The sequence below is a fragment of the Alkalilacustris brevis genome (assembly GCF_003350345.1).
GTDB lineage: Bacteria > Pseudomonadota > Alphaproteobacteria > Rhodobacterales > Rhodobacteraceae > Alkalilacustris > Alkalilacustris brevis.
On record NZ_QNVJ01000014.1, the window covers coordinates 1 to 47,865 of the forward strand.

General features: G+C 66.0%; 48 protein-coding genes and 1 riboswitch. Of the genes, 19 read left to right on the forward strand and 29 right to left on the reverse strand.

Annotated features, from left to right (window positions below; all coding sequences use genetic code 11):
* Positions 1 to 100, forward strand: a 100-nt coding sequence (locus tag DQ229_RS01820) for an EF-Tu C-terminal domain-related protein (protein WP_155326419.1), incomplete at its 5' end; no start/stop codon positions are given.
* Positions 101 to 263: 163 nt separating this feature from the next.
* Here the strand turns inward: DQ229_RS01820 and DQ229_RS01825 are convergent.
* Entirely contained in the window at positions 264 to 1,097 is an 834-nt protein-coding gene (locus DQ229_RS01825; protein WP_114964575.1) for a DUF6473 family protein, read from the reverse strand.
* A gap of 154 nt (positions 1,098 to 1,251) precedes the next feature.
* Here DQ229_RS01825 and DQ229_RS01830 point away from each other — a divergent pair, with 154 nt between their 5' ends.
* The 3 genes from DQ229_RS01830 to DQ229_RS01840 all read left to right on the forward strand — a co-directional run bounded on the left by DQ229_RS01830 (position 1,252) and on the right by DQ229_RS01840 (position 6,009).
* Complete coding sequence (locus DQ229_RS01830; protein ID WP_114964576.1) at positions 1,252 to 2,127, forward strand: 3-hydroxybutyryl-CoA dehydrogenase; 876 nt, start codon at positions 1,252 to 1,254, stop codon at positions 2,125 to 2,127.
* 63 nt (positions 2,128 to 2,190) lie between these two features.
* Entirely contained in the window at positions 2,191 to 4,452 is a 2,262-nt protein-coding gene (gene rnr, locus DQ229_RS01835) for a ribonuclease R (RefSeq protein ID WP_114964619.1), read from the forward strand.
* 114 nt (positions 4,453 to 4,566) lie between these two features.
* Entirely contained in the window at positions 4,567 to 6,009 is a 1,443-nt protein-coding gene (locus tag DQ229_RS01840; RefSeq protein WP_238380922.1) for a hypothetical protein, read from the forward strand.
* A gap of 115 nt (positions 6,010 to 6,124) precedes the next feature.
* Here DQ229_RS01840 and DQ229_RS01845 read toward each other — a convergent pair whose 3' ends face one another.
* Together DQ229_RS01845 and nth are read right to left on the reverse strand one after the other, a co-directional pair.
* Entirely contained in the window at positions 6,125 to 7,117 is a 993-nt protein-coding gene (locus DQ229_RS01845; RefSeq protein WP_114964577.1) for an adenosine kinase, read from the reverse strand.
* Positions 7,114 to 7,758, reverse strand: a complete 645-nt coding sequence (gene nth, locus DQ229_RS01850; protein ID WP_114964578.1) for an endonuclease III — start codon at positions 7,756 to 7,758, stop codon at positions 7,114 to 7,116. Before nth ends, DQ229_RS01845 begins: the two co-directional genes overlap by 4 nt.
* Positions 7,759 to 7,904: 146 nt before the next feature.
* Here nth and DQ229_RS01855 point away from each other — a divergent pair, with 146 nt between their 5' ends.
* Together DQ229_RS01855 and DQ229_RS01860 are read left to right on the forward strand one after the other, a co-directional pair.
* A complete protein-coding gene (locus tag DQ229_RS01855) occupies positions 7,905 to 8,756 on the forward strand; it encodes a methylated-DNA--[protein]-cysteine S-methyltransferase (RefSeq protein ID WP_114964579.1) in 852 nt (283 codons plus the stop codon).
* Between the two features lie 147 nt (positions 8,757 to 8,903).
* A complete protein-coding gene (locus DQ229_RS01860; RefSeq protein WP_114964580.1) occupies positions 8,904 to 9,551 on the forward strand; it encodes a YiaD family glycine zipper/OmpA-like lipoprotein in 648 nt (215 codons plus the stop codon).
* Positions 9,552 to 9,641: 90 nt separating this feature from the next.
* Here the strand turns inward: DQ229_RS01860 and DQ229_RS01865 are convergent, their stop codons facing one another.
* The 5 genes from DQ229_RS01865 to DQ229_RS01885 form a co-directional block, all read right to left on the reverse strand.
* Positions 9,642 to 10,208, reverse strand: coding sequence for a F0F1 ATP synthase subunit B (locus DQ229_RS01865; protein WP_114964581.1), 567 nt, complete (start codon positions 10,206 to 10,208; stop codon positions 9,642 to 9,644).
* Entirely contained in the window at positions 10,205 to 10,762 is a 558-nt protein-coding gene (locus DQ229_RS01870; RefSeq protein WP_114964582.1) for a F0F1 ATP synthase subunit B', read from the reverse strand. Before DQ229_RS01870 ends, DQ229_RS01865 begins: the two co-directional genes overlap by 4 nt.
* Before the next feature lie 82 nt (positions 10,763 to 10,844).
* Positions 10,845 to 11,081 (reverse strand): F0F1 ATP synthase subunit C, encoded by a 237-nt coding sequence (locus tag DQ229_RS01875; protein WP_114964583.1) that lies wholly within the window; start codon positions 11,079 to 11,081, stop codon positions 10,845 to 10,847.
* 61 nt (positions 11,082 to 11,142) lie between these two features.
* Positions 11,143 to 11,853 (reverse strand): F0F1 ATP synthase subunit A, encoded by a 711-nt coding sequence (locus DQ229_RS01880; protein ID WP_114964584.1) that lies wholly within the window; start codon positions 11,851 to 11,853, stop codon positions 11,143 to 11,145.
* Between the two features lie 28 nt (positions 11,854 to 11,881).
* Complete coding sequence (locus tag DQ229_RS01885; RefSeq protein ID WP_114964585.1) at positions 11,882 to 12,238, reverse strand: AtpZ/AtpI family protein; 357 nt, start codon at positions 12,236 to 12,238, stop codon at positions 11,882 to 11,884.
* A gap of 209 nt (positions 12,239 to 12,447) precedes the next feature.
* Here DQ229_RS01885 and DQ229_RS01890 point away from each other — a divergent pair, with 209 nt between their 5' ends.
* On the forward strand, positions 12,448 to 12,822 hold the full coding sequence (locus DQ229_RS01890) for an ArsR/SmtB family transcription factor (protein ID WP_114964586.1): 375 nt from the start codon (positions 12,448 to 12,450) through the stop codon (positions 12,820 to 12,822).
* Positions 12,823 to 12,839: 17 nt separating this feature from the next.
* Here DQ229_RS01890 and DQ229_RS01895 read toward each other — a convergent pair whose 3' ends face one another.
* From DQ229_RS01895 to DQ229_RS01905, 3 genes are all read right to left on the reverse strand, one after another.
* Positions 12,840 to 13,253: a universal stress protein gene (locus DQ229_RS01895; RefSeq protein ID WP_114964587.1), complete on the reverse strand. Its 414-nt coding sequence runs from the start codon at positions 13,251 to 13,253 to the stop codon at positions 12,840 to 12,842.
* Between the two features lie 88 nt (positions 13,254 to 13,341).
* On the reverse strand, positions 13,342 to 14,277 hold the full coding sequence (locus tag DQ229_RS01900; RefSeq protein ID WP_114964588.1) for a DMT family transporter: 936 nt from the start codon (positions 14,275 to 14,277) through the stop codon (positions 13,342 to 13,344).
* A gap of 28 nt (positions 14,278 to 14,305) precedes the next feature.
* A complete protein-coding gene (locus DQ229_RS01905; RefSeq protein WP_114964589.1) occupies positions 14,306 to 15,190 on the reverse strand; it encodes a LysR family transcriptional regulator in 885 nt (294 codons plus the stop codon).
* Positions 15,191 to 15,373: 183 nt separating this feature from the next.
* Here DQ229_RS01905 and DQ229_RS01910 point away from each other — a divergent pair, with 183 nt between their 5' ends.
* The 4 genes from DQ229_RS01910 to DQ229_RS01925 all read left to right on the forward strand — a co-directional run bounded on the left by DQ229_RS01910 (position 15,374) and on the right by DQ229_RS01925 (position 20,494).
* Positions 15,374 to 15,877, forward strand: coding sequence for a hypothetical protein (locus tag DQ229_RS01910; protein ID WP_155326420.1), 504 nt, complete (start codon positions 15,374 to 15,376; stop codon positions 15,875 to 15,877).
* Between the two features lie 117 nt (positions 15,878 to 15,994).
* Complete coding sequence (locus DQ229_RS01915) at positions 15,995 to 17,056, forward strand: trypsin-like peptidase domain-containing protein (RefSeq protein ID WP_114964591.1); 1,062 nt, start codon at positions 15,995 to 15,997, stop codon at positions 17,054 to 17,056.
* A gap of 66 nt (positions 17,057 to 17,122) precedes the next feature.
* Positions 17,123 to 18,181 (forward strand): S1 family peptidase, encoded by a 1,059-nt coding sequence (locus DQ229_RS01920; RefSeq protein WP_162300722.1) that lies wholly within the window; start codon positions 17,123 to 17,125, stop codon positions 18,179 to 18,181.
* A gap of 39 nt (positions 18,182 to 18,220) precedes the next feature.
* Positions 18,221 to 20,494 carry a caspase family protein gene (locus DQ229_RS01925; protein WP_162300723.1) on the forward strand — a complete coding sequence of 758 codons (2,274 nt, stop codon included), beginning with the start codon at positions 18,221 to 18,223 and terminating at the stop codon, positions 20,492 to 20,494.
* 43 nt (positions 20,495 to 20,537) lie between these two features.
* On the opposite strand, the gene DQ229_RS01930 is transcribed toward DQ229_RS01925, so the two are convergent.
* Positions 20,538 to 21,479 carry a zinc-ribbon domain-containing protein gene (locus DQ229_RS01930; RefSeq protein WP_162300724.1) on the reverse strand — a complete coding sequence of 314 codons (942 nt, stop codon included), beginning with the start codon at positions 21,477 to 21,479 and terminating at the stop codon, positions 20,538 to 20,540.
* A gap of 232 nt (positions 21,480 to 21,711) precedes the next feature.
* Between DQ229_RS01930 and DQ229_RS01935 the strand changes: the two genes are divergently transcribed.
* From DQ229_RS01935 to DQ229_RS01950, 4 genes are read left to right on the forward strand one after another with little or no spacing between them, the layout of a single operon-like run.
* Positions 21,712 to 22,389, forward strand: a complete 678-nt coding sequence (locus DQ229_RS01935) for a cell division ATP-binding protein FtsE (RefSeq protein ID WP_114964595.1) — start codon at positions 21,712 to 21,714, stop codon at positions 22,387 to 22,389.
* Complete coding sequence (locus tag DQ229_RS01940; protein WP_114964596.1) at positions 22,386 to 23,276, forward strand: cell division protein FtsX; 891 nt, start codon at positions 22,386 to 22,388, stop codon at positions 23,274 to 23,276. Before DQ229_RS01935 ends, DQ229_RS01940 begins: the two co-directional genes overlap by 4 nt.
* Positions 23,276 to 24,031 carry a lysophospholipid acyltransferase family protein gene (locus DQ229_RS01945; protein ID WP_114964597.1) on the forward strand — a complete coding sequence of 252 codons (756 nt, stop codon included), beginning with the start codon at positions 23,276 to 23,278 and terminating at the stop codon, positions 24,029 to 24,031. The genes DQ229_RS01940 and DQ229_RS01945 overlap by 1 nt, the downstream gene beginning before the upstream one ends.
* Complete coding sequence (locus tag DQ229_RS01950) at positions 24,028 to 24,633, forward strand: pyridoxamine 5'-phosphate oxidase family protein (protein WP_114964598.1); 606 nt, start codon at positions 24,028 to 24,030, stop codon at positions 24,631 to 24,633. Before DQ229_RS01945 ends, DQ229_RS01950 begins: the two co-directional genes overlap by 4 nt.
* 5 nt (positions 24,634 to 24,638) lie before the next feature.
* Here DQ229_RS01950 and DQ229_RS01955 read toward each other — a convergent pair whose 3' ends face one another.
* From DQ229_RS01955 to DQ229_RS01970, 4 genes are all read right to left on the reverse strand, one after another.
* Entirely contained in the window at positions 24,639 to 25,598 is a 960-nt protein-coding gene (locus DQ229_RS01955; RefSeq protein ID WP_114964599.1) for an acetyl-CoA carboxylase carboxyltransferase subunit alpha, read from the reverse strand.
* 193 nt (positions 25,599 to 25,791) lie between these two features.
* Positions 25,792 to 26,211 (reverse strand): (deoxy)nucleoside triphosphate pyrophosphohydrolase, encoded by a 420-nt coding sequence (locus DQ229_RS01960; RefSeq protein WP_114964600.1) that lies wholly within the window; start codon positions 26,209 to 26,211, stop codon positions 25,792 to 25,794.
* Position 26,212: 1 nt separating this feature from the next.
* A complete protein-coding gene (gene argJ / locus DQ229_RS01965) occupies positions 26,213 to 27,574 on the reverse strand; it encodes a bifunctional glutamate N-acetyltransferase/amino-acid acetyltransferase ArgJ (RefSeq protein ID WP_114964601.1) in 1,362 nt (453 codons plus the stop codon).
* 18 nt (positions 27,575 to 27,592) lie between these two features.
* Positions 27,593 to 28,438: a peptidylprolyl isomerase gene (locus DQ229_RS01970; RefSeq protein WP_114964602.1), complete on the reverse strand. Its 846-nt coding sequence runs from the start codon at positions 28,436 to 28,438 to the stop codon at positions 27,593 to 27,595.
* A gap of 210 nt (positions 28,439 to 28,648) precedes the next feature.
* Between DQ229_RS01970 and secA the strand changes: the two genes are divergently transcribed.
* Positions 28,649 to 31,339, forward strand: a complete 2,691-nt coding sequence (secA, locus tag DQ229_RS01975; RefSeq protein ID WP_114964603.1) for a preprotein translocase subunit SecA — start codon at positions 28,649 to 28,651, stop codon at positions 31,337 to 31,339.
* A gap of 47 nt (positions 31,340 to 31,386) precedes the next feature.
* Here secA and DQ229_RS01980 read toward each other — a convergent pair whose 3' ends face one another.
* From DQ229_RS01980 to DQ229_RS02025, 10 genes are all read right to left on the reverse strand, one after another.
* A complete protein-coding gene (locus DQ229_RS01980; protein ID WP_114964604.1) occupies positions 31,387 to 32,415 on the reverse strand; it encodes an N-acetylneuraminate synthase family protein in 1,029 nt (342 codons plus the stop codon).
* 83 nt (positions 32,416 to 32,498) lie between these two features.
* A complete protein-coding gene (locus DQ229_RS01985) occupies positions 32,499 to 33,497 on the reverse strand; it encodes an energy transducer TonB (RefSeq protein WP_114964605.1) in 999 nt (332 codons plus the stop codon).
* Positions 33,497 to 33,892: an ExbD/TolR family protein gene (locus DQ229_RS01990; protein ID WP_114964606.1), complete on the reverse strand. Its 396-nt coding sequence runs from the start codon at positions 33,890 to 33,892 to the stop codon at positions 33,497 to 33,499. Before DQ229_RS01990 ends, DQ229_RS01985 begins: the two co-directional genes overlap by 1 nt.
* A gap of 13 nt (positions 33,893 to 33,905) precedes the next feature.
* On the reverse strand, positions 33,906 to 34,286 hold the full coding sequence (locus tag DQ229_RS01995) for an ExbD/TolR family protein (protein ID WP_114964607.1): 381 nt from the start codon (positions 34,284 to 34,286) through the stop codon (positions 33,906 to 33,908).
* On the reverse strand, positions 34,286 to 34,930 hold the full coding sequence (locus DQ229_RS02000) for a MotA/TolQ/ExbB proton channel family protein (protein ID WP_114964608.1): 645 nt from the start codon (positions 34,928 to 34,930) through the stop codon (positions 34,286 to 34,288). The genes DQ229_RS01995 and DQ229_RS02000 overlap by 1 nt, the downstream gene beginning before the upstream one ends.
* The gene (locus DQ229_RS02005; protein WP_202909491.1) at positions 34,927 to 35,739 is read right to left on the reverse strand and encodes a cobalamin-binding protein; all 813 of its coding nucleotides are present in this window, start codon (positions 35,737 to 35,739) and stop codon (positions 34,927 to 34,929) included. Before DQ229_RS02005 ends, DQ229_RS02000 begins: the two co-directional genes overlap by 4 nt.
* Complete coding sequence (locus DQ229_RS02010) at positions 35,736 to 36,488, reverse strand: ABC transporter ATP-binding protein (RefSeq protein WP_114964609.1); 753 nt, start codon at positions 36,486 to 36,488, stop codon at positions 35,736 to 35,738. Before DQ229_RS02010 ends, DQ229_RS02005 begins: the two co-directional genes overlap by 4 nt.
* Positions 36,485 to 37,477 (reverse strand): FecCD family ABC transporter permease, encoded by a 993-nt coding sequence (locus DQ229_RS02015; RefSeq protein ID WP_238380923.1) that lies wholly within the window; start codon positions 37,475 to 37,477, stop codon positions 36,485 to 36,487. The genes DQ229_RS02010 and DQ229_RS02015 overlap by 4 nt, the downstream gene beginning before the upstream one ends.
* A gap of 5 nt (positions 37,478 to 37,482) precedes the next feature.
* Complete coding sequence (locus DQ229_RS02020) at positions 37,483 to 38,355, reverse strand: ABC transporter substrate-binding protein (RefSeq protein ID WP_114964611.1); 873 nt, start codon at positions 38,353 to 38,355, stop codon at positions 37,483 to 37,485.
* A gap of 20 nt (positions 38,356 to 38,375) precedes the next feature.
* Positions 38,376 to 40,247, reverse strand: a complete 1,872-nt coding sequence (locus DQ229_RS02025) for a TonB-dependent receptor plug domain-containing protein (RefSeq protein WP_114964612.1) — start codon at positions 40,245 to 40,247, stop codon at positions 38,376 to 38,378.
* Between the two features lie 123 nt (positions 40,248 to 40,370).
* Positions 40,371 to 40,575: riboswitch (cobalamin riboswitch) on the reverse strand.
* Positions 40,576 to 40,859: 284 nt separating this feature from the next.
* On the opposite strand from DQ229_RS02025, the gene mgtE reads away from it, so the two are divergent.
* Together mgtE and pheS are read left to right on the forward strand one after the other, a co-directional pair.
* On the forward strand, positions 40,860 to 42,263 hold the full coding sequence (gene mgtE, locus DQ229_RS02030) for a magnesium transporter (RefSeq protein ID WP_114964613.1): 1,404 nt from the start codon (positions 40,860 to 40,862) through the stop codon (positions 42,261 to 42,263).
* 153 nt (positions 42,264 to 42,416) lie between these two features.
* Positions 42,417 to 43,499, forward strand: coding sequence for a phenylalanine--tRNA ligase subunit alpha (gene pheS, locus DQ229_RS02035; RefSeq protein WP_114964614.1), 1,083 nt, complete (start codon positions 42,417 to 42,419; stop codon positions 43,497 to 43,499).
* 103 nt (positions 43,500 to 43,602) lie between these two features.
* Here the strand turns inward: pheS and DQ229_RS02040 are convergent, their stop codons facing one another.
* Complete coding sequence (locus tag DQ229_RS02040) at positions 43,603 to 44,778, reverse strand: lytic murein transglycosylase (RefSeq protein ID WP_114964615.1); 1,176 nt, start codon at positions 44,776 to 44,778, stop codon at positions 43,603 to 43,605.
* A gap of 80 nt (positions 44,779 to 44,858) precedes the next feature.
* A complete protein-coding gene (locus tag DQ229_RS02045; RefSeq protein ID WP_114964616.1) occupies positions 44,859 to 45,848 on the reverse strand; it encodes a glutathione S-transferase family protein in 990 nt (329 codons plus the stop codon).
* A 182-nt stretch (positions 45,849 to 46,030) separates the two neighbouring features.
* Between DQ229_RS02045 and DQ229_RS02050 the strand changes: the two genes are divergently transcribed.
* Entirely contained in the window at positions 46,031 to 46,384 is a 354-nt protein-coding gene (locus DQ229_RS02050; protein WP_114964617.1) for a hypothetical protein, read from the forward strand.
* On the opposite strand, the gene DQ229_RS02055 is transcribed toward DQ229_RS02050, so the two are convergent.
* A complete protein-coding gene (locus DQ229_RS02055; RefSeq protein ID WP_114964618.1) occupies positions 46,378 to 47,550 on the reverse strand; it encodes a MalY/PatB family protein in 1,173 nt (390 codons plus the stop codon). The two genes, DQ229_RS02050 and DQ229_RS02055, sit on opposite strands and share 7 nt — an antisense overlap.
* Positions 47,551 to 47,865 lie beyond the last annotated feature (315 nt).

Consider the following 47,865-nt stretch of genomic DNA (forward strand, 5'->3'; position numbering starts at 1 on the left):
GCTGATCGCCCCGATCGCCATGGAGGAAAAGCTCCGCTTCGCAATCCGCGAAGGCGGCCGCACGGTTGGAGCAGGGGTCGTTTCCAAGATCATCGCATGATCCTGGAAACGGGCGCGTCCGCGGAAACCGCAGACACGACCGGCGCGGGCGTCGTCTCGAAGATCATCGCGTAAGATCCACGGCGACAGCGAAAACAGAACATGGCGCGGCCCCGGGGCCGCGCCTTTTTCGTGACAACGACCTGGCGCCTCAGCTGTCGCGCTCAGGTCGGGCGTGACATCGCCTTGATGAGCGGCATCAGCCGTTCGGCTGCCGTTTCATGCGCGGCGGGACCGGGCAGATGCGCGGCTGCCTCGCGCTCGGCCGGGGCGAATATCATCCCCTCCACGTCGAAACCGTCATCTGCCGCAGCGGCAACCATTTCGACATAGCCCGCAAGACTGGGCAGCAGCCGGTCAAGCATGTCGCGCGTGACCATCAGCGGGTCTCCCGGCACGAACGGGCAGGCAATGGCAGGCGGCGCGTGACGCGCCAGCCAGAGCCCCACCACGGGCCGCCCGACCTGCGCGATCAGCGCCGCCGCCCGCTCGACCCAGGCCGCTGCCAGCACCGCGCGCACCTTCGCGAAGCGTCGCGGCCCACGCCGCGCAAGCCCGCCCAGAAGATGCCGCGTAAAGGTGAATTCGGTGAAATCGACCTCGGGATAAAGCGCCCGAAGCGCCGGCGCGGTGCGCAAGAAGCGATCGTTGCGCCGCGGATGCACCGTGTAAAGCGGGTTCGAGAGCGCGTGCGCCCCCGGAAGTTGCAGCACGACAGCCTCTGCGCCGCGGGCGATCTGCAACGCCTGCTCATCACCCAGAAAACTGTCAAGGCCAGCATTCACGCAACCCAGATTTATCACCCGTGTCCCTGCCTTCTGCTCAAGCAGATCGGCATAGGGCCGGGCAATGAACTTGCCGAAGCTTTCCGTCCCGCCAAGCACAGCGCAATAGCGCCCCTCAAGCCGCCGCGAAGGCCCGCGAAAGCGCAACCGTGACTGCCCGTATGAACAGCAGTGATAATCCAGCCCCCCGCGGCCCGGCCAGGAATAGGCCATCTTGCACCCCACATGATTATTTTCACACCCTCTGCCATTGTTTCCTGCCCCCGTTAGCAAAACCCTAACGCGCAGCGTGGCGCGCCTTCGGCCTTGCACCCCTGCCGGGCGGGGGCATAAGGTCGCCCGCGAAGACAGGATTCAGGGGTAGGTCATGGCGATAAGGACAGTCGGCATTGTCGGCGCAGGGCAGATGGGCAACGGGATCGCGCATGTTTTCGCCCTGTCGGGCTATGACGTGACCCTGAGCGACATCTCGCAGGAGCAGCTCAACCGCGCCCTTGCGACCATCAAGAAGAACCTCGACCGCCAGGTCACGCGTGAAAAAATCACGGCCGAGGATCGCGATGCGGCCCTGGCTCGGATCGGCGCCACCACGCGGCTGGCCGATATCGGCCCAAGCGATCTGATCATCGAATCAGCGACCGAGCGCGAAACCGTCAAGCAGGCAATTTTCGAGGATCTGGCCCCGCATCTGGGCCCCGAGACGATCCTGACATCGAACACCTCTTCGATCTCCATCACCCGGCTGGCAGCCCGCACTGATCGGCCCGGGCGCTTCATGGGGCTGCATTTCATGAACCCGGTGCCGGTGATGCAACTGGTCGAGCTGATCCGCGGCATCGCCACTGACGAGCCCACCTACAAAACCATGGCCGAGGTTGTGAAAACCCTGGGAAAGACGGCGGCGACGTCAGAGGATTTCCCCGCTTTCATCGTCAACCGCATTCTGGTGCCGATGATCAACGAGGCGGTCTATACCCTGTACGAGGGGGTCGGCACCGTCATTTCGATCGACACCTCGCTCAAACTGGGTGCCAATCACCCGATGGGGCCGCTTGAGCTGGCCGATTTCATCGGGCTGGACACCTGCCTGGCGATCATGAACGTCCTGCATGACGGGCTGGCCGATACCAAGTACCGCCCCTGCCCGCTTCTGACCAAATATGTCGAGGCCGGCTGGCTGGGCCGCAAGACCGGCCGGGGTTTCTATGACTATAGCGGCGAGACGCCCGTGCCGACGCGTTGAGGCCGTCGCCTCGCCGCGCTTTCGGCGATGACACGCCCCTTGCACCATGATACGGCGCGGATCATGCGAGAACTTCCATCGAAACAGGATCTGCGCGACTGGATCGCCGAGAACCCCGACAAGACGGGCAAGCGCGACATCGCGCGCGCCTTCGGCATCAAGGGCTCAGGCCGGATCGAACTCAAGCGTCTGCTCAGAGAGCTTGAGCAAGAGGGCCTGATCGAAAAGCGCCGGCGCAGCTATCGCGACCCCGAGCGGCTGCCACCGGTGGCCGTGCTGCAGGTGCTGCCACCCGATGACGCGGGCGATCTGTTCGCCCGTCCTCTGGAATGGCGCGGCGAGGGGCCCGAGCCGCGCATCCTGATCGTGCAGCGGCAATCCGACCCGGCCCTGGGGGGCGGCGAGCGGATCCTGGCTAAGCTGCTTCCCGTGCGCGGTGAAGACTACAGCTATGAGGCGCGGCTCATCCGGCGCATCGCGGCCGCGCCCAGCCGCATCATCGGCATATACCGCGCCGAGGCCGAGGGCGGGCGTATCGTGCCGGTGGCCAAGGGCGCCGACCGCGAGTGGCGCGTGGCCGCCGGAGCGACGCATGGCGCGAAGGACGGCGAACTGGTTGAGGCCGAGCACGCAGGCCCCGCCGGACGGCTGGGCGCGCCGCGTGCACGCGTGATCGAACGGCTGGGCGACCCGTCGGCCCCCCGTGCCGTTTCGCTGATCGCCATTCACCAGCACGGCATTCCCGACGCATTCCCCGAAGACGTGCTGGCCGAAGCCGAGCGTGCCAAACCCGCCGGGATTTCGGGGCGCGAGGATCTTCGTGCACTGCCCTTCGTCACGATCGACCCCTCGGATGCGCGCGACCATGACGACGCGGTGTTCGCCCGCCCCGACGACGACCCCGCAAACCCCGGCGGGCATGTGGTCTGGGTGGCGATTGCCGATGTGGCACATTATGTGCGCCCCGGCAGCACGCTGGACCGAGAGGCACGCAAGCGCGGCAACTCCACCTATTTCCCCGACCGGGTGGTGCCGATGCTGCCCGACCGGCTGTCGGGTGAGTTGTGCTCGCTGCACGAGGGTGTCGCGCGGCCAGTTGTCGCGGTGGCCATGGTGCTGGATGCCAGGGGGCGCAAGATCTCGCACCGGTTTACCCGCGCCATCGTGCAATCGGCGGCCTCGCTCACCTATTCAGAAGTGCAGGCCGCTGCCGACGGCGAGTTGAGCGAGCGCACGAAAGACCTTGCCGAGCCGGTGATCGGCCCGCTTTACGCCGCTTGGCGCGCCGTTCATGCCGAGCGCGTGCGGCGCGAGCCGCTGGATATCGACCTGCCCGAGCGCCGCATCCAGTTGTCGGAGGACGGGCGCGTCACCTCGGTCGCTTTTGCCGAACGCTATGATGCGCATCGGCTGATCGAGGATTTCATGGTGCTGGCCAATGTGGCCGCCGCCGAAGAGCTGATCCGCAGGCAGCGGCCGCTGCTGTTTCGCGTACACGAAGAACCCAGCCCCGAAAAGCTGGAGTCCTTGCGCGAGGTGGCGCAGGCCTCGGGGCTGACGCTGGCCAAGGGGCAGGTGCTGCAGACCAGCCACCTCAACCGGCTGCTGGCGCAGGCCGAGGGCACCGAATTCGACGAGTTGATCAACATGGCCACACTGCGCTCGATGACGCAGGCCTATTACAACCCCGAGAATTTCGGCCATTTCGGGCTGGCGCTGCGCAACTATGCGCATTTCACCTCGCCGATCCGGCGCTATGCCGACCTGATCGTGCATCGCGCGCTGATCACCGCCCATGGCTGGGGGCCCGACGGGCTTTCCCCCGACGAGATCGAGCAGCTGGAAGAAACCGCCAAGCATATCTCCGATACCGAACGCCGCTCGATGCAGGCCGAGCGAGACACCACCGACCGCTACCTGGCCGCCTGGCTGGCCGAGCGCGTGGGCGCCGAGTTCACCGGCCGCATCTCGGGGATCACCCGCTTTGGCGTGTTCGTGAAGCTGGACGAATCGGGTGCCGATGGCCTGGTTCCGATCCGCACGCTGGGGCACGAGTTTTTCCATTTCGATGGCGATAGGCAGACCTTGATGGGCGAACGCTCGGGGTTGACGCTGCGCTCGGGCCAGCGCGCGCTGGTGCGGCTGGCCGAGGCCACACCAGTGACGGGCGGGCTGACGCTGGAGCTGCTGGAACTGGAAGGCAAGGCGCTGCCGCGCGGGCCGCAGCCAGCGCGCAAGGGCGCAAACGGCAAACGCAAGATTGCGCGCGCGAAGGCTAAATCCGCAAAGGTCAAGCGCAAGGTCGAACGCAAGCGCAACGGCTGAGCCGCCCTTCAGGACGCGCCCCTGCGGGCCGCAAACCACCGCCGGGGCCTTGCACTGCCCGCGCCGACACAGCATGACCTGTGTACAGCAGGCAAGCAGGCAGGAGGGTTCCGGGTGCGCGAAAAATCAGGTGTGAGTCGCTGGCTGTCTGAAAGCCGGGTCGCCGTTCTGTCCGCCAGCCTGCTGCTGGCCGCCGCAACCTGCCTCGCGATCCTGTTCGAATGGACCGCCGACACCACCACCGCGCGGCTGGCCTCGGCGGCGACGGTGCTGGCCATCGCGATCTTGTGGTTTCAGATCGACTGGTCGCGGCGGGCGTTCGTGCTGGTCGCGCTTGGCGTGTTCCTGGCCGGGGTGGTCACCCTGCCCGACTGGCGCGCCGCCGCCGAGGCAGGGCTGCGCAGCTCCATCTTCATCGTGGCCTTCTTTACCTCACTCATCACCCTGCGCAGCGTCGCCGCCGGATCAACCGCGATCATGCGCTGCGGCCATTTCCTGGCTCATCAGCCACCTGGACGGCGTTACCTCGCGCTGTCGGCCGGGGGACATCTATTCGGGCTGATCCTCAGCTACGGCGCGATCACGCTGCTGGGCGGGATGGCGACGGCCAAACGGCCCGAGGATGACGAAGCCAGCGAGGAGGTGCGCAATCACCGTCGCCGGCGCATGCTGGTGGCGATTCAGCGGGGCTTTGTCTCAAGCCTGCCGTGGTCGCCCTTTGCCTTCGCCATCGCCATTTCGACCAGTCTTATCCCGGGTGCAAGCTGGGGCGCCGTTGTGGGCTGGTGCGCGGTCAGCAGCCTTCTGCTGATGGCATTGGGCTGGACCCTCGATACCATATTCAAGCCAAGGCTGAGTGCCCCGGCACCCGTGCGCACCGCCCCCGAAGGCACCTGGTTGGGCAATCTCGCGCCGTTGCTCGTGTTGCTGGGGGTGCTGGTTGTCGGAGTGGCCGGGCTTTACAGCATCACGCAATTGCGCATCGTCGCCATCGTGATGACGGTGGTGCCGCTGATCGCCCTTGGCTGGATCGCTTTTCAGCGCAAGGGCGATGGTCCGGGGCCGGCGCGGCGCATACAGGCGCTTGCCACGGGCTTCATCAACGATGACATCCCGCGCTTTCGCGCCGAGGTGGTGTTGCTCAGCATGGCCGGCTTTATCGGCACCATGGGTTCGCACCTGGCCGAGCCGCTGGTCCTGGCCTCGGGGGTTGACCTGACGGCGGTGCCCGGCTGGGTCATCCTGATGGGGCTTTTCTGGCTGATCCCGGTGGTCGGGCAGTTCGGGATGAACCCGATTCTGGCGGTTTCGCTGACGGTGCCGCTGCTGCCCAGCCCCGAAGCCCTGGGGCTGAGCCCGTCGATCCTGGTTCTGGCGATCACCAGCGGCTGGGCGATCAGCGGCGCGACCTCGCCCTTCACCGCCTCCACATTGCTGACCGGCGCGCTGGGAAATGTCAGCGCGACGCATGTCGGGCTACGCTGGAACGGGCTTTATGCCATCACCTGCGGTGTCGTGCTTTCGGGCTGGGTGCTGCTGGTTGCGCAGCTGATCTGAAGGCCCGCCTGACGGGCTGGGGGCGCGCAGCCAATGAAAAAGCCAAAGGCCCGCAAGCTTGCGCGCATGCGGGCCTTTGCGTGAAAACATGGCCGGAACGATGCAGTAAAGTGCCTTACAGCGCGCCGTGCGCGGCGAACAAGGCGCGCAGATCAGCCTCGGGGCGTGCGCCGATGTGGCCGATCACTTCGGAGGCGGCAATATTTCCCAGCCGCCCGCAATCGGACAGAGAACGCCCTTCGGCCAGCGCCCACAGGAACGCGCCGGCGAACATGTCACCCGCCCCGGTGGCATCCGTAACCCGGCTGGGCACCGCAGGCACATGCCAGTGCTGCCCCTCGGCCAGCACATGCACGCCATTGGCGCTGTCGGTCCCGGCGACGATCGCGACCTCGGATGCGGCGGCCTTCAGCGCGGCATCGAAATCGGTCGTTTCATACATCGACAGCAACTCGGCCCGGTTGGCAAACAGCAAGTCCACATCGGCCTGGATCATCATGCGAAACGCCGCGCGGTGACGTTCGACACAGAACGGGTCGGACAGCGTCAGCGCCACACGCCCGCCAGCCGCACGCGTCGTCGCGATGGCCTGGGCAAAGGCGGCATGGCTGTCAGGCCCGTCGAAGCGATAGCCCTCAAGGTATAGCCATTCGGCATCGCGCAGCAGATCTTCGTCAATATCCTCGGGCGCGAGGTTCTCGCTCCAGCCCAGATAGGTGTTCATCGAGCGCTCGCCATCCGGCGTGACCAACACGATGCAACGGCCGGTTTCCTGCGCACTGTCGCGCGGCGCCATGGGGGTTTTGTAAACCGCGCCTTGCGCGCGCAGGTCATGGGCAAAGATCGCGCCCAGCTGATCGTCGCAAACCTTGCCGATATAGGCCGTGCGCCCGCCAAGCGCGGCAATGCCGGCAATGGTGTTGGCAGCCGATCCGCCCGAAATTTCGCGTGCAGGGCCGACCTGGTCATAGAGCGAAACCGCGCGCTCCATGTCGATAAGCTGCATGATCCCCTTGCCGATGCCATTCTCGGCCAGAAACTCCTCATCTGTATGGGCCAGAATGTCGACCATCGCGTTGCCGATCCCGACAACCTGAAACTTCTTCATATCGTCTTCTCCTCGAACGGACAGAGGTCGCGCATGATGCAGGTGCCGCAGGCGGGTTTGCGGGCCTTGCAGGTGTAACGGCCATGCAGGATCAGCCAGTGATGCGCGTGCAGCTGAAACTCGGCCGGGATGTTGTCTTCGATCGCACGCTCGACGGCGTTCACATCGCGGCCGGGGCAGATGCCGGTGCGATTGCCCACACGGAAGATATGCGTATCCACCGCCTGTGCCGGCATCCGCCACCACATGTTGAGCACCACATTCGCCGTCTTGCGCCCGACGCCGGGCAGCGATTGCAGCGCCGCGCGCGACGAGGGTACCTCGCCGCCGTATTCCTCGACCAGGATGTGCGAGAGCTTGATAACGTTCTTGGCCTTGTTGCGGTAAAGGCCGATGGTCTTGATATGCTCGATCAGCCCCTCCTCGCCCAGGGCGAGCATCTTTTCCGGCGTGTCGGCGACGGCAAACAGGCTGCGTGTGGCACGATTGACCCCAACATCAGTTGCCTGCGCGCTCAGCGCGACGGCCACCAGCAGCGTGAAGGCGTTGACGTGCTCAAGCTCGCCCTTCGGTTCAGGCTCGACCGCGTGAAAGCGGGTGAATATCTCGCGGATACGGTGGTAATCCAGTTGCGTGGCCATGGCGCAAGGTATGGCCCGGCACCTGCGTCGCGGCAAGGGGGCACGGGCACAAAACAGCACCGCCAGGCGATTGCGCAGGATTCGGGTCGCACGGCAAGGCGGTTCAGGGTTACAGATATTCTTGGCGCGCAAGCACGGACAGCACCATGCGAAACATCCCCGACACCGGCAACGACCCATATCATTACGCGTTGATCGCCCGCGCACTGGAAATCATCGATACCGCACCCGCTGCACCCACGTTGGATGAACTGGCCGACAGGCTGGGCCTGAGTCCCGCGCATTTTCAGCGGGTCTTCAGCCGCTGGGTCGGAGTCTCGCCCAAACGCTATCAGCAATACCTGGCGCTGGACCACAGCCGCCGGCTGCTTGCGGCACGCCATAATGTGCTGGAAACCAGCCTTGCCACCGGGCTTTCCGGCAGCGGCCGGCTGCATGACTTGTTCGTACAATGGGAGGCGATGACACCGGGCGAATACGCCAGGGCCGGCGCCGGGCTTACCATTCGCCACGGCTGGGGCGCCTCGCCCTTCGGCCCGATTCTGGGCATGGCGACCGAGCGCGGCTTGTGCGGCATCGGCTTTGCCGCAGTGGCCGGACGCGCGGCCGCATTTGCCGACCTTGCAGCCCGCTGGCCAAAGGCGCGGCTGATCGCTGATGACGCGGCCGTTGCGCCCATGCTGGAAAGGGTGTTCCAGCGGCGCGAAAGCCCGGTTTCCCTACATGTCTGGGGCACGCCATTCCAGATCAAGGTATGGGAGGCCCTGCTGCATGTTCCCGAAGGCCATGTCAGCACCTATTCCGACCTGGCCCGCGCTGCCGGAACGCCCAGGGGCGTGCGCGCGGCCGGCTCGGCCATCGGCCGCAATCCGCTGGCCTTCATCATCCCCTGCCATCGCGCCTTGCGCAAATCCGGTGCCTTGGGTGGCTATCACTGGGGGTTGCCGGTAAAGCGCGCGATGCTGGCGTGGGAATCCGCGCGGGCCGAAGCGGGCTGAGTTCCGCCCCCGCCCAAACGCGCGCTAAAACGTCCAGCAAAACATCGCCAATGTGATCGCGGGCCGCTTGGAATAGCACACTCACACGATATAGTTGTCGCCGAACCCGGTGCATCCGCCGGGATGTGTATCAAGGAGTAAGCAGGAATGCGTTCTGGAGTCACAGTTGCACTGATCGGGGCAAGCGCGCTGGCCCTCACAGCATGTATGCCCGCCACCGAAGACAACCAGCGCACACGCACCGGCGCAACGATCGGTGCGGTGGCCGGCGGCCTTGCCGGCGCTACCGCCGGCGGCAGCCAGGATCGCCTTTTCCGCACCGCCGTGGGTGCCGGGCTGGGCGCGGCGGTCGGTGGCCTGATCGGCCAGCAGCTTGACCGGCAGGCGGCCGAGTTGCAGCGCGACCTTGGCAATGACGTGCAGGTCGTCAACACTGGCTCGCATCTGGTCGTGACCATGCCCAGCGAGATTCTGTTCGATGTGGACAGCGCGGTGGTGCGCGTCGGACTGCAGCGCGATCTGCAGACCCTCGCGCGCAGCCTGCAGGACTATCCCGACAGCAGCGTTCAGGTTGTGGGCCATACCGACAACACCGGTTCGGCAGCCTATAACCAGACGCTTTCGGAACGGCGCGCCAATTCGGTCGCCGCCGTGCTGCGCAACGCCGGTGTCGACCAGCGCCGGATCATCTCGATCGGCCGGGGCGAAGACCAGCCCGTAGCCTCGAACCTGACAACCGAAGGCCGGGCCCAGAACCGCCGGGTCGAGATTTTCATCATCCCGCATCAGCGCTGATCGCGGCAGGCGCTGGCCTAAAGGAACGGGAAAGGCCCGGCAGAGCGATCTGCCGGGCCTTTTCAATTCATCGGGCAATGCAGCCCAGTATCAGTGCAGCTTCTGCTCGATCACGCCGATGCCGTCGTCGACCAGGCGGTTGGCGTCGGCTGCCTTCATCTGCTTGGTTATCAACTCCCCCGAGGCGGCAACCGCAACTTCGACCGCCCGGTTGCGGACCGAGCGCAGCGCCTCTGCCTCGGCCGATGCGATCTGATCCTCGGCCGCCTTCACGCGGCGCTGAAACGAAGTTTCAATATCAGCGCGGGCCTGTTCGGCGGCCTCTTCGGCCTCGCGGCGGGCATTCTCGACGATGCGCTTGGCCTGGTCCTCGACCTCGCGCTGCTTGCGCTCGTAGGAGGCCAGCACCTGCTGGGCCTCTTCGCGCAGGGCGCGCGCCTCGTCCAGGTCGGCGCGAATGGCATCTGCCCGCTTGTCGAGCATCCCGGTGATGATCGCCGGCACCTTGTAATAGACCAGAATACCGACGAACAGCACAAAGGCGATCGCGACAACGATGTCGGTGTTATAAAGCGAGAAGAACGGGTAATCCCCGGCAGCGGCAAGCGCAGGTGTCGCGCCCGAGATCAGCGCCAAAGCGATCAGTGCTTTCCTCATGCCGCATCCCCCTGCTTGAGCCGCGCCGAAACCGCCGCGTTCACCGAACGCCCATCGGCCTTGTGCCCCATCGATTCCAGCACCGCCTTGACGGTATCACGCGCAACCTCTTCGATCGCTGCGTCGGCGTCTTTGCGGATCCCGGCAATGCGCTGCTCGGATTCGGCAGTGCGGGCCGCAATCTCGGCGTCGGCCTTGGCCATCGCCTCATCCAGCCGCTCCTGCATCTCGGCCTTGGTCCGGTCAACGATGCGCGCCGCCTCGGTGCGGGCATCTGCCAGCGCCTTCTGATAGGCCTCTTCGGCCTCTTCGGCCTTGCGCTTGAGTTCCTCGGCACGGGCGACGTCATTGGTGATCGTGCCACGACGCTCGGCCAGAACGGCGGCGATCCGCGGCAACGCCATGCGCGACAGGATCAAGTAGATCACGACCAGTGTGACCACCAGCCAGAATATCTGGTTGGGGAAAGTGGCGAAGTCGATCTGCGGCATACCCACGTCTTGCGGGCCCACGTCTTGCGGGGCAGACCCAAGCTCGCTCGCTTGCGGTTCCATTGCGGCCTCCTTCAGCGCAGGGCTTACGCCTGAGGCCGGGCGAGGCTGAACCCCGACCCGGCCACAGAAATGACGTAGCGGATCAGACCGCGAACATCAGCAGCAGCGCAACCAGGAACGAGAAGATCCCGAGAGCCTCGGCAAAGGCGATGCCGATGAACAGGAACGCCGTCTGGCCAGCAGCGGCGGCCGGGTTGCGCAGCGCGCCCGACAGGAAGTTACCGGCAATGTTGCCCACACCGATGGCAGCGCCACCCATGCCGATGGCGGTCAGACCGACACCGATGTACTTGCCCATTTCTGCGATATCGCCTTCCATGTCGTTTCTCCTTGAGTTTGGAATAGGCTTGATTGGGTATCCGGACCGTCGCCGCGCCTCGTCAGTGCGAGGGGTGCAGCGCGTCGCGCAGGTAGACGCAGGTCAGAATTGTGAACACATAGGCCTGGATCGCCGCGACCAGCAACTCGAGCGCGTAAAGCGCGGTCACCGCGAGGATCGGCACGAAAGAGGCCACGCCAAGCGCACCGGCAAAACCTGCGAACACCTTGGCCACCGCATGGCCGGCCATCATCGCGCCGGCAAGACGGATGGAATGGCTGACCGGCCGCGCGAAATACGAGATCAGCTCGATGATCGCCAGCACCGGGCGCAGCACCAGCGGCGCCGAGTCGACCCAGAAAAGCTTGAGGAACTTGGCGCCGTGCAGGACGAAACCCAGCACCGTTACCGAGATGAACACCGTCAGCGCCAGCACCGCCGTCACCGCGATATGCGAGGTGGTGGTAAAGGCGAAGGGGATCAGCCCCAGCAGGTTGGCGAACAGGATGAACATGAACAGCGTCATGATATATGGGAAAAAGCGCAGCCCGTCCTTGCCCGCCACATCCTCGACCATCTTGTGGATGAAGCCGTAGGACAGCTCGGCCATCGACTGGCCGCGCGTCGGCACGATGGCGCGCCCGCGCGTGCCCAGCATCAGCAGCACGGTGATCGCCAGCACCGTAAGCGCCATCCACAGCGTCACGTTGGTGGGGGTATACCAATGCACCACGTCACCGCCAAAAAGCGGTTTCACGACGAACTGGTCCATCGGTTTGATTACAAAGCCACCGGTCTGTTCAGCCACGTCGCCCGTCCTCTTCACCTTGCTTCGCGGGAGAGTCCGCGTCGCCTTCGTCCCTCTTGTCCGACATCGCGCGGGCGGTTCTGAGCATGGTCATCACACCCCCCGCGAAGCCCAGCAATGTAAACAGCAGCAGCAGGAATGGGCGCGTACCGAACAGCGCATCCAACCCCAGACCGATACCAACCCCGACCACAAGGCCCGCGACCAGCTCGGTGACCATCCGCCAGGCAAACTGCCCCTGGCTGTGATAGCCCCGCCCCCGAGGGCCGGCTTCGGCCGATTTACCGCGGGCGGCAGCTATACGTTCGCCGAGTTTCCTCAGCCGTTCCTGCTCACCTTGGTCCATCATGGCCGGATCCGCCCCTCGGACAGTCGCGCGGAAACTACGGAGCAGCGCAGCAGGAGTCAAGCGCCAACCGACCAGGTCAGGAACGCCCTATACATCTGATATAAATAAGAAATTTAAGAATTTCCGCTTCGCAGCATCGCCCCTGCGCGAATGCGGCATATTCAACTGTCTGGTTGACCATTGCGCGCGCCACCCATAATGCCTTGGCCATGAGCACGCCGCTGGACAGGACTTTCCACGCGCTCGCCGACCCGACGCGGCGGGCGATCCTAATGATGCTGCTTGAGGACGACATGGCCGTCACCGACGTGGCCGAGCCCTTGCCGATGTCGCTTGCCGCCGTGTCTAAGCACCTGGTGATCCTGGCCGATGCCGGGCTGATCAGCCAGGAAAAGCGCGGGCGGGTGAAATGGTGCAAGCTTGAACCCGACGCGCTGCGCGAGGCCAGCATCTGGATGCAAGCCTTCGGCCAGTTCGAGGCAATCAACCTGGACGCTTTCGAGCGCTTCCTCGAAGCCGAGCTGGGCGGCGAAAGCGACGTGGCAACGGCCACGCCGGCGCCAGAACAGGAACCGGAGTCCTGAACCCCGCAACCCGCGTTTCAGCGCACCAGGAACACTGACATCTCTGCATGAGCGGCAAGATCGGGGCCATGCGCCGAAAAGATCTTTTCGGCAAAACCCGGCACACGGGTCGCCATGACAATCAGGTCCGACCCAAGCTTGCGCGCCTCATCGAGAACCTTGTCATCCATGTCGATCTGCGGATCCGCCGACGGCACGGAATGCGCCTCGATCGGCACGCCGAGCCTCTCGGCAAGCTCAGCCGCCCAGGTCTTCAGCTTTTCCGCAAATTCCTGCGGGGTATGCGCTGCCGCACCAGGCAATGTCGGCGTCACGCCGACCAGATGCAGCGTCGAACCATGGGTCTTGGCCAGCCCAGCCGCGACGTTCAATGCCTTTTCCAGTGTGTCTGCATGGTTCAGATCAACCGGAACAACGATTTTCTCGAACATGGTCCCCCCGTTTGCTTTCAGTGTGTGGGAGCTTGAACGCTAGCAGGGAAAGGCCGCCTTTGTAAAATCCTCAGCGGCACCCGGACTTTCATGACTGATCTGACACCCCGGTCTCCTTGGCCGCGGCCAACTCTTGCTCGGGGTCGCCTTTCAGCAGCAGGATCAGCGCCAGAATGGTCAGCCCGACGCCGGGCAATACTATCGCCGGCGGCGCCCCGTGCCCCAGCGCCAGTTCCCAGCAGATCACCCAGGCCGGGGTCAGGTAGGTATAGGCCATCACCTTGGCCGAATGCAGGCGCATCGCGGCAAACTGCGTCAGGAAGGTCGTGGCCGCACTGGCGAAGACGATCAGATAGGCCATGACGATCCAGACCGCGAGCGAAAGCTCGTGCCACGGGGTATCGAGTATGTCCCGCCATCCGTAGGCCATCAGGCAGACAAAGCAGCCGCCCATCACCAGCGTGGTGGTCACAAGCGCGGGCTCGCCGCGGTTGAAACGCTTGAGAAGCGGCGCGACAAGCGCGTGTGTCGTGCAACCGATCAGGAATATCTTCTCGCCGCGCCCAAGCTCGAAGGCAAGCATCGCGCCGATATCGGCCCGGAAGATTACCAGGACCGCTCCCACAGCCCCTATGATCAGGGCAAATGCGATCCGGCCGGTCGCCATCTGCCGCAACACGAGAAAGGCGAAGAAAGCCGTCATCAGCGGCAGCAGGGTAAAGACGGCACCGGTCGAGACCGGCGTGGCGGTCTTGAGCGCCTCGAACATCGTGACGAAATAGACGGCAAACAGCGCCCCCACCAACAGATACCGCCAAGGGGCCTGGAAATGAGACCTGCGAAACCCTGTTCCAGCGGCCACCACCAGGCCGACCGCCAATGTCGCCACCAGATAGCGAAAGGCATTGATGGCCGGCGGGGCGATCTCGTTCGCGACCAGGGCCCCGAGGCTGTAGGAGCCTGCCACGAAGGCCGAAAAGCTCAGCATCGCCAGATGCCCCTGTGCCGCGGGCGTCAATCGCATCGCAGACCTCTTCCCGTTCCACAACGGTTCATCCCAACAGAACCCGCCCCGCATCTGCCTTGAGATGCGCCAATACCGCCTGCACCTTGGCCGACCGGTGCAGATCGACATGGGTGACAAGCCAGTAATGCACGACCCATGCCTCGCGCGGGGGGAGAACCGCAACCAGATCGTCACGGCCGGCCTGCGCCTCGGGCAGAAAACCCAGCCCCGCGCCCGCCAGAACCGCCTCGCGGATCGCATCCACATCGTTCACGCGGAAGGTCACGGCCCCGGGCGGGACATGTTCGTTGATCCAGCGCAGGAACGGCACGCGCGTGTCGCGATCATCGGCCCCGATCAGGCGATGCGCCGCCAGTTCATTCTCGGAGGCAGGCAGCCCGTTTGCCTCGATGTAGGACTGCGCGGCATAAAGGCCGTACCGGACCTGCCCGAACGGCTGCACGACGTTGTCGGGCTCTTGCGGGTGTGTGCCCGCCCGCACGGCAACGTGGGCTTCACCATATTCCAGCCGCAGAAGGCGCGTGTCGGACAGCAGCCGCACTGTCACATCCGGATGCGCCCGCTGAAACCCGGCGAGGCTGCGGCTCAGGAAACCGGCAACCTGCGGCACTGCGGTGACCGTCACCTCGCCGTTGACCATCTGCCCGCCGCCCTTGATCCTGTTGGCAAGCTGGGTGAACTGCTCATCGGTCGCGCGGGCAACCCTGAGCAGGTCTTCGCCCGCCTCGGTGGGGGTGTAGCCGCGCGAATGCCGCTGAAACAGCCGCACCCCAAGCCGCGCCTCAAGCGCATCTACATGGCGGATGACCGTGGCATGATGAACGCCCAGCGCCTCGGCGGCACCGCTGACCGTGCCGATCCTGGCCACATGGAAGGCCGTGCGGATCTCATCCCATGCCTCGACCGACATCTCTATCCTGCTGTTTGATCAGATCGGGCGTATCAGCGCATATGGCCGGGGCGGTTGCAACCCCCGGCCGGGCACGGCCCGCTCACGCCCAGGCGAGCAGAACGTTCCAAAAACTGTCAGAAAGGTGTTCAAATCTTGAGTTTACGCTGATTGCGCTCTTCGCTATCGTTTCCCAGATACCTCATGCCTTTCGACCAAAGCATTGCAGGAACGTCTGAAATGAAATGTCTGCCCGGCCGCGCCCACTCAGCCGTTTACTGCATTTCCGGCATTCTGGCGGTATTCGCTGCGACCGGGGTGGAGGCAAAGGATATCACCGCAAGCAATGACCCGCTGACGGTGTTGCCGCAAGGGCAGCCCGCGAACGCCGCGGCACATGACGATGCGCCCGCACCCGTTGGTCACGGCCCAGCCTACGCGCTGGAGGATCTGCGCCAGGTATTCGGCAACGTTTCCTTCAGTAGCGGCCCGCAACAGGGAAAGGCGGTTGCCCGGCCCGCCACCAGCCCGCTGGCTTCTGACGAAATTTTCACGGTCATGCTGCGCGCCCGGTTCAGTATCCAGGGGGCTCGCCCACCGGTTTCTGTTGACCGCCCGCAGCAGTTTCATGGTGCACTTGTACAGTTCCGCCAAGCCGACAGGGCCGGGCGGCATTTGACTTATGGTGATCTTGTCACCCGGCGCTGACACCAACCTGGTGCAAGCCAATGTCGGCATGTCCGACCTTCTGGCAGGACGGCTCCGCCGCCCCGGCAGACTCCAGAAACATTGACGTCGCTATCAGACACCAACAAGGAATGACGCATGAGACGCTCCAAATTGATGGCATGGGCTGTCGGGTTGCCGCTGGCCGTGTTTTCTTCGGCCGCTTTCGCCCAAACTCCGGGCGAGGCCAGCAGCGGAACGGGCGAAAGCCCGCGCGGCATCAGCACGGGCACCCCACCCACGGATTTCACGCCACGGGCTGTCCCGGTCATCGAGGACCCTTCCGTGCTGGACCAGATCGGCCGTGAAATCCTAGATGAGGAAGCCACGCGCGAACGCTTTGGCGCAACGGCCCTGTCACGCGATGGCACCGTCACCACCATCGAGGCCAGCGACGAGATGGTGCGCGCGATCCTCGGCGCAGGGGCCCCAGGCGCACCCCAACCGCAGGATGACGCACGCTCGCGCTTTGTCGGGCCGCAGGATCTGCGTCAGCAGGTGCGCGACCCCGGCAGCTACCCGGTCACCGCGGTGGGGCTGCTGTATTCGACCTTTGCGGATGGCGGCAGCAGTTGTTCGGCCACACTGATCGGCCCGTCGACCGTGATCACCGCAGCCCATTGCATCTACGATCACGCCGAGGGCTGGCCCAGCAACATCGAATATGTTCCGGCGATGATGGATGAGGCCACCCACCCCTACGGCGTCTGGGAATTCGACACCGCCTATGTGCTGAACAGCTACATCACCCGCTATCGCGGTGTTTACGGCGAAGTCGTGCCTTATGATCTGGCGGTGGTCACCCTGCTGACGCCGGTCGGCGATGAACTCGGCTGGCTCGGTTTTGGCCCGTCCGAGGAGATCCAGGGCTTTGATGCGACGATCCTTTCCTATCCCGGCGACAAGCCCTTCGGCACGATGTGGCACAGCAATTGCGACGTGTCGCTCGCGCCGGAATATGCCGACGACCTGATCTTCGTGCATTTCTGCCAGACCTATGCGGGATCGAGCGGCGGTTCGCTTTTCGCCCACTACCCCTCGCAGGATGAGCACCGCATCTACGGCATCAACGTGGCCGAGGTGCAGGGTGATGATGGCTACAACATCGCTGTGCGGATGAACCTTCCTTATTTCCAGTGGGTTGTCGAACGCTGGAAATAACCTGAGCAGCGGCCGGCCTTCGGACCGGCCGCTATGTATCCGCCATCCGGCAGGGGGAGCCCAGACATGTCACGACTTTCCATCTGTGTCGGCGCGCTGGCGCTGTGCATTGCACCGGCGGCTGGACAGGCGGGCGCGATAAAGCTGCCCGACCGTGCGGGCGCAAGCGACACCGGACATACGCGTCCCGAACACGCCCCCATGCGCCGTGTTCCGGAACTGCGCAGCGCCCGCGCTCAAACCGAAACCGAAGAGGCGCCCCGCGTCTTTGGCGGTGACGAGGCCGCGCTGGGCGCCTGGCCTTTTCAGGTGGCGCTGGCCTTCGCCGAATGGCTCGATGATGATCCGCTGTCGCAATACCATGCGCAGTTTTGCGGCGGCAGCCTGATCGCGCCTGATTGGGTGCTGACGGCGGCGCATTGCGTCGATGATTACGGGCGCGTCCTCGACCCCGAAGAGATCACGCTGCTATCTGGCTCCAACAGCCTGAGCGACGCCCGGCGCACAGCCGTGGCCGAAGTGATCGCGCACCCGGATTACAACCCGCAGACCCTGGATCATGACATCGCACTTCTGCGCCTGGAGGCCCCGATAGATGCCCGCCCGGTGGTCCTGGCGCAGGACACACCGGATTCGGGCCATGTGATCGTCACCGGCTGGGGCCTGACTGAGCGCGGCGATTTCCCCGACTGGCTCATGCAGGCCGAGGTGGCATTGCAGCCCTCGACCGCATGCAATGCCGGGATCAAGGAAATCTATGCCGGAGACCTGTCCGGCATGCTCAAGGATTTCGCCCCCCGCATGGGGTTTTCGGAACGCGCGATCAATGCCGCAGTCTCGGTCGTCGCCGAAAGCTTCACCGACCCGCTCACCGAAAACATGCTCTGCGCTGGCATGGCCGAGGGGATGCGCGATGCCTGTTATGGCGACAGCGGGGGGCCGCTTTTCGCATTCGCCGACGGTGAGGTGATTCAACACGGCATCGTAAGCTGGGGCGAGGGGCCGCGCGATAGTTCGGCCGCCTGCGGCCACGCCAATGCCTACGGGGTTTACACCCGTGTCGGGAATTACGGCGAATGGATCGCGCAAACCATGCTGCGCGATTTCGTGGGAACCGCACAGTAGGGCCATGAAAGCCCGCCATGCATGAACAGGGGGAAGAAGATGAACAGCACGATTACCCGCCGGAACCTCATGATGGGCACGGCCAGCATCGCCGTCGGCATGACGCTGGCACCCGGCACGGCCCGGCTCTGGGCCAGCGAAGGCGCGGCGCGCACCTATCACGCACTGATTGTTGCAGTCACCGATTACCCCAACCTGCCACCCAGCAATTCGCTGCCGGGGCCGAACAACGACGCGCGCCTGATGCGGGAGTATCTGCTCACCGGGGCGCCGGTCCCCTTCGCGCCCGAAAACGTCACCCTTCTGGCCGACAACCTCGATGGCGCGGAGGCTCCCCCCTCGCTTTCCGCGATCCGGCAGGCAATGGCCGATCTGGCCGATCGTGCAGGCGAGGGCGATTTCGTCTATCTGCAGTTTTCGGGACACGGGCATCAGCAACCCGCCCGCAACCCCGAACAGGAGATTGACGGGCTGGACGAAGTCTTCATGCCCCGCGACACCGAGATGATGACACGCGAAAACCGCTTCTGGCCGAATGCCTATGTGGACAAGGACATCAAGGAAGACCTTGATCGCATCCGCGCCAGAGGCGCCTTTGTCTGGGCGCTGTTCGATTGCTGCCATTCGGCCACGATGACCCGCAACCTTTCGCTGGCCGACTCGGGCGAGGTTGCCCGCAAGGTCGATCTGGCCAGCATGGACATTCCCGAAGACCTCTGGGAAGGGACGCCGCGCGGCCCGTCAGGCACCCCGCGACAGACAATGTTTTCGTCGGTGGATGCAGGCAACGGCACGACCTCGCCCGATACCGGCGGGATGGTCGCCTTTTTTGCCAGCCAGACCATTGAACCCACTTACGAAATGCCGCTGCCGCAGGGCTCCGACAACCCCACGCAGATGGGGCTGTTCACCTTTTCGGTGCTGGAACAGCTTGGTCGCAACCCGGCGATCACCTATCGGCAGCTCGGCGATTCGGTGCTGCAGCGCTATAACGCGATGGGCCGGCGCTCTCCCACCCCGATGTTCGAGGGCGAGATGGATGCGGCCGTCTTCGCCGCCGGTGACATGCAGTATGTTCCGCAATGGCCGGTGCGCGACGGCGACAACGGCAAGGAGATCGCCGCCGGGCATGTGCATCAGCTTGGAGTGGGCACGCGCATGGCGGTGCTGGCCGGCCCGACCGACCAGCTGGAAGACGCCCTGGGGCTGGTTGAAATCGCCTCGGCCAGTGCGATGCGCAGCACACTTGGCCCGGTGCGCCTGGGGGAAGATGACGCACAGCCCGACCAGCCGTTACTCGACCCGCAGGACATACCCGAACTGGCCTATGTGCGCATGATCGAACAGGTCATCTCGATGGAGCTTGCCGTATCGCTCCCCGCTGAAAGCGGCCCCCACGGGGAGGAACGTGCGCGCATCAGCCGCCTGCTGCAGCACATCGCCGATGACGCGACGGCGCCCTTTCGGCTGCGGCTGGTCAACCCGGGCCAGAGTGCCGATCTGCGGTTTGACGTGATATCACCGGGCGAAGTGCTGCGCATGATGGAAGAGCAGGAGGGGCCGCTCGCCGTCGACGGCGCGATCCGCGAAACCGCGGCCGCCAGCACCGCACCCGAATTGTGGATGCTCGATGCCCAGGCGACCGTATCGCTGCGCCCCGCTTTCCGGCCCCCCTCGCACAGTCTGGCAGGCAGCAGCGACGAGGCCCTGGAAACCTGGCTGCGCGCGTCGCTGATGCGCATCTACCGCGCCACGAACCTGTCGCGCATGGCCGTGAACGACGGCTTCGACGCCTCTGACATCACGGTCGAACTGTATCTCAAGCGGGCAGGCCAGCCCGACATGCCACTACGCAGCGCCGATGTGCCTTTCGCGCGGCCGGGCAACGAGGTGCATCTGCGGGTCGTCAACAACTCGCGCCGCGCCGTCGATGTGCATGCCCTGTTCATCGGGGCCGACTATTCGATCGTGCCCGCAGCGCACCCCGAGCGACTGTTTCCCGGTGATCCGGGGCTTGACCGGGGGCTTTTCGCGATCGCCGACCAGAGCTTCGGGCGCGAAAGGATCGTGGTCGCCCTGTCGGACGAAACCGACGGGATCGGCCCACGGCTCGATCTTTCCTATCTGGCGCAATCCGGTGTGCGTGCGGGCACGAAGACCCGCGCGGCGGGAACCGGGCTGCGCGGGCTGATGCAGGATCTGTCGAACGCCGCCGCGCCAGTCACCCGCAGCGGTATCGCGATGGGCGCCGGCCCGCAGGAAGCGCGCGAGGCGCTGCTGGTCTACGCACTGGACGTGACACCGGAAACCTGAGGCAGGCCGCAATGGCCGGGGTCATCCCTCCGCCCCGGCCAAATTACCCGGTGAACGAGGCGATGATCTCGGTCAGGGCGCGGATTGCGGCATCGGCCCCCTGCGCAATGGCCTGTCTCCAGCCGTCCAGCAGGGCCTCGTAACCGGCCAGCCACGGCTCGGCCGCCGGAAGCATTTCCGCCAGAAGCGGCGCGTAGACATAAAGGGCCAGCAACAGGATCGCCAATGCCAGCGCCAGCATGAACCCGATACGGAAACCCCGGCGGCGCGCTGCGAAGGCTTCCTCGTCCTCGATGTATTCGGGGGCCATCGCAAGGCCATGCTCGGATGCGGGCCTGAGCGAAGAATTGATCTCCTCGATATCCGGCAACTGCTTGCGCCGCGTCGGCGTGGTGGCAGCAGCCTCTGGGGCCCTTTCAGCCGAATCACCCCGTTCGGGCCGCTCCGGCCGGGGCGCGTCGGCGAGGCCCAGATCGGGCTGTGATTCCAGCGCGATGCTTTCAGCCCGACGGGCGCGAGCCTCGCGCTCGGCCTCTTCGCGCAGCACGGCGCGCAGCGCATCGTCCAGCTTGGCGGCGGGCGCCGGCTGGGCACCATCGGAAGGAGGCGCCGGACTGTCCGGCGCTGCTGATTCCTCGGTATCCTTGTCTTCTTCGGCGGGCGTCTCGCCACCGTCGGGGCGCACGTCCGCAACCCCGGATTTCACCGAATCCGCGAAATCAGGCGCGGGGGGCGGTTCTGGTGCGGCTTCGCCGTTTTCCGGCTCCGTCACGGGCGGGACGGACAAATCCTTTTCTTCCGCGGTAGCTTTCGCGGCCAGCGCACCCGGCGGCAACTGGAACCAGCCATGCCCGCAGCCCGAACATTGCACATCGCGCCCGGTTTCGGGGATCGCGCTGTCATCCACTTCGTACTGTGCACTGCAATTCGGGCAGATGAGCCGCATGTTGTCCCCGTTGCCGGCTGCCAGCCGAACGCGCCCCATGTCGCGCCGCATCTGGCCTTCACGTCTTGTAGCAAGACCACGAGCTTTCTCCAAGAGCCGCCGCGCGCCAACGTCATCTGGCGTGACCTGCAAGACACCCCGCGCCCCGCGGGCCACCACCCGGTCAACCCTGGCAATTGAAACCCGCAGCATTCCGGGGCATGACATCAGCGGGGGTGGTCACGATGACGGCGCACGATACGCCCCACCGCCACAGGCAGACAGGAACCCGATGATCGAGCTTGCGAAAGTGGCACACGGCTATGGCGGCGGAGATCTGTTCGCCGAGGTATCGCTGACGCTTTCGCCGGGGGCATTCTTCTTCCTGACGGGCCCTTCCGGGGCAGGCAAGACCACCTTTCTCAAACTGTGCTACGGCGAATTGATGCCCAGCCGGGGCGATGTAAACATCTTCGGCAGCAGCCTGCGTCGCATGAGCCGCGACGACATCGCCCTTGCGCGCCGCCGCATCGGGATCGTGCATCAGGACTGCCAGTTTCTCGATCACCTGCCGGTATCGGAAAACGTGGCTCTGCCGCTAGCCGTTGCCGGGCGCACCCCGCAAGACGTGGGCGCCGATATCGGCGAACTTCTCGCCTGGGTCGGGCTGGCCGAGCAGGCCGCGGCGCTGCCGCCCTCGCTTTCGGGGGGCGAGCGCCAGCGCGCCGCACTGGCCCGCGCCATCATCACCGCGCCCGATGTCATCCTGGCCGACGAACCCACCGGCAACCTCGACTGGGAGATGTCGCTCAGGCTGCTGACCCTGCTGGTGGAACTGAACAGGATGGGCAAGACCGTGCTGATTGCCACCCATGACCTTGCCCTGATCCGCACCGCCAAAGCACAGGTTCCCGCCCGTGTCCTGCGTATCTCGGGCGGCAACGTGCAACTCGCCGGAGCCGACCTGTGACCCTGCTCCTCCGCCTTTCCTCCGACACCGCCGCCGACCGCGTGGTGCCACCCTCGGGCTATACCGCGCGGCTCACCGGCTTCACCGCTGCGGCGATGGCGTTCCTGGCGGTGTTCGCGGTGGCGCTGTCGCTGGCTTCGGGGCGGCTGGCCGATCGCTGGCAAAGCTCGCTCGCGCAGACCGCGACGATCCGCATATCGGCCCCGGCCGAACAGATGACCGCCCAGACCGAGGCCGTGCTTGCCGTGCTGCGCACCACGCCCGGCGTCGCCTCGGCCCGGGTGATGGACGATGCCGAGCAGCGCGCCCTGCTGGAGCCCTGGTTCGGCCCCGACCTGCCGGTCGAGGCCCTGCCGCTGCCCCGGCTGGTCGAGATCACCGAAGACAGCGCCGGATTCGACGCCGCAGGCCTGCGGATGCGTCTGGCCGGCGAAGCGCCCGGCGCGGTGCTCGACGATCACACCCGCTGGCGCGAGCCGCTCGTGGCGGCGGCCGACAGATTGCGAATGCTGGGCCTGACAGCGGTACTGGTGATTGCGGGGGCAACGGCGGCGATGATCACGCTGGCCGCCAATGCCTCGCTGGCCGCCAATGCGCAGGTGATACGGGTGCTCAGGCTTGTGGGTGCGCGCGACACCTATATCGCGCGGGCCTTCGTGCGTCGGTTCACGCGGCGGGCGCTGGCCGGGGCAGCGGCGGGCACGGCGGCGGGGATGCTTGCAATAGCACTGCTGCCCGAGGCCGACGCGGCCGGCGCCTTTCTCACCGGGCTGAGCTTTCGCGGGGCGGGCTGGCTCTGGCCGCTGACGATCCCGCCGCTGGCCGCGATTGTCGCCTTCGCGGCCACTCGCGCGGCAGCTTTCCGCGTGCTGAGGGGGCTTATGTGATGGCCCACGCGCTGCAATGGACGCGCTCGCTTGTGTTCATCGGGCAGATGTATCTGATGATGGCGCTCATAGCGCTGTTCTTCACGCCCTGGGCCATCGCCAGCCAGCGCGGCGCCCTTGCCGGAATCCGCTGCTGGTGCCGCTGGGTCCGCTGGAGCGCGCGCTGGATGGTCGGCCTGCGCTCGGAGGTGCGTGGCGAGGTGCCCGGCGGCGCGGTGCTGGTCGCCGCCAAACATCAGAGCTTTTTCGACATCATCATCCTTTTCAGCGAACTGCCCCGCCCGCGTTTCGTGATGAAGAAGGAACTCAACCGCGTGCCAATCCTCGGCTGGTACGCGCGGCGCGTCGGCTGCGTGGCGGTGGACAGGGGCAAGCGCGGGCGGGCCATTCGTCAAATGCTCGAGGACGCCGCGCAAGACAGCGGGGCACAGAGCAAACAGACACAGGGGCAACTGGTGATCTATCCGCAGGGAACCCGCGTAGCGCCCGGCGCCACCCGCCCCTACAAGATCGGCACCGGGCTGCTTTATCAGGAACTTGGGCAACCCTGCGTGCCGGTTGCCTGCAATGTCGGCGTGTTCTGGCCCAGGCGCGGGATCATGCGCAAACCCGGCCTCGCGGTGGTCGAGTTCCTCCCCGCGATCGAGCCGGGGCTGGAGGTCAAGCCTTTCATGGCCACGCTCGAGGATCGCATCGAGTCCGCCTCTGACAGGCTGATGGCCGAGGCGGGTTTTCACAAGGATGGGCAGACATGAAACGCATCGAAAGCGCCGCCGCGCTGGACGCACTCTATGACACCCCGCGCGAGGCCGCGCGCGCCAAGGTCACACCGCGCCTGACACCGGCCTACCGCGCATGGGTTGAACGCAGCCGTTTCTGCATCCTTTCCACGGCCGGCCCCGAAGGCATCGATTCCAGCCCGCGCGGCGATGACCGGCCGGTGGTGCGCGTGCAGGATGCCGCAACCCTGCTGCTGCCCGACTGGCGCGGCAATGACCGCATCGACTCGCTGCGCAACATCGTCGCGGATGGGCGCGCCTCGCTGATGTTCATGGTGCCGGGGTCGAACAATGTCCTGCGGGCCAACGGGCGCGCCAAGATCACCGCCGACGAGGCGCTGTTGGCCAGCTTTGCCCGGGGCGACCGACAGCCGCGCAGCGTGCTGATCTTCACCATCACCGAGGTCTATTTCCAGTGCGCCCGCGCAATGATGCGCGCAGGTCTCTGGAACGGCCAGGACGACTCCACCGGCCTGCCCAGCGCGGGCGAGATGCTGCGCCAGGCGGCAGAGGGCGATTTCGACGCCGAAGGCTACGACACCGCCTGGGCCGCACGCGCCACGAAAACCATGTGGTGAATGGCTCAGGCCGCCAGCCCGCGCGCGCCAATGTTCAGGAACTTGGCGCGCCGGTCGGTCACGAGTGCCGCGCCGTCCTTGCCGTCAAGCTCCTTCAGCATTGCGGCAATGGCCTTGCCCACGGCTTCGACAGTGGCCTCGCGTCCACGCTGCGCACCGCCCAGCGGCTCAGGAATGATCCGGTCGGCCACGCCCAGCTTGTGCAGATCCTGCGCGGTCAGGCGCAACGCCTCGGCCGCCTCACGCATTTTCTCGGCATCCTTCCACAGGATCGAGGCACAACCTTCCGGGCTGATCACCGAGTAGACAGAATGCTCCAGCATCGCCAGCCGGTTGGCCGTGGCCAGCGCCACCGCACCGCCTGAACCCCCTTCGCCGATCACCACCGAAACCAGCGGCACCGCGACCTCCAGGCATTTCTGGGTCGAACGGGCAATCGCCTCCGACTGGCCCCGCTCCTCGGCCCCCTTGCCGGGATAGGCGCCGGGCGTGTCGATCAGCGTGATCACCGGCAGCCCGAAACGATGTGCCAGATCCATCAACCGGATCGCCTTGCGATAGCCCTCGGGCCGCGCCATGCCGAAATTGCGCTCGATCCGGCTCTTGGTGTCGTGGCCCTTTTCCTGCCCGATCACCACGACAGGACGATCATTGAACCGCGCCAGCCCACCCATGATGGCATGGTCGTCGGCAAAATTGCGATCCCCCGCCAGCGGCGTGAATTCGGTGAAAAGCGTCTCGATATAGTCACGACAATGAGGCCGGTCCGGGTGCCGCGCCACCTGGCATTTCCGCCAGGCCGAGAGGCCCTTGTAAAGATCCCTGAGCAGTGCCTCGGCCTTGCGGTCGAGCGCCTGCGCCTCGCGCTCCACATCCATCTCGGGATTGGCGCGCGCCATCGCCCGCAGTTCCTCGGCCTTGCCCTCGATCTCGGCCAGAGGCTTTTCGAATTCGAGATAGTTCATGCCACGCTCCAGAAACGGCCTCGCCGCTATATGCCGGTGATGGGCCGATCATGCAACTCGGCTCGGGCCACAGAATTCATTATCGCACACCCGCCTCATCTTCTTGGCGAAAATATCCTCGCCGAAGGCATACCGGACAACGGCCAGAGGCGCCCGCGCTCAACCCTGCGGGCTCCCGATCGCAACCCTTCCGTCACAACCAGTCGCGCAAGACTGGGATCAGCGGCAGGTCGGCCTCCGGCATCGGATAGCTGCGCAGATCGGCCGGGCGCACCCATTTGAGTGCCTGCGCCTCGCGCGGCTGCGGCTGGCCCTGCCACTTGCGGCAGGCGAACAGCGGCATCAGCAGGTGGAAATCGGCATAGCCATGGCTGGCAAAGCTGAGCGGCGCGAGGCAGCTTTCCCAGGTGTCGATCCCCAGTTCCTCGTGCAGCTCGCGGATCAGCGCGGTCTCGGGGGTCTCGCCCGGCTCGATCTTGCCGCCGGGAAATTCCCAAAGGCCCGCCATAGCCTTGCCTTCGGGGCGCTGCGCCAGCAGCACGCGGCCATCCACGTCGATCAGCGCCACCGCCGCCACCAGCACCAGCCGCTTTTCCCAGGTCTGGCGCGACATATCAGGACCGGTAGTCGGCATTGATGTCGATGTAACGATGCGTCAGGTCGCAGGTCCAGACGGTCGCACGCCCCTCGCCCAGCCCCAGATCGACGCCGATCACCAGTTCGGCACGCTTCATGTAGGCCGCGGCGTCTTCTTCGCTGTAGCTTTCGCTGCGCTGGCCGGCTTCGGCCACCTTGATGTCGCCGAAACGGATGGCCAGACGGTCGCGGTCAGCCGCCGCGCCGGATTTTCCCACCGCCATCACGACGCGGCCCCAGTTCGGATCTTCGCCGGCGATCGCGGTCTTGACCAGGGGCGAATTGGCGATCGCCATGCCAACGCGGTGGGCGTCGTCGTCGTCCTGCGCGCCGGTCACGGCCACCTCGACGAATTTGGTCGCGCCCTCGCCGTCGCGCACCACTTGATGTGCAAGGTCGAGCATGACTTTCTCAAGCGCCGCCTCGAAGGCCGCAGCAGGTTTGCTTCCGGGCTGGTCGATGGCCGGCGCCGCGCTGCGCCCGGTGGCCGCCAGCATCAGCGAATCCGACGTCGAGGTGTCGCTGTCCACGGTGATGCAGTTGAAGCTGCGCGCATTGAGCCGCCCCAGCATGTCCTGCAGCAGGCCCGGCGCGATGGTCGCATCAGTAAAGATATAGACCAGCATGGTCGCCATGTCGGGCGCGATCATGCCCGAGCCCTTGGCAATGCCGGCGATGCGCACGGCCTGGCCCCCGATGTCGATCTCGGCGCCTGCGCCCTTGGGAAATGTGTCGGTGGTCATGATCGCGCGGGCGGCGGCGGCAATACCCGCAGGCGAAAGCCGCGCGCGCAGCTCATCGAGCTTGGCGGTGATTCGCGCATGCGGCAGCGGCTCGCCGATCACCCCGGTCGAGGCCGAGAAAACCCGTGAGGCCGGCAGGCCCAGCGCCTGCGCCGCCTGCGATGTCACCGCCGCGACAGCCTCAAGCCCCGCAACACCGGTGAAGGCATTGGCGTTGCCGGAATTGACGAGGATCGCGGCGCCGGCCTCAAGATCGGCCTGCGCAGCCAGCTTGGCCTGACAGTCGAGCACCGGCGCCGCGCGGGTGGCCGAGCGGGTGAATACCCCCGCCACGGCGCTGCCCGGCGCAAGGCGCACCAGCATCACGTCGTCGCGCCCCTTGTAGCGCACCGCCGCCGCAGCCGAGGCAAACTCCACCCCGTCAATCAACGGCAGATCGGGAAAGGCGGGCGGCGCCAAGGGAGACACCGGCGGCGCTGCCGCGTCTTCCGGCAGCGCGCCTTGCAGCTTACGCAGCCGCGATTTCAGTTTGCTTACCGTGGCCGCCAGGGCCCTGGCCCTGGATTCCCAGCTATCGGCCTGTTCGCGGCTGGACATACCCGTCTCTCCGTGGGGTCAATCGTCGAGCAGTGTTTGCTCGCGAAGCAGAGCGGGGTCAATCCCCTCGGCGGAGAGGGTGATCTGGGCGGATTCGCGGGCCTCGGCAATGCGATTGCGCACGACTTCCTGCTGCAACTCGCCCACAAGCTGCGCGCGCACCGCTTCAAGCGCGGGCGCCTCTTGCGCGCGGGTTTCGTTCAGCCGGATCAGGTGCCAGCCGAACTGGCTTTGCACGGGGTCTGAAATCTCGCCCGGCTCAAGCGCAACCACTGCGTTCTCGAACGGCTCGACCATCATGCCCAGGCCGAACCAGCCCAGATCGCCGCCATTGGCGCCCGAACCGGGGTCGCGCGAATGTTCGCGCGCCAGGTCGGCGAACTCGGCCCCGTCAAGAAGCTGCACGCGCAGATCCTGTGCCTCGCCCTCGGTCTCGACAAGGATATGCGCGGCATTGAACTCGGTCTGCGGGTCGCCATCGAGATAGCGCTCGGCATAGGCGCCTTCGATGGCTTCTTCAGTCACTTCCGCCTCGACCGCGCGGGTCAGCAGGCTGTTGGCGACAATCTCGCGCGTCATGTTGTCCAGGTCGATCTGCGCACGCCGACCGATGGCGTCGCCGGCCTCTTGCGCCAGCGCGGACTGTTCGACAAGCTGATCGAGAATGCCCTCGAAAAGCACTTCGTCGTCGACGGACTGGAACTGCTCAGGCAGACGGGCCCGCATGGCGATCATGTGCCCCAGAGTGATGCTGTGCCCGTTCACCTCGGCCACGACAGTGTCCGCCACCGGCGTTTCGGCCTGGGCATTGGACGCTGCCAGCGCCACGGCGAGACCCGCCATTGCCATACTCATGCGTTTCATGTGCAGTCCTTTCCTGTATTCGCAGCGCACCGGGCTTTTCACACCGGGGCCGCGACGTTGACACTTTGCAGACAGCCCCTTACATCGCTGCATGGTCTTGCACTCGCGGGGCCAGCCGACATTCTCATGGCCGTTCATATGGAAGCGGGCCGGGGCGGGCAACCCGCTCATACCGCACCATTTCGTCAGGCCCTGCCACGCGGAGATGCAATGCTAGGCTTTGGAGCGATTACCCGTAAGGTCTTCGGCACGCCGAATGATCGCAAGATCAAGGCCGTGCGCCCGATAGTCGAGCAGATCAACGCGTTGGAGGCAGAATGCAAGGCGCGCTCGAACGCCGAGTTGACCGCCAAGACCGACGAACTGAAAAAGCGCTACGCCGAGGGCGAAACGCTTGATGATCTGTTGCCCGAAGCCTTCGCCAATTGCCGCGAAGCGGCCTGGCGCGCGCTGGGGCTGCGCGCCTTTGACGTGCAGTTGATCGGCGGTATCTTCCTGCATCGCGGCAACATCGCCGAAATGAAGACCGGCGAGGGCAAGACCCTGGTCGCCACGTTTCCCGCCTATCTGAACGCGCTGGCGGGCAAGGGCGTTCATATTGTCACGGTCAACGACTATCTGGCCAAGCGTGACGCGGAGTGGATGGGCAAGGTCTATGCGCGGCTGGGCATGACCACTGGCGTGATCTACCCTCAGCAGCCCGAATCCGAGAAGAAGGACGCCTACGGCGCCGACGTCACCTATGCCACCAATAACGAGCTGGGCTTCGACTACCTGCGCGACAACATGAAGGCGGAACTGGACCAGATGATGCAGCGTCCGCATTTCTACGCCATCGTCGACGAGGTCGACTCGATCCTGATCGACGAGGCGCGCACCCCGCTCATCATTTCAGGCCCCAGCGAGGACCGCTCCGACCTCTACACCGCCATCGACAAGCTGGTGCCCGACATCGAGGAAGAGCATTTCAGCCTCGACGAAAAGACCCGCAACGTCACCTATACCGACGAGGGCAACGAGTTCATCGAGCAGAAGCTGCACGAGGCCGGCATCCTGCCCGAGGATCAGTCACTCTATGATCCGGAATCGACCACCATCGTGCACCATGTCACCCAGGCCCTGCGCGCGCACAAGCTGTTCCTCAAGGACCAGCATTACATCGTGCGCGACGGCCAGGTCGTGCTGATCGACGAATTCACCGGGCGCATGATGGCCGGGCGGCGGCTGTCGGACGGGCTGCACCAGGCCATCGAGGCCAAGGAAGGCGTGGCGATCCAGCCCGAGAACGTGACGCTGGCCAGCGTGACCTTCCAGAACTATTTCCGGCTTTACGAAAAGCTTGCCGGCATGACCGGCACCGCCAGCACCGAGGCCGAGGAATTTCGCGAAATCTACGGGCTGGGCGTGGTGGAGATTCCAACCAACATGCCGATTGCCCGGATTGACGATCACGATCAGGTCTATCGCACCGCGCGCGAGAAATTCGACGGCATTCTGGCCGAAATCAAGACAGCGCATGAAAAGGGCCAGCCAGTCCTGGTGGGCACCACCTCGATCGAGAAGTCGGAATTCCTGTCGGAGATGCTCGAGAAGGAAGGCATCCCGCACAACGTGCTCAATGCCCGCCAGCACGAAAAGGAGGCCCAGATCGTGGCCGAAGCCGGACGGCTGGGCGCGGTGACGATCGCCACCAACATGGCCGGTCGCGGCACCGATATCCAGCTTGGCGGCAATGTGGACATGAAGGTGCTTGAAGCCCTTGCCGCCGACCCGGAGGCCAGCCCCGATGAGGTGCGCAAGCAGGTCGAGGCCGAGGTCGCCGAGGAAAAGGCAAAGGTGCTCGAGGCCGGCGGGCTTTTCGTTCTGGCCACCGAACGGCATGAGAGCCGCCGCATCGACAACCAGTTGCGCGGCCGCTCGGGCCGGCAGGGCGACCCGGGGCGTTCGGCCTTCTTCCTGTCGCTCGAGGATGACCTGATGCGGATCTTCGGCTCGGACAGGCTGGACAAGGTGCTTTCGACCTTGGGTATGAAGGAAGGCGAGGCCATCGTTCACCCCTGGGTCAACAAGTCTCTGGAAAAGGCCCAGGCCAAGGTCGAGGCGCGCAATTTCGACATCCGCAAGCAGTTGCTCAAGTTCGACGACGTGATGAATGACCAGCGCCGCGTGATCTTCGGCCAGCGGCTCGAGATCATGCGCGCCGAGGATCTGTCGGAAATCGTGCAGGACATGCGCCACCAGGTCATCGACGACCTCGTTGACGAATACATGCCGCCCAAGTCCTATGCCGAGCAGTGGGAGGCCGAAGCGCTGCACGAGCAACTCAAAGAAAAGCTGGGCATCGACGTGCCGGTCGACGACTGGGCCGAGGAAGACGGTGTCGATCAGGAGGTCGTGCGCGAACGGCTCTATGAGGCCTCGGACAAGTTCATGGCCGACAAGACCGAGGCCTTCGGCGACGGCACCATGCGCACGATCGAAAAGCAGCTTCTGCTGCAGACAATCGACACCAAGTGGCGCGAACATCTGGTCACGCTGGAACACCTGCGTTCGGTCGTGGGCTTCCGCGGCTATGCGCAGCGCGACCCGCTCAACGAATACAAGACCGAAGCCTTCACGCTGTTCGAATCCATGCTCAATGCGCTGCGGGTCGATGTGGCGCAGAAACTTGCGCAGATCCGCCCGCTCAGCAAGGAAGAGCAGGAAGCGATGGTGCGCCAGATCGCGCTGCAGCAGCAATCGATGAAGGTTGCCGCCGAAAACGATGGCATTGCGCCCGAACCGCTGGTCGAGGGTTTCGATGAGACCCGCCCCGAAACCTGGGGCAACCCCGGCCGCAACGACCCCTGCCCTTGCGGATCAGGCAAGAAGTTCAAGCATTGCCACGGCCGGCTGGTCTGACGCGCGCCCGCCCGCTTTGCCGGGCCGGCGCCAACCCCGCCGCGCCATCACCCCAGATCGGCCCAGCGTAGCTGCTGGTTGCGCCTGACCGGGCGGGTCAGCTTTCGCCCGACCACCTTGTCGAAGTCATAGCCCGCGATCTCGCCCGAGCCGGGGCGGCGCGCCCAGATGTCGGCCTCGGTAATCACATGGCCTTCGGGCAGATCGCGCTCGGCCACCACGCTCGCACGGGCAAAGCGATAGACGTCTTCTTCCGGCGCGGTGCGCTGTTTTTCATTGTGCAGCGCGATGGCGATCTCGGCGGAGCGGTCGATCAGGCGGCGCAATTCGGCCGGGTCCATCGAGCAGGGAATATCCGGCCCCTGCCGATAGCGGCTGTCGGTGAAGTGCCGCTCAAGCACGCGCGCGCCCAGCGCAACGGCCGCCAACGCCATCTCGGGGCCGATGGAATGGTCGGAGAACCCCACCACAGCCCCCGGAAAGGCGCGCTGCAGCTCGGTGACCCCCTTGAGCGAGACAATCTCGGGCGGTGACGGATATAGATTGGTACATTCCAGCAGCGCGTAATCTATGCCCGCCTCGTCCAGGATCGCGACCGAGCGCGCCAGGCTTTGGATCGTCTGCATCCCCGTCGACAGGATCACCGGCCTCCCCTTGGCCGCGATATGGCGGATCAGCGGCAGGTTGTCGGCCTCGCCCGAGCCGATCTTGAAGGCCGGCACGCCGATCTCGTCCAGGAAATCCGCAGCCGCCCGCGAAAACGGGGTGGACAGGTAGATCAGCCCAAGGCTTTCGGCATGGGCCTTCAGCGCGATTTCGTCCTCGCGCGACAGCGCGCAGCGTTCCATCACCTCCCAGATCGAGACATCGGCATTGGGCGGAAAGATACCCTTGGCCTCTTCGGTCATCTCGTCTTCGACGATATGGGTTTGGTGCTTGACGCATTCGCAACCGGCGGCTGCCGCCAGTCTGACCATGTGCTTGGCGACCTCCAGATCGCCGCCATGGTTGATGCCGATCTCGGCAATCACCAGCGGCGGCGCGGGCGGCAGGAGCGAGCGATGGGCAATCTTCACGGGCGGGCCTCCGGGCTTCGCAATACGTTGCCTCTGCCCTGCCCGACAACGCGGCCCAGATCAAGCGGCTTGCAGGGGCATGCTCAGGGCTGAAAGCTGATCGGCAAGGTGAAGCTGTAGGACGCCGCCGTCAACGCCGACGGGGCCGACGGGAACCGCCCGGCCCCGCGCACGGCATCCAGCGCCGCGCGGTCCAGTCCGGCATGGCCCGAACTGGCCGCCAGCCCCGCCGTCATCAGCCGGCCATCGCGCCCCACCTCGAGCGCCACGGTCGCGGTGCCGCCGATGCGTGCACGGCGCAGGTTGTCGGGATAGCTTTTGCGCCGTTCGACCTGCGCGCGAATACCGCCGCCCCAGCTTGCCAGGTAGCTGTTCCGCTGGGCCTGCGAGAGAGTGGCCGCAGGGGCGGGTTCGGCCCGTTGGCCCGCTGCCGGGCCGTCGCCCGCGCCGCGCGCGGCCTGTTGCGGCCTGGGCGCCGAGCTGGCGGCAGCGGCCTGTTGCGCGGGGCGCGGACGCGGGCGAGCATCCCCGGGGCGTGCCTCGGCCAACTCGACCGGGGGCGCGCGCGGCGTGGTATCCGGCGCGGCATCGGATCCCGACGCCGCAGCCCTGGGCTGCTGCGGCGCGGTTTGGACAGGCGGCGATGCCGGATCGGGGCGCGATTGCGGCGAGCTTGGCGCAGCGGGGGCATTCGCCGGGGCGGCGGGCCTGTCATATGCGGCCGCAGCAAGCGGGCCAGGTGCGGGTAAAGGTGCCTCAGCCCGCAGCAGCGACGGCAGGGCAGCAGGCGCATCAAGAGACTGCGGTGCGGGCTCGCGATCATGCTGCACGGCAGGCGCCATGTCTGCCGGCGCCGGTGACGCGGGCGCCTCAGTGACAGGCCCTGTTATGGCCTGCGGCGGGCGCTGCCATTCCTCGGCCAGCGCAGCATATCTGGCCGGCGCGGCCTCGATCGACACCAGCGCTGCGCCACCCGCGCCGCTGCTTTGCGCGCCCATCTGCCCCTGCAAACCCAACGCCAGCGCGACATGCGCCGCCAGCGCCAGCGCAATAAAGGGAACCGCCTGAAAGACGCCGCGCATCACCCTGGCCCCCCGCCCTGCGTGATCAGCGAGACCCGCGCAATCCCCAGCCCCGACAGCCGCGCCAGCACCGCCGCGAGTTCCGCCCCCGGCGCCGCCGCGTCCACGCGCAGCACAAGCGGGGCCTCATCACGCGCCGCCAGCGCGGGCCAGACGGCTTCGTCGCGAGCCGGCCCAAAGGCCAGCCGCCCATCCGCCCCTAGATAGAGCGCGTCCGGGTCGCGCCCGGCCTCGGGCAGCTGCGTCTGCGCCTCGGGCGGCGATACGTCGAACGGCTCGGGCGGGGCGATCTGCGCCGACATCAGGAAGAAGATCAGCAGCAGGAACACGATGTTGATCATCGGCACGGCGGACTCACGCGCCGGGCGCGGACGGGGTCTGGCGAATATCTGCATGATGCACGCCCTCCTATTCGACCAGAACGAGCCGGGTCAGCCCGGCCTCGCCCAGCGCCTCGATCACCGCGACGACGCGCTGCACCGCCGCCCCTTCACCCGCGCGCAGAAGCACCGGGTCGGCGTTGTCAGCCATCAGCGGCGCAAGTGCCCCGGCCAGCGCGGCCTCGTCAGCCGGGGCGCCATTCAAGGTGACGCCCTCGGGCAGCACCTCGACCAGCCGCGGCGGGCCCTGCCAGGCCTCGGCCTCGGCGCTGCCGGGCAAGGCAAGCTCCAGAGCACCCTCCAGCCCGAAGCGCGCGGCCAGCATGAAGAACACCAGCAGAAGAAACACCACATCGATCATCGGTGTCAGGCCGGGCTTGCGGCGCACAGGGGCGGGCAGCGACAGCATCACGCCCCCCCTTCACGCGCCCGCAGCCGGGCCAGAAAGACGCGGGTGGCGATGTCTTCCATGTCATGGCCCAGGCGTTCGGTCACCGCGTCGAACCAGCTGAGCACCAGCGAAGCCAGGATCGCCACCGACATACCCGCCGCCGTGGTCAGAAGCGCCTCCCATATGCCGCCGGCCAGGGTGGCAGGATCGGCCCGCGCGCCGGCCTCCTGCAACGCCTGGAACGCCGCGATCATGCCGATCACCGTGCCGAGAAGGCCCAGAAGCGGGGCGATGGTGGCGCTGAGTTCCAGCGCGCGCAACCCGCGCCGGGCCTTCTCCATCAGCTTGCGGGCGATGCGGGCGGTTTCCTCGCGCGCGGCCGCATCGGGCAGGGTCGCGGCGGCCTGCATCGCGCTCAGCGCCAGTCGCCCGCGCAGCCCCGCGCGCCCCTGCAACGCGGCCTGCGCGGCCTCGCCCTGCCCGCCGACCCAGAGCGCCAGCGCCGCCTCGGCCCGCGCGCCGCCCCCCCAGGCCCCGGTCATCATCAGGCGCCAGAGCTTCCACAAGGCAATCGAAAGCGTCGCCACCGATAGTGCGGCGATGATCCAGATCACCACGCCGCCGCGGTCCAGAAATTCCCACAACCCGGCAATCGCGTTCATGTCGCGGCCTCCTTCTGCGTGGCATTGGCGATGATCGTGCAAAGCGCATCGAACCCGTCGGTCAGCGCCGCAGGCCCCGGCTGCAGGATCAGCGGCGATTTGATTTCGTGGATCTGGCCCTGCCGCACAGCGGGGACCACCTGCCAGCCGGGGCGCGCGGCGATCTTTTCCGGGCGCACCTTCTTGCCACACCACGAGGCGATGATGACATCGGGCGCAGCCGCGATCACGGCCTCGGGCGGGATGATGCGGTCGCGCGCGGCCTGTTCATGGCGCAGATGGGCAAAGCAATCCTCGCCGCCCGCGCGCTCGATCAGTTCAGACACCCAGCCCACTCCGGTGATCAGCGGGTCATCCCATTCCTCGAAATAGACGCGCGGACGGGGTGCGGCGGGGGCGTCATGCTGCGGCTCCTCGGCAAGCCGGGCCTCGAAATGCGCCGCCAGCCGCGCGGCCCGGCGCGGGCACCCCACCAGCGCCCCCAGCGTGCGGATCATCGCCAGAATGCCGGCAATGTCGCGCTGGTTGAAGGCATGCACGCTGAGGCCGGCGCGGATAAGCTGCGCGGCGATATCGGCCTGGATGTCACAAAACACCAGCACCAGATCGGGATCGAGCGCCTGGATCTTGGCAATGTCGGCGCTGGTGAAGGCCCCCACGCGCGGCTTTTCGCGCCGCACTTGCGGCGGGCGCACGGCATAGCCGGTCACACCGACGATGCGCGCGTCCTCGCCCAGCATATACAGGGTTTCGACGGTTTCCTCGGTCAGGCAGACAATGCGTTCGGGAGGGAAGCGGCGCAGGCTCATGTCAGGCGCTCCAATGGCTGGAAAAGGGGGCCGTGGGGCGTGTCGATCATTTGCGCGCGGATGCCGAATACCTCGGCCAACCGCCCAGGCGACAGCACCTTGGCGGGCAGCCCGTCGGCCGCCACGCGGCCTTGGTGCATCATCACCAGCCGGGTGCAAAAACGCGCCGCCTGCCCCAGGTCATGCAGCGCGGCAACCACCGTGCGCCCCTCGTCGGCGAGCGCGGCAAAGACCTCCATCGCACCAAGCTGATGCGCGGGGTCCAGCCCGGCAATCGGCTCATCCGCCAACAGGAGCGACGTTTCCTGCGCCAGCGCACGGGCGATCAGCACCCGCGCCTGCTCGCCGCCCGACAGCTCGGTCGCGCGGCGATCCTTGAACCCGTCCAGCCCCATCCGGGCAAGGGCATTCGCGACGGCGCGGTGGTCGGCCTCCTGCCCGCCGGCACGGCGGTGCGGCGTGCGGCCCAGTCGCACCAGCGCCTCGACGCTGACGGGCCAGGCGATTTCGCGCATTTGCGGCAGCCAGGCGGCGTGGCGCGCGCGGACCTCAGGCAGCATCGTGGCAAGGTTCGAGCGCCCTTCATGCGGCAACAGCCCCAACGCCGCGCGCATCAGGCTGGTCTTGCCCGCACCATTGGGTCCGATCAGCCCCACGAACGCGCCCCGGCCAACCGAAAGGGTCACCTCATCGACCACCGGGCACGCGCCGCGTCGGACGGTAAGGTTCTCGAGGGAAAGCAATGTCATAGCCCCTCCCTCCGCGTGCGCCAGATCAGATGCAGGAAAAGCGGCGCGCCGACAATGGCAGTCAGCACGCCCAGCTTGAGGTCGCGCTCGGGCGCGATCAGCCGCACGGCGATATCAGCCGCCAGCACCATCGCCGCGCCGCCCAGCATCGACGCCCATAGCAGCCGCGAGGGCTGCGCCCCCACCAGCGGGCGCAACAGATGCGGCACCACCAGCCCGACAAAGCCGATCGCGCCTGCCACCGCCGTGGCCGCCCCCACGCCCGCCGCCACGCCCAGCACCAGCACCAGCCGCAGCCGCGCCAGCCCGATGCCCAGCGCTGCCGCCGCATCCTCGCCCAGGGTCAGCGCATCAAGGCCCCGGCCCAGCGCCAGCAACATCACCCCGCCCAGCGCCACGAAAGGCGCCGCCAGCCAGACATGCAGGAACGAGCGATCTGCCAGCGACCCCATCATCCAGAAAACCATCTCGGTCGCCGCGAACGGGTTGGGCGAGAGATTCAGCACCAGCGACACCAGCGCCCCCGCCAGCGCCGAAATCGCGATGCCGGCCAGGATCAGCGTGAACGCCCCGCCCCCCGGCCCCGCCAGCAACAAGAGCACCAGCACCGCCAGCACCGCGCCGCCCAGCGCCATCAACGGCAGCGCCAGCGCGAAGGCCGCCGCCAGCCCGGTCTGCAGCGCCAACACCGCGCCCAGCGCCGCCGATCCCGACACCCCGATCAACCCCGGCTCGGCCAGCGGATTGCGCAGATACCCCTGTAACGCCGCCCCCGAAAGCCCCAGCGTCGCCCCCACCAGCACCGCGAGAGACGCGCGCGGCAGGCGAATTTCGCGCATCACCAGCGTTTCCGCCGCGCCCGCCTCGCCACCCAGCAGGGCCGCGGCGCTCTGGCCCGGCGTCAACCCCGCCGGCCCGAAGGCCATCGACAGCACGAACAGCACCAGCACCAGCGCCCCCAGCAGCGCCATCAGCAACGGAAAGCGCAGCGCGGTCATGGCAGGGCCTCGCGTGCGGCGCGCAGCCGGGCGATGGCGCGCAGCACATAGGGCGTGCCGCAGACCCAGTCGGCGTCGCTAAGCGGCAAGAGTGCGCGCGTATCGGTAAAGCTGCGCAGCGCCGGATGGTCCAGCACCGCCTCGGCGCGCGAGCTGCCGCCGTAGCGTGTGCCGGTTATCACCGCATCGGGCGCCAGCATGATGAGTTGTTCCAGCGGCAAGGTGCCGCCATAAGCCAGCCCGGCCTCGGCGGCGGCATTGACAAAGCCCGCGCTGCGCAGGATCGCACCGGCCAGCGTGGCCTCGCCCGACGACCAGCTGTTGGCCGAATAAAGCACTGCGCGCGGCGGGTCGTCAGGCGCATCGGCGCGCAGGGCCGCCAATTCAGCGTCGAACGCGGCCAGAATAGCCTCGGCGGCGTCTTCGCGCCCCAGCAGCGCGCCGACGCGCAGGATGTCCGCGCGGATGCCATCGAAATCGCGGGTCGGGGTGAACTCGGCCACCGGCACGCCAAGGCGGCGCAACATTGCCGTGGCGTGATGGGTGGTATAGCTGCCCGCCAGCACCAGATCGGGGTTCAGGCGAAACACGTCCTCCGCCCCGCCGGGGGTAGTGGCATAGCCCTCGGCCTCGACGCTCATGGCCGACGCATGCGGGTCGCGCGCCAGCCGCGACACCGCTACCAACTGTCCCGGCGCGGCCAGCAGCATCGCCAACTGGTCGGTGCAGACATTGAGCGACACCACCCGCTGTGGCGGCGCGTCCCGAGCGCCGGCAAGCGCGGCGCAAGCCAGCCAGGGCGCCAGCAGCAGCCCGCCCAGCCAATGCCGGGCGCCGGTTGCTGCCGCTATGCCTGCCCGTGCCCGCATCGCGCCCCACCTTTCCTTCGTCAGAACCGCGCCGCGACCCCGGCATAGAATGCCCGGTCCGAAGTGCCATAGCCCGCGACCTGCTGATATTGCCGATTGAACAGGTTATCGACACGCAGCGTCAGATCGGCCTGCGGGGTGAGTTCGTAACGCAGGCTGACGTTGGCCACGGTGTAGTCGGGCAGCGGTCCGGTAATGCAACCCGGAGTGCAGATTGGCAAAGTATCGCGCCTATCAGCCACATGCTGCACCGTAAGCGTACCGTGCAGTCGCTCGGCGAGCTCGGCATCCAGGCTCAGCGACAGATCATGACGCGGCACGCGCGAAAGGCGTTGGCCGCTGCGCGTTCCCGCGGTGATTTCGGCATCAATATATGTGTATGCGCCGTGAAGCATGATGCGTTCGCCCAGCGGCAAGCTGCCAGCCAGTTCCAGTCCGCGGCGGCGCGTGCTTTCCACATTCTCAGGCGGAAAGCCATGAATCTCGTCATCGGTGCGCAGCACGAAAAGCGTTCCCGAAAGCCGCACGCCCCCGGCGAAGGCGTATTCGGCACCAATTTCGGCGCTGCGGCTGGTTTCGGCCTCGAGGTCAGGGTTGCCGAAGGGGCCGAAGCGTTCACCCGATGCCGGCGCGCGATACCCGTTCGAAACGGCAGCCCGCAGTGTCAGCCCATCAGCAGGCCGCCACGCCATCGCCATCCGCCCGGTTGGGAAGGTGCCGAAGTCGGAATGGCGATCAACACGACCGGTCACGGAAATATCAATCTCCGACGTCGCTGCCCACTGAGCCTCGGCGAAGATGCCCGCTATGGTTTCGCGGTAGCGCGGATAGCCCGTCCACGGGGCGACACCGCTTGTTGTCTCGCGACGGATGTCGGCACCCCATGACAGGGTCAGGTCCGGGCTGGTCTGCGCCGTGCCCTGATAGCTCGCGCCGATCCGCGTGCCTTTGAAGCGGTCGGGGGCGGTTCCGGCGCCAAGGTCACGGTCCTCGCGCCGGATACGATAGGCTGTGATGTCGAAGACATGGCTCACTGCGCCCGCCTCGACCTCGGCAAACAGCCTTGCGCCAAGCTCGCGGCGGCGTTCTTCAAACTCTTCATCAACGGGCCAGTCGTCGTAATCCGCGCGCGATCGCTGCGCAAAGCCCGAGAATCCCAGCGTCAGATCATCGGTCATCCGGTGCCGGGCCGAAAAACTCAGCCGCGTGGCCTCAAACCCGTCGGGCGCGCCGCCCTCGACAGCCGAAAAGCCGTCGCTGCGGAAATGGCTGGCGTTGAGGCTGACCTCGCCGCGCTCGCCGCGATTGGTGAAGCCGTAGCGCGTAGAGAGCGTGCCATAGCTGCCGCCCTCGATTCCGGCGCTCTGGCTGATGCCGGGGCCATCATTGCTACGGCTCGTGATGTTGATGACCCCGCCTACGGCCGAGCCACCATAAAGCGCCGATTGCGACCCGCGCAGAACCTCGATCCGGCCCACATCGGCCGTGGTCAGCGTGCCGAAATTGACCGCGGATTCCGGCGACGAGGGATCATTGACAAGCACACCGTCGATATAGACCGCAACATAGCGCTGGTGCGCGCCGCGCATCCGCAGCGCTGTGGACGATCCCGGCGGGCCAGTGCGTGCTACCGTGACCCCCGCCATCCGGTTCAGGTAATCCGAAACCAGCACGTCGCCCGAGGCCGCGAGGTCTTCTTCGGTGACCACGGTGACGCTTGAGCCTGTGCGCTCAAGCCCCGTGGGGGTGAGGTTGGCGAAGACGGTGATCTCGTCCAGCGCGAAAGCCTGCTCCTGGGCCTGTGCCGCGCCAGTTGCAGCCAGCGGCAGGGCGACCAGGGCGATGATGGATCGGGAAAGCCGGTTTTGTTTCATGTTTTTGATGTCCCTCATGAGGTGCGCAGGCGCACCCTGGATCAAGATGTGGATGTCTTGCGGAGGGACGTTCCCACTCCGCAGACGGCGCTTCTCGTCACCGCTGCGGCTCGACCGCTCCCATGGCGCGCCCCGCGCCCGGGTAGGGTGATCATTCCGGCAGGTCTCCTGGCTTGCGGGTCGTCGCGGTTGCCTCGCCTTCCCGACCAGGTGGTCAGTGGCATATGGAGGCACCGCTCGCCGCTCACAGTTGCGGGGGCAGCTCCGGCTTCGGCCCTTGCGGGCCACACCGGATTCCCTTTTCACCATCACCCGAAAGCGATGGACCGGAATGCTCACCGCCTAGATCATTCGCAAGCCGCGCGTCAAGAGAATTGCGGCACGCAACCGCAGCTGCGGAATTGACAACCGCGCCCCCCGCACCTAATCCGGGGCCAGCCCCCATCCCGGCGGGGCGCCTCAACCGGAAGCGACATGGACGAGAGTTCAAGTCGGGGTCAACTGGCCGACCCCGCACCCGAAATCGGCGACCCGTGCGCCATGACAGCCACGACATCGCGGCGTGGCGGACAAGTGGCCTGAACAGGTCGCTCCCCGCCCCGTCCGCATCTGACGGACAGGAGACAGGGGATGACCAAACCCACCTCGCTTGCCGATTTCCGCTTCGACCCGGATGCCGAGCACGACTACATCGACGCGGCCTTTGTCGCGCTGGAGATCACCCGGCTTCTGCGTGAGGGTGACACGGACTCCGTGCGCGAATTCCTCATCACGCAGGAACTGGCCGATGTCGCCGCCTATCTCGAAGAACTCGACGTCGACGAGGCGCTGACCGCCACGCGCCTGCTGCCCCTGCACGACCAGGCCGAACTTATCGGCTATCTCAAGCCGTCTTCGCAACTTGTCGTGGCCACCCAGATGCGCCGGCGCGAACTGGCCGCGCTGATGTCGGCCATGAGCCATGACGAACGCGCCGACCTGTTCAAGCAGCTCGACGAAGAGGCACAGGAGGCGCTCTTGCCGGCGCTGTCCAAGGCCGAGCGCGACGACCTGCGGCGCCTCGCCTCCTACGAGGAATGGACCGTGGGGTCGGTGATGACCTCGGACTACGCCACGCTCAAGCCCGAGATGAGCGCGAGCGAGGCCCTGGAGGCCCTGCGTGCCCAGGCGCTCGAGGCCGAAACCGTCTACACCGCCTATATCGTCGATGATGACCGGCACCTTATCGGGGTGCTCGACCTGCGCGACCTGCTGATTGCCCGCCGTCGCCAGCGCGTCGATTCGATCATGGACACCGAGCCGGTCTGGATCCGCGCCGACGCCGAACAGGAAGAGGCCGCGCGCATGATCGCCCGCTACGACCTGATCGCGCTTCCGGTCCTCGACACGGACGACCGCCTGGTAGGCATCGTCACCGCCGATGACGCCATGGACGTCGCCGCCGACGAAGTGACGGAAGATTTCCACAAGGGCTCGCTCGTCAGCCCGCTTGAGACATCGGTCGCCGAGGCCACGATCAGCGTGCTCTACAAGGCGCGAATCTACTGGCTGGTGCTGCTGGTCTTCGGCAACATCTTCTCCGGCGCCGGCATCGCCTATTTCGAGGAAATCATCTCAGCGCATCTGTCGCTTCTGTTCTTCCTGCCGCTGCTGATCGCCTCGGGCGGCAATGCAGGCACCCAGTCAGCCACGCTGATGGTGCGCGCGCTGGCCACCGACGATGTGCGCCCCTCGGATTTCGGGCGGCTTCTGGCGCGAGAGCTTGCAATCGCGCTGGCGCTTGGGGTGACGATGGCGCTGGCAGTCTCGGTGATCGGCATCTGGCGCGGCGGGGTCGAGATCGCCGTAGTGGTGGCGCTGGCGATGACCGCGATCGTGCTGATGGGGTCGCTGATGGGCATGTCTCTGCCGTTCATCTTTGCCCGGTTCAACCGTGACCCGGCGGCGGCTTCGGGGCCGCTGGTGACATCCATGGCGGATATTCTCGGGGTGCTGACCTATTTCGGCATTGCCTCGGTGCTGCTTGATATCTGACAGACATGGCCCCCCTACGCCCTTCTTCTTGGAAGAAAATATCCTCGGGGGGCGCGGGGGGCAGACAGCCCCCCGCCGCAGGCTTGCATTCGGGGGGCTTTGTGCTACGCCCTGAGCCCCGAAACGGACGCAATGTCAGGGGCGCGCAGGCAGATGGACGATATCGCATCAATTCGCAGCAGATATCTTGAACAGGTCGCTCAGGCCGACAGCCCCGACGCACTGGAATCGGTGCGGCTGGCCGCGCTTGGCAAGAAGGGCGAAATCAGCCTGAAAATGCGCGAGCTGGGCAAGATGACGCCAGAGGAGCGCCAGCAGGCCGGCCCAGCGCTCAATGCCCTCAAGACCGAGATCGACGCCGCCCTGCGCGCCCGCAAGGCCGCGCTGGAAGATGCCGCACTGGATGAACGCCTGAAAGGCGAATGGCTCGATGTCACCCTGCCCGCGCGCCCGCGGCGCATGGGCACGATCCACCCGGTCAGCCAGGTGATGGACGAGTTGACCGCGATCTTTGCCGATATGGGCTTTTCTGTTGCCGAAGGCCCGCAGGTGGAAAGCGACTGGTACAATTTCGACGCGCTCAACATCCCGCCCGAACACCCAGCGCGCCAGGAACACGACACATTCTTCATGCACCGCCGCGAGGGCGACAACACGCCGCCGCATGTGCTGCGCACCCATACCAGCCCGGTGCAGATCCGCGCGATGCAAGACCAGGGCGCGCCGCTGCGCGTGATCGCCCCGGGCCGCGTCTATCGCATGGACATGGACCAGACCCACACGCCGATGTTTCACCAGGTCGAGGGGCTGGCGATCGACCGCGACATTTCCATGGCCAACCTCAAATGGACGCTGGAGGAATTCTGCCGCGCCTTTTTCGAGGTCGATCATGTGGAGCTGCGCTTCCGCGCCTCGCATTTTCCGTTCACCGAACCCTCGGCCGAGGTCGACATCCGCTGCTCGTGGCAGGGCGGGCAACTCAAGATCGGCGAAGGCGACGACTGGATGGAGATCCTGGGCTCGGGCATGGTGCACCCCAAGGTGCTTCAGGCCGGCGGGATCGACCCGAACGAATGGCAGGGCTTTGCCTTTGGCGTGGGGATCGACCGGATCGCCATGCTGAAATACGGCATCCCCGACCTGCGCACCTTCTTTGAAGGCGACCTGCGCTGGCTGCGCCACTACGGCTTCAGCGCGCTTTCGGTGCCAACGCTCGCCGGCGGGCTGAGCGGTTGAACCGATCGGGTGGGGCGATCGTGCCGGAAGCGTAATCGCCCAAGCCAGGGAAGAATCGCGCGACGCGCCCGAATGTCGCCCGGTTCACGTTCGGGTGCCCACTTCAAAGCCGGTTCAAAAGCGCCCGCGTCGGCCATGCATCCGCAGGCAAGCCCAGTTCCTGTTGCACGGCCTGCACGCTGGCGCGGGTACGCGCGCCCAGAATGCCATCAACTCCGCCCACTCCGTGACCGCGCGCCTCAAGCCGGCGCTGCAACTCGCGCATCTCGTCGGGGTTCAGGCCTGGGTCGGGGTTGCCCGGATCGAACACCGGCGCGCCTTCAAGCCGGGTCGCGAAATAGGCCGTCGTGACCACATAGACAAAACTTTGGTTCCACTCGAACAGCACATGGAAATTGGGAAACACCATGAAGGCCGGGCCGTGGCGCCCCTGCGGCACCAACACCCAGGCGCGCGTCTCGCCGGCGGGCAAGCTGCCGTGGCGCGGCTCCACACCCAGCGCAACCCAGTCGGCCACGGTCAACTCGCTGCGCAACCCGGTGAGCGACCAGTCCAGCGTATCGGGCAAGGTGACTTCATGCAGCCACGGCGCACCCGCGCGCCAGCCGAGATTGCGCAGCAGGTTCGCCCCTGACAGCAGCGCATCTGGCACAGACCCTTTCAGGTCAACCCGCCCGTCGCCGTCGCCATCGACGCCGCTTTCCAGAATATCGGCGGGCAGCATCTGCACCTGCCCGATCTCGCCCGCCCAGGCGCCGCTGGTCCTGGCCGGGTCGAACTGGCCGCGCGCGTAAAGCTCAATGGCGGCCAGAACCTGCGGGCGAAACAGTTCAGGCCGGCGGCAATCATGGGCCAGCGTCACCAGTGCGTTGGCAGTGTTGTAGTCACCCTGAAAGGCGCCGAAATCCGTCTCGAATGCCCAGAATGCCAGCAGGATGCCCGGCGGAACCCCGTAATCACGACGCGCGCGCTCAAGCGTTTCCCGGTGCACTTCGCCGTTGCGCCGCCCATGCTGCAAACGGTGCTGGCTGATCAGCCGTCGGGCAAAATCGGTGAACTCGGTGCGAAAGATCCCCTGCGCACGGTCGGCCCGCAGCACGGCGGGATCAGGACGGACCGGTTGAAAGAAGCTCGCGACCGTCGCGGGGGGCTGGCCGGCAGCGACGGCCTCGGCGGCCAGGTCATCGACGAAGGCGCCAAAATCGCCACCGCAAGGGGCCGAGGCAGCGGCCTGCGTGATCGCGATCGTTAAAGCCGCGGCAAGAAACGGGGCGCGCATGAAAACCTCCGGACCAATTACCACGAAAGCTTAGCAATGCGCGCCCCGATGACCAAATCACGAACCCCGCAGCCGATGCGTCAGGCGGCGCGCAGATGCCCGCGCCCGTGCGGTTCGTCAAAATCCAGCACCGGGTTGATCGGGATGATCCGGTTGGGATTGATGGTGTCGTGGCTGTAGTGGTAGTGCCGCACGATATGGTCCAGCCGCACTGTCGCCGCCACGCCGGGCCGCTGATACAGCTCGCGCGTGTAGCCCCAGAGGTTGGGATAGTCGATTATCCGCCGTCGGTTGCACTTGAAATGCAGGTGATAGACCGAATCGAAGCGCATGAGCGTCGTTACCAGCCGCCAGTCGGCCTCGGTCACACGGTCGCCGACCAGGTAACGTTGCCTGCCCAGCCTGTCCTCCAGCCAGTCGAGCGACTCGAACAGCGCGGTGACCGCCTCGTCATAGGCTTCCTGCGTTGTGGCGAAACCAGAGCGGTAGACCCCGTTATTGACCGTATCGTAGACACGCGCGTTGACCGCATCGATTTCGTCGCGCAGGGGCGCGGGGTAGTAGTCGTCGCGATTGCCGGTGATGTCGTCGAAGGCCGAGTTGAACATGCGGATGATCTCGGCCGATTCGTTCGACACGATGGTTTCGCGCGTCTTGTCCCACAGCACCGGCACCGTCACCCGGCCCGAAACGTCGGGTTTGGCGCGGGTGTAGATATCGCGCATGTAGCGGCTGCCATAGAGATCATCGCCCGTGGCGCCGGGGAAATCATCGCGAAACTCCCACCCGTCGGACAGCATGTCGGGATGCACGGCAGAGACGGTGATGTGATCCTCCAGCCCCTTGATCGCCCGGAAGATCAGCGCCCGGTGCGCCCAGGGGCAGGCATAGGATACATACAGGTGGTAGCGCCCGCTCTCGGCGGCGAAGCCCCCCTCGCCCGAGGGGCCGGGGCTGCCGTCCGGCGTGACCCAATTGCGGAATTTCGATGTATCCCTGACGAACCGCCCCCCGGTCTTTTCCGTATCATACCAGTCGGTCTGCCAGGTGCCGTCAACAAGCTTGCCCATTGTGAACTCCTTTCATCCGGCAACATAAGCCGCGCGCCCCCGCACTGCGACCCCGTCCAGAGCGCAGCCCACCGCGCAAAAATGCACAATCCGAGCTGGGATTCGGGGAACCTGTCATTATCTCTTCACTTGTTTGCCAGAGGCTTGCAGGGCATTCTGCGCCGGAGAGGAGGGGCCCGAAGATGTTGGAAGATCTGCCCAAAGACGTGCGCGAGGGGCTGGAAGCCGCCCGCAAACTGGCCCGCCAGCGTGGCAAGACCCGGCTGCGCCTGCATGCGGGTGACGCGGTCTATCCGATCCTGCGCGTATGGGAAGATGGCTTTGCCCTGGCCTCCGAGACCACGCCGCATCTGCGCGGGCTGGTCGATGTGCATGAGGGCGGGCGGCATATCCTGCAATGCCTGATCGTCGCCTCACGCGAGGAAAACGGCGAAATCATTTGCGAATTCAAGCGCAACACCAGTGTTTCCGACCGCCCCGCACTGGATTTCGAACGCGCCGAGGATGCCCCCAGGGCGCTGCTGCCCCGCTACTGAAGGTCATCGAAGGCCTGTTGCAGGCGCTCGGCGGCTTCCTTCACCAGCGCGCGCGGCGTGCCCAGGTTGAACCGGAGGAAAGTCTCGCCACCACTGCCGAAGGTTTCGCCGTGATTGGCGGCGATCTGCGCGCGCCCCTCGACCCGCCCGATAAACTCCTGCGCGGTCATGCCGGTGCCTTCGAAATCGACCCAGGCAAGGTAAGTCGCCTCCAACGGCATGGAACGCAGCCCCGGTATCGCATTCACCGCCTCGTCGAACACCTTGCGGTTGCCGTCGAGATACTTGACCAGCGCATCGACCCAGGCCGCGCCCTCGGGCGTGTAGGCCGCGGTCGCCATGTGGATCCCGAAGGAATTGGGCGAAATCCCCAGCGCGGCGACGGTCTTGGCGAACTGCCCGTGCAATTCCGGGTCGGGCAGGATCACGTTGCCCACATGCGCGCCAGCGATGTTGAAGGTCTTGGTCGTGGCCGTCATCATCACCAGCCGGTCCATGATCTCGGGCGCGGCATTGGCCATGACGGTGTGATGCTGCCCCGGCATCACGAGGTCATGGTGAATCTCGTCCGACACCACGATCAGGTCGTGGCGCTCGGCGAACCGTGCCAGCGCCTGCAATTCCTCCTCGTCCCAGACGCGCCCACCGGGATTGTGCGGCGAGCAGAGGATCACCATGCGCTCATCGCCCTGCATCAGGTCGTCATAGGCGTCGAAATCCATGACATAGCGGCCATCCTCCCGCACCAGCGGGCATTCGGCCACCCGCCGCCCGGCGGCGCGGATCACCCGGGCAAAGGCATGATATACTGGCGTGAACAGCACCACACCCTCGCCCGGCTGCGTCCAGGTCTGCACGCAAAGCGCCGTGCCGTTGACCAGCCCGTGCGCGGTGAAGATCGCCTCGGGCTCGAGCTGCCAGAAGTGGCGCTCCTTCATCCACCAGCAGATCGCTTCGCGATAGGCGCGGTCGTCGCCGAAATAACCGAATACCCCGTGGTCGCACATTTCGCGCAGGGCCTCGCGCACGCATTCAGGCGGACGGAAATCCATGTCGGCCACCCACATGGGCAGGCCGGTGTCTTCAGGCACGTCATAGCGCGCCGTCATCATGTCCCATTTCTGCGAATGGGTGCCGCGCCGGTTGATGAGGTTGTCGAAATCCATGCGGGTTACTCCGTTTTCCTGCAGGCAAGGTTGCGCCCGCAGCGGGGAGGTGCAACCGCAAAATGCGGTGGGTTGGTCGGGCAATGGACCGACTGCGGGCGGATCTGCACTGCCCGCAGTTTCCCAGCATTGAAGGCACGGTCAGTTGCCGGCCGCAGACGAATACGAAACGCCCGCCGGTGGGCCGTAGGACACTACCAAGACATGTTGCGTTGAATTGCACTCGTCCAGCTCCGACCAGAGGGCATGCGGCCGCCCGAGGTGGGCGCGGATGCGCCCGCCTGGGGGGCGGGCGGGCGCATGCCCGGGCCGCAA

What these genes read in the sequence shown, in the direction of transcription:
- DQ229_RS01895 (WP_114964587.1), bottom strand. Translation starts at nt 13,253, where the DNA reads ATGTTCGAGAAAATCGTTGTTCCGGTTGATCTGAACCATGCAGACACA.
- DQ229_RS01935 (WP_114964595.1), top strand. Translation starts at nt 21,712, where the DNA reads ATGATCGAGCTTGCGAAAGTGGCACACGGCTATGGCGGCGGAGATCTG.
- DQ229_RS01950 (WP_114964598.1), top strand. Translation starts at nt 24,028, where the DNA reads ATGAAACGCATCGAAAGCGCCGCCGCGCTGGACGCACTCTATGACACC.
- DQ229_RS01830 (WP_114964576.1), top strand. Translation starts at nt 1,252, where the DNA reads ATGGCGATAAGGACAGTCGGCATTGTCGGCGCAGGGCAGATGGGCAAC.
- DQ229_RS01880 (WP_114964584.1), bottom strand. Translation starts at nt 11,853, where the DNA reads ATGGACCAGTTCGTCGTGAAACCGCTTTTTGGCGGTGACGTGGTGCAT.
- DQ229_RS01945 (WP_114964597.1), top strand. Translation starts at nt 23,276, where the DNA reads ATGGCCCACGCGCTGCAATGGACGCGCTCGCTTGTGTTCATCGGGCAG.
- DQ229_RS01920 (WP_162300722.1), top strand. Translation starts at nt 17,123, where the DNA reads ATGTCACGACTTTCCATCTGTGTCGGCGCGCTGGCGCTGTGCATTGCA.
- DQ229_RS02025 (WP_114964612.1), bottom strand. Translation starts at nt 40,247, where the DNA reads ATGAGGGACATCAAAAACATGAAACAAAACCGGCTTTCCCGATCCATC.
- DQ229_RS01900 (WP_114964588.1), bottom strand. Translation starts at nt 14,277, where the DNA reads ATGCGATTGACGCCCGCGGCACAGGGGCATCTGGCGATGCTGAGCTTT.
- DQ229_RS01930 (WP_162300724.1), bottom strand. Translation starts at nt 21,479, where the DNA reads ATGGGGCGCGTTCGGCTGGCAGCCGGCAACGGGGACAACATGCGGCTC.
- secA (WP_114964603.1), top strand. Translation starts at nt 28,649, where the DNA reads ATGCTAGGCTTTGGAGCGATTACCCGTAAGGTCTTCGGCACGCCGAAT.
- pheS (WP_114964614.1), top strand. Translation starts at nt 42,417, where the DNA reads ATGGACGATATCGCATCAATTCGCAGCAGATATCTTGAACAGGTCGCT.
- DQ229_RS01985 (WP_114964605.1), bottom strand. Translation starts at nt 33,497, where the DNA reads ATGCGCGGCGTCTTTCAGGCGGTTCCCTTTATTGCGCTGGCGCTGGCG.
- DQ229_RS01875 (WP_114964583.1), bottom strand. Translation starts at nt 11,081, where the DNA reads ATGGAAGGCGATATCGCAGAAATGGGCAAGTACATCGGTGTCGGTCTG.
- DQ229_RS01885 (WP_114964585.1), bottom strand. Translation starts at nt 12,238, where the DNA reads ATGATGGACCAAGGTGAGCAGGAACGGCTGAGGAAACTCGGCGAACGT.
- DQ229_RS01960 (WP_114964600.1), bottom strand. Translation starts at nt 26,211, where the DNA reads ATGTCGCGCCAGACCTGGGAAAAGCGGCTGGTGCTGGTGGCGGCGGTG.
- DQ229_RS01970 (WP_114964602.1), bottom strand. Translation starts at nt 28,438, where the DNA reads ATGAAACGCATGAGTATGGCAATGGCGGGTCTCGCCGTGGCGCTGGCA.
- DQ229_RS01990 (WP_114964606.1), bottom strand. Translation starts at nt 33,892, where the DNA reads ATGCAGATATTCGCCAGACCCCGTCCGCGCCCGGCGCGTGAGTCCGCC.
- DQ229_RS01890 (WP_114964586.1), top strand. Translation starts at nt 12,448, where the DNA reads ATGAGCACGCCGCTGGACAGGACTTTCCACGCGCTCGCCGACCCGACG.
- DQ229_RS02045 (WP_114964616.1), bottom strand. Translation starts at nt 45,848, where the DNA reads ATGGGCAAGCTTGTTGACGGCACCTGGCAGACCGACTGGTATGATACG.
- DQ229_RS01870 (WP_114964582.1), bottom strand. Translation starts at nt 10,762, where the DNA reads ATGGAACCGCAAGCGAGCGAGCTTGGGTCTGCCCCGCAAGACGTGGGC.
- argJ (WP_114964601.1), bottom strand. Translation starts at nt 27,574, where the DNA reads ATGTCCAGCCGCGAACAGGCCGATAGCTGGGAATCCAGGGCCAGGGCC.
- rnr (WP_114964619.1), top strand. Translation starts at nt 2,191, where the DNA reads ATGCGAGAACTTCCATCGAAACAGGATCTGCGCGACTGGATCGCCGAG.
- DQ229_RS02010 (WP_114964609.1), bottom strand. Translation starts at nt 36,488, where the DNA reads ATGACATTGCTTTCCCTCGAGAACCTTACCGTCCGACGCGGCGCGTGC.
- DQ229_RS01855 (WP_114964579.1), top strand. Translation starts at nt 7,905, where the DNA reads ATGCGAAACATCCCCGACACCGGCAACGACCCATATCATTACGCGTTG.
- DQ229_RS01905 (WP_114964589.1), bottom strand. Translation starts at nt 15,190, where the DNA reads ATGTCGGTCGAGGCATGGGATGAGATCCGCACGGCCTTCCATGTGGCC.
- DQ229_RS01995 (WP_114964607.1), bottom strand. Translation starts at nt 34,286, where the DNA reads ATGCTGTCGCTGCCCGCCCCTGTGCGCCGCAAGCCCGGCCTGACACCG.
- DQ229_RS01915 (WP_114964591.1), top strand. Translation starts at nt 15,995, where the DNA reads ATGAGACGCTCCAAATTGATGGCATGGGCTGTCGGGTTGCCGCTGGCC.
- DQ229_RS01925 (WP_162300723.1), top strand. Translation starts at nt 18,221, where the DNA reads ATGAACAGCACGATTACCCGCCGGAACCTCATGATGGGCACGGCCAGC.
- DQ229_RS01910 (WP_155326420.1), top strand. Translation starts at nt 15,374, where the DNA reads ATGCCTTTCGACCAAAGCATTGCAGGAACGTCTGAAATGAAATGTCTG.
- nth (WP_114964578.1), bottom strand. Translation starts at nt 7,758, where the DNA reads ATGGCCACGCAACTGGATTACCACCGTATCCGCGAGATATTCACCCGC.
- DQ229_RS01825 (WP_114964575.1), bottom strand. Translation starts at nt 1,097, where the DNA reads ATGGCCTATTCCTGGCCGGGCCGCGGGGGGCTGGATTATCACTGCTGT.
- DQ229_RS02050 (WP_114964617.1), top strand. Translation starts at nt 46,031, where the DNA reads ATGTTGGAAGATCTGCCCAAAGACGTGCGCGAGGGGCTGGAAGCCGCC.
- DQ229_RS02000 (WP_114964608.1), bottom strand. Translation starts at nt 34,930, where the DNA reads ATGAACGCGATTGCCGGGTTGTGGGAATTTCTGGACCGCGGCGGCGTG.
- DQ229_RS01955 (WP_114964599.1), bottom strand. Translation starts at nt 25,598, where the DNA reads ATGAACTATCTCGAATTCGAAAAGCCTCTGGCCGAGATCGAGGGCAAG.
- DQ229_RS01860 (WP_114964580.1), top strand. Translation starts at nt 8,904, where the DNA reads ATGCGTTCTGGAGTCACAGTTGCACTGATCGGGGCAAGCGCGCTGGCC.
- DQ229_RS02055 (WP_114964618.1), bottom strand. Translation starts at nt 47,550, where the DNA reads ATGGATTTCGACAACCTCATCAACCGGCGCGGCACCCATTCGCAGAAA.
- mgtE (WP_114964613.1), top strand. Translation starts at nt 40,860, where the DNA reads ATGACCAAACCCACCTCGCTTGCCGATTTCCGCTTCGACCCGGATGCC.
- DQ229_RS01845 (WP_114964577.1), bottom strand. Translation starts at nt 7,117, where the DNA reads ATGAAGAAGTTTCAGGTTGTCGGGATCGGCAACGCGATGGTCGACATT.
- DQ229_RS02020 (WP_114964611.1), bottom strand. Translation starts at nt 38,355, where the DNA reads ATGCGGGCACGGGCAGGCATAGCGGCAGCAACCGGCGCCCGGCATTGG.
- DQ229_RS02040 (WP_114964615.1), bottom strand. Translation starts at nt 44,778, where the DNA reads ATGCGCGCCCCGTTTCTTGCCGCGGCTTTAACGATCGCGATCACGCAG.
- DQ229_RS01865 (WP_114964581.1), bottom strand. Translation starts at nt 10,208, where the DNA reads ATGAGGAAAGCACTGATCGCTTTGGCGCTGATCTCGGGCGCGACACCT.
- DQ229_RS02005 (WP_202909491.1), bottom strand. Translation starts at nt 35,739, where the DNA reads ATGAGCCTGCGCCGCTTCCCTCCCGAACGCATTGTCTGCCTGACCGAG.